Here is a 53,611-nt window from a genome sequence, read left to right as displayed (position 1 = left end):
CGGGCCGGAGGGCACGGCATGATCCGGCAAAACGACGGCAGGCCCCGTAGCCGCGTTGACAGCCAGAAAGCAGGCCCAGGCGCGGTCTGCATGGCCCCCGCTGTCAGAGTCGGCCACAAAGCGGGGTGCGCCCGTAGGGCTGGCCACCTTTTGCAATTTGTGCAGGTCGCTGCGCAGTGCCTCGTCCCCTTGCGGGATGCGCAGGCGTCTGTCCTCAAAGGCCTGCTTGCCCACCGTGGCCAGGGCCAGCTTGCTGGACGATGTGAACAGAACCCCTTCCACGCGGCCGCTGCCGTGACGGTGGCGGGCGTCTTCCACGGGCTTTTCGCCCATGCCGGTCTGGTCCATGCAGCAACGCAGCACCCGGTAACGCCGGAACACATCGTCCAGCAGGCCATCCTGCTCGGCAAAGCTGGCTCCGCGTCGCGTCACCAGTTCCCGCGTCCATAAGACGTCGCCCACTTCCTCCAGCACCCAGATGACAAAAAGGTCGTGCCGGCGGCCGATGTCCACCCCCACATAGCAGGGGCCGCCCGCATAGTTCTGCGGGATGCCCGCCCGCTCATGCTCCACGGCATTGATGAGGTCATACGACAGCCAGGCGCTGGCCTCGTCCAGCCATTGCAGCTCGTATTCCTGCGCCCAGGCGTCGGGATCGTTCAGGGCGGCCCGCAGGGCCTCCACGTCACGCGGCAGGCCATCGGCCACGGCCTGATAGATATCCACCACATGCTTGGACCAGCCCGCCGTCTCGGCGGAGGTCATGAGGTCGTAGAACTTGTTGCCCTTGCCGTTGGGCGTGGAGACCACGCGCAGTTTCAGGCCGTTACGGGAGACCACGGGAAAGAGGGCCGCCCAGATCTTGCGGCTGTCGGCATGGAAGGCGAACTCATCCAGGAAAACGTTGGCACTGAAGCCTCGGGCCGTGTCGGGGTTGGCAGGCAGCGCGGTCACACGGGAGCCGTGAGCCATGACCACCTCCAGGGACTTGCAGGAGGTGGCGTCCGCCAGGTGAAAGTCCGACTCCAGGCTCTCGAAGGCGGCCCCGTAGGCCCGCAGATGTACTTTGAGGCCTTCCTCCATGGCTTCGCGGGCCTGCCGTTCCCCGCGCGAGAGGATGACCCAGCGCACACGGCGTTTTTCCACTTCGGCCTTGACCATGTCCTCGGCGATCTCCAGCGTGCTGGTGTAGGTCTTGCCCGTCTGGCGCGAGAACATGCCGATCTTGAAGCGGCTCTGGTCGTCTATCCAGCGGCGCTGGTAGGGATAGAGGATGGCACGGGCCTCAGCGGCGGAACCCATGGACGACACGGTCGGCCACCTCCTTCTTTTTGGCATCGTTGAAGCGTTCCAGACGGCCCACCAGGTAACCGGTGATGCGGCGTATCCTTTCAAAGGGCACGCCCTGGCCCACCATGCGTGTTTCGTGTGTGTCCGGAGCGTTGCCGGTCTTGTCCATCAGGCTTCCCCCCTGTAGACGGCCTGGATGCGGGCAAAGACTTCCGCCGGGCTGGCAGCGGCCGGGCTTTCTTTGGCGGCTTTTTCCACGGCCTTGCGCATGGCTTCTTCGGCCTCGCGGCGGGCCTCCTCGCGCAGTTTCAGGTCATAATCCTGGGTGGCACGGGCGGCCTGCGCGCGTTCCTTGACGGTACGGGCCAGGGCACGCAGCTCGTCCACCTCGATCTCGGCATCCGGGTCATCCATGCGGCGCAACAGGTAGTCGCTGGTGAGGGTGGTCAGCATCTCGATGAGGGCCGCGCCGCTCTTGCCGGTGGCGGCCTGAGCGCCCATACGCTCCATGACGGCCTCGGCCATGGCGCGGGACTCGCGCAGACGGGCCGCCACCTTGTCCACCTGCTGCTTGTAGCGGCCCAGGCCGGAGCGGGATACGTCCGCCCCCAGGGCCTTCAGGTGGGCGGTGATCTCTTCCAGGGTATGGCCCGCGTCCAGCATGGCGTGGAGCTGTTCGCGCAGCTCCGGGGGCAGGCGGCGGACCTTGCTCGTGCGGGGCATGGCCACTACCTCGGCAGGGGGCGGTCCACACCGGGATGCCCGGCGATGCCCTGGGCCACTTCCACCCCGCGCGGGGTGACGGTGAGCACCGTGACGCCCACATCCAGACGCTGGCGGCGGGCAAGACCCTGTTCGGCCAGCCAGAGGGCGTCGGCCTCCACAGTATCGCGCGGCACCCCGTGGCCGATGGCTCGCAGGGCCGCCTGCAGGGTGCTGGTGTTCATGGCATAGTCCTGCTCCTCACTCAGAAAGCGCAGGATGGCCAGACGGCGGTTCTTGCTGATGATGTCCTGCATATCGCTCATGGTTCAATCCTTCATGTGCCCGCGGAACAGCAGGTCCACCTGCCGCTCCACGCGTTCCATTATGCCGCGCAGGCCGCTGATCTCCTCGGCCAGACGCTTTTGTTCGCCATCCATGCGTTCCAGACGCACTTCCAGATCATGCACCGAGCCTTGCGGCGGCATCTGGTCCACGCGCAGGTTCAGCTCGCGCACGGCCTGCTCGTGGGTGGTCAGCAGCTGGATGAAGTGTTCCCGTTCTTTCTTGTCCGCCTTGCGGTTGGCCTCGCAATCGTCTCGGTTCATAAATTTTTTGTGCAGGCTCCAGACGATCCAGGCGATGAGCAGATTGACGATGATGGCCGCCAGCCAGCCGAAGGCCTTGGAAAGATCAATCAGGGTTTCCATGCGTCCCTCCGCTGTCTGTCTGGGCCTCCCAGCAGTCCAGGGCCGCCCGCAGACCGCCGATGTAACGGCGCATGACGGCATCCCGGTGCAGCAATGCCTCCAGGTTGGCGTCCCCTTCCAGGGGGGCCGCCGGATCGAGCTGCGGCAGCAGGGGAACGGCCGGGGCCGGGCAATGTGCCGGGGCAAGGACCTCGGGCGGCGGGGACGGTGCCTGGGCCGCACAGCTACAGAGGACGATTGAGATAACGGGCCACAGCCGCACGACGGGGATTTTCATGGAGGGTCTCCGTGGGATGGGGAGGGACGGGAGGCAAGGCCAGGATGGCCTCGCGTTCCGCGGCATCGGCCTGGGCCGCGGCCTCCCGCTTCAGGCAGGCATCGGCAAGGGCCGTCTGGGCGTCCAGTCCTGTCTGCCGTTGTGCGGCCGTCAGACGCCAGGCGTCCCGCTCCCGGCTCACAGCTTCCAGCCGGGGCAGCAGCTCGGCTTCCCGGGCATCCATGCCCCGGGCCAGCCCGGCGGCAAAGGCCGCGGTCAGGACAAAGACCAGCAGCAGCCATTCCAGGAGGCTGCCGGGCAGCAGCTTGAGAAGCCACATCATCGTGCAAGCTCCTGCAGGGCCGCCCGGTAGCGCTCCCGCTTTTCGCCCATGACGTTGCGCACATAGGCGCGGTTTATGCCGTAGGGGGACTTGTCCGCATAGGCCTTGCCCATACCCTTGCGGGACTTGCGGCTATGGGTCTCCACATGGCCGAACCAGCGTCCCTGGTCACAGCCCGCGATGCGGCCACAGTAGGCCCTGTCCTGCAGGACGCCGCCCAGACCACCGTTGTAGGCGGAAAGCATCATGGCGGCCCTGTCCTCGTCCGTGGCGCAGCCCTTGAGGGCGTTCCAGTTGGCGCGGTTCTTGATGACCAGCGCCCGCAGCTGGAGGCGCGGGTCGTAGCGGTCTTCCCAGCGCCAGTGCCTGAGGTCCTTGTGCAGCTTCTTCACGTCTTCAAAGTTGCTGAAGCGCACCCGGCCCTTGCTGTCGTAAGCAATGGTGATCTGCCCCAGGCCGAAACCGTACTCGCGGGACGTTTTCAGCTCGGTGCGCGGATTCCAGCAGCGTTTGCTGCCAAGACCGTAGCACGTCTCCTGCTCCACCTGCCCGGCGTAGATGGCCGGGTCGTAGAAGTCAGGGGTGTAGGTCAGGTGCTCCTCATAGAGCATGGGCAGATAGAGCTGGGCCAGCAGGGGAAGGGCCAGCAACGCGGAACCGGCGGCCATCACTTCCCCCAGGCCATGATGCAGACCAGGACGCCGACGATGAGCAGGGAGCGCGCCAGCACCACCAGGGCGCTGGCCACGTTGCCTTCATTGAGGGCCGAGGCTGCGTGCTCGGAAACGTCCAGGTAGGGCATGGCGATCTTGGCCAGCATGATCGCGGCCCCGGCCATGCCGATGACATAGGCCAGGTATCCGGCCAGGCCCAGGGTGGCGGCGGGGTCCGTCACCAGGCCGATGACGGCGCACAGGGCCAGCAGGGACAGACCGCGAAAATCATAGAAAGGACGCAGGGTGGACAGCATACGCTGCCGGCGGGTGGATGTGGTGGGCATGACGCCTCCAGAGGTTAGGGTGGCGCCCGGCTTATGCGGGGCGATTGCCTTACCCTAGCGCGGCACGGCCTGGAGGTGCATTGTGGAATTTCAGGAAAACGAGAGCATGAAAAAAGCCCGCTTGTGGGCGGGCCTGGATGAATTAACGCACGGCTTTGATAATGGCGGCCAAATCCTTAACCGCCTCCATGTCTTTCTTGTCTAAAAGATCAGCATTTCCTGATGGGCGAAAAACACACCGGAAGAGGCTGACCAGGAGAAGAAGTGGAGCAGCTCCCAGCAAAGTAAGCGGGATCAGTGAAAATACTGACTTTTCCAAGTACCTTAACGACAAATCGGAAAAAAGCATGGCATAGCAAAACAAGCTGAAAAGAGCGGCACAAACAAGCAAGGCTCCCCAGAACAAAACCGATTTGTGACGTCGGCGCTGGCGATGATGCTCCAGCATCTCGTCCTCCAGCGCCTTGTTTTTCGTGCCTGACGGGAGCGTTGTGGTGTCCGCTCCCCGCAACGCCTGGGTTAAAGGATCATCTGCGGGAGTTTGTGCCATGCGCTACAATATCCCCAGCCGCTCAAGGCGGATACGCATCGCCTGCTCGGACACATTGAACAAATGTGCCATTTGAGCGAGCGAGTAGTCTCCGTTGGCATACAAGAATACCACGTCACTCGGCATGATCATCTCCGCCGCGAACTGGTTTGCCATGACTTCACAAAGATCATAGTTCTGACGGTCGTAATTTTGCGAGGGATCGCGGGCACTGGGACCATGGCCCAGGGCGTAGTGCCCAAGCTCATGAAAAATGGTGAAACGTTGTCTGACAAAGGAATCGAGTGGATTGACGTAGATGACGGGCTTTCCGTCGTCCTGAAAATCAAAATATCCACTTATGGAAAGATCCGGGTCGTAGACAATCTTGGCGCCCATCGCGTAGGCGATAGCGGATGGATTGACCGGCAGGGTCTTGTCCCAATGCCGCTCCAGGGTCCGCTTCGCGGTTTCTATTGCGGAAGACATAGGACTTCTCCTGTTTTGCTGGCTGCAACTTTCTTGCATCAGATGCAATCTTATTGCAAAAAACCTTGCCAATCAAGCCCATTCGCCGCCTTACGGCCTGCATACCTTGCACGGCCTGTACCCCGCCTGGATAGCTGCCTCCCGGCTTGAAAAGTGCGCCGTACACCGCTTGCAGTTGTAATAGCGGCAGGTCGACGCATGAAAAATGCCGGAATTGGTGTTGCCGGAATAGCCGCCACCCGACACGGCATAGCTGCTCTTACCGGATGATGTGGACGGCGCACCCTGTACGCTCCCCCAATTGCCCCCACCGCTTCTGCCCGCCTTGCGAAACTCCCACGGCGGCACGGCGGTGTCCGCCCACAAGCCCTTGTGTGCGATCCTGGCCCCTTCTTCGAGCTTCTTCCATTCCCGGCAGAACGGCTTTTTGCAATACGCCGTATAAAGCCACGCCATACCACCCGCCAAAAGGTCACTGTTCAGGACGGAGCCGCCCGGGGCGGTCACGATACCTACCGTCCGGCCATAGTGATCCATATCAGCCACCTCGACACGGACGCGCTTTCCAAAGACCTTGTCGCTGGTAAACTGACGCGCCCTAGTGCCGTAGGCCTGCTTCGTTTCCGGGCAGTCCACGCCATAAAGGCGGACTTTGATCTGCTGCTTCTGATCCGTCAGGACGGTAATGGTATCCCCGTCACTGATCCCCACAACCTTCCCTTCAAAGACCTGAGCCGCCCATACCGGAACGGCCAGCAGCAGGTATGCCAGCACCAATGTTACCCTAAGCATATTTCCCTCCACTCTGCCATTATGACGCGGCCCGAGAGAGTATGTAAAGGAGCCATAAATGTCTCGTTCTGACCTGATACTCGCCGCGTCCCTTTTTCTTGCTACAATCCCGGACATAACACCTGCCGACGCCCTTGATGATGCACGGCAAATTGCCAGCTTATGCGCTCGCCAAGATAACCCGGAATACCGCCATACCATCTTTTTCGCGGCCTGCATCCTGCTGGCCCATGATCAGACCTTATCCCCCCAGGATGCGATCACGACAGCCACGGAACTCTGGCTGACTGCCCGATAATCCATAAAAACTACCTCTCGGGCACTCCGTAGACCTTAACCCGCACTCCCCGCAAATCCAGCTCCATAAGCGGAAGGCCCCTTCCGCGCCTCCCGCAGTTCGGCGACCTCCCGTTCCAGGTCGCGGATGCGCATGTCCCGGCGCTCCAGCTGAAGGCGCAAGTGAGCATTCTCCCGGAGCAGGTTATTTTGCTCTTGCAAAGCCTCAAGAAGCTTTTGCTGAAGATCCAAAATAGGCGACGTGTCGCCCAAATTATTTTTCTCAGAAACAATAAAATCAGCAAGTTGTCTTTTTTCTTGTTTTGAAATGGGCGACATGTCGCCCATTTTGGAACAGACAGCGGCTTCTTGCTGTGTAGGATTGTTCACTTCGTCTGATCCTGTAAGTAGCCACTTTTCACTGACCCCAAAGCAGCTGCAAATTTTTTTTAAAATAGAGCCCCGAGGGATGCGCCCTTGGGTCTCATAGTTCACAACAGCGCGCTGGGTAATCCCAAGAAGATTGGCAAACTCTGTTTGGGTATTCATACCCCGCAGCTTTCGGATTCGTTCCCCAACGGAATTTTTTGTTCTCATTTTTGTTCTTTTTTTAAGAAAAAATGTTGACGTTCTTATTTTGTTCCTATAAATTGTTCCCATAAACAACGCCGTTAAACGCCTCCCCACTCCCTACAGGAAAGGCGAGCGCGGCACAAGAACAGGGGAAACGTGATGATCAGTCCCACGGGTAACATTTACTGCGATTTTTGCGGCAGGGAGCAGGCGGAGTGCGGGCCTGTGACGGCCAATAACGGAATGGGCGGGCGCTGCCATATCTGTGCGGATTGTGCGCTGCGCAGCATCGCCTCCCGCCTTGGCAAGACGGAAAAAATCTTGCCTCAACATCCCCAATCTGAGGACTGCCCCTACAGGAAAGCCAGGAAATGCGAGATGCACAATCATCCCTGCAACATATGCCTTTATGCAAAGTTTCTTGATTGAGGGAGGAGGGGCAAGCCCCTCCTAATAAAGCTGATCCTTACAGGCTAACCTTACCGAGAATCCTGATGGAGGACATGGTCAGCAGCTCAAGCGTATTGGGAGACTCCGTGGCCCAGTTTGTAGACCAGTATTTTTCTGCAGCACGGTGCCAATCCTCAAGGGATCCAGGTGGCATTTCAAAGTGTTTCCATGAGCCTTGAAAGCTTGGCATAGAGGGAGAGACAAGGTCTACATGGTAACAAAAATGAAGTTTCCTTCGGCTTTTAAATTCTTTTGCACTCTCTTCACCAATGCAGACATAAGCACAATCAAGTCTGCTTGGATAACTGGGATATAGATGTAAACGAATGTTCTCCAGAAGAAGTTCCTTGACGACAATGGCATTACAATTGTCTGGCATAGGATACTGACGTATGATGCGCCCCCAATTTCCGGGGGTAATGACGGATCCATTTTCAAGCGGCACAGGACAGTAGTGATACAGTTCCATATTTCCGGCTCCTTTTCCCGGAGCGGTTCCGGGAGTGGGAAGAGGTTTAGTAGGTGAGCATCAATCTTACCAGAGGAGCCGGAAACCTCAAAGCGGGCCGGAGCCCCACGAGGGCCTGAGCCCCGGCTACCGCGACCGTGTAGACCTCCGTTCACCTCGCGGAGCAGCGTGCAACGGCGAATACCGCAAGCCCATGCGGGACGCCCGCCCGGAGCGGCATAATCCGGGCTTTACCAACAAAGGAGATTATCGATGAAAAAGAAGAAGCTGCGCACACGCGCCGAGGCGCGGGAGTGGCTGCAAGCGCAGGGCCTCACCGCCGCCGCATGGGCGCGAGCCAACAATTTCCCCGTCCGCGTAGTCCAGGAGCTGTTGCGGGATCGCGCCAAGGGCAATTACGGCGTGGCGCACGACATCGCCGTGGCGCTCGGCATCAAGGAAGGTGAGCCGACGGACGAAAGGCGGACGGCATGAGCAGGGAACGGGAGCTGGAAAAATTCGTCAAAGGGGCGTTCTTCGACGGCTTTTTGATTGGCTATGACACAGGGGCGAATGACGGGGCTCTCGACTCCGAAGAGGAGAAAAAAGAGCTGGAAAAAATCGCCCGCTATGGAGCAGGGCAGTACTGGAAGACCCGGTTTATGCCCAGACTTCAAGAATACAGACGGTTGATGGATCGGTGTTTCAAGGAAGCCTTTAACAACAAAAAAGGCGGAGCCAGCAACAGCTCCGCCTCCACCAAATAGGTGAACGATATGAATGAAAAGACAGATATCACCCCCGCTATGGAAACGCAAGCCCCCGTCACCACCCCCGCCCAGGACATTTTTAGCGCCTGCGCGGAACTGGCCGCCTTTTCCGGCCATGTGACCACGGAGCAGTGGGATACGCTGCGCCGCGTCATCGCCACCCTGCGCGGTGTCGCGGACGAGATCGGCGGGCTGGTGCGGCCAGACGTTATGGAGATGCCGCTGCCCGGGCAGGACTACCGCTGCCTTGCGGAAGAGGCCTGTGACGGCGTCGAGGACGCCTGGGAGACCGCGCCCGTGGTGGAAGCCTCCAGCCCGGAAGAGGCGGCGGGCCTCGCCATTACGGACCGGCTGCCCGAGATCGGCCTTGCCCGCTTTGAGACCGACACCTTTGGAGAGGCGATCATCTTTGTGAAGGGCGTGACCGGCCGCGTGCATTCCTTCCGCGTCGAGTACCTTTGCCTGCCGCACGTTCTGAAGGTGGAAGACATGACCACCAGCTTTGCGAGGTAGACCATGCGCCTGTGCAATCCTGATTCCCTCATCGAGTGGCGCAAGGTGGAACCGCCCCGGTTCAAGAAGGATTGGCCCGGCCGCCTTGTGCAGGCGGCAAGCATCCCGCATTACACCCCTGTGTCCCCGCATGCCGTCCCGGACATGGCCGTGTGCGAGATCACCCGGCGGGACAATTATCAGAGCACCGCGTTTGAGCTGACCTTGAGCTGGCACTGCCCCGCCTGCGGCCATGCCCATGAGCGCCGTGTACCGGAAAGCTGGCTGGATGAAGGCAAGCTCTGGTTTGTGGAAAACGTGGGCCTCGCCGACGCCACCTGGGCGCTGGATGACCACCCCGCCGTTCTGTGCGTCGTCACCTCCTACCATCATCCCGAGGCCCCCAAGCGGGCAGCCCGTGCGGATATCGCCAGCCAGTGCGCGGCGTGGTTCGCCCGTTCCGGCTGGCGGGTCATGTGCCCGGTGGCCATGCGGCACGCCGCCTGCTCGGCGGATCGCGGCCTGCCTACGGATTATCCTTTCTGGAAAGAGGCTTCTTTGCGGATGCTGGAAACATGCGATGCCCTCGTCGTGCTGCTGCTTGACGGGATGCGTGAAAGCGAGGGCGTGGCTGACGCCATAGCTCATGCCCGCAAGCTGGGCATCCCGCTCAATCAGGTGCGCATGGCGGCAAGCGATGACGCGCCCCAGCCGTTTGAGCTGGTAGCGCAGCCGAGGTGGTGGATATGAGACATCCGACGACCGACGCGGCCCCCGTCCGTGTCCTGAAGATCGTGGAGCTGCTTTTCCAGCGGGTGCTGGACGGCTTTTCCAACAAGGAGATCGCCGATGCCCTCGGATGCAGCCCCAGCACCATTTGCCGGGATCTTGCCATGCTGGAAAGTACCGGCTGGGTGCGACGGCTGGAGACGAACCGCTGGGCCATCACGGAGAAACCGGCGGCCCTCATGCAAGTGTACACCCTGTATATGGACGACCTTTCCCGTCAGCGTGACCAGTTCGCGGCCCGCGTGCAGGCCAAGGCCAGACAGTATCTTTAGGAGCCCGACATGAAAGATATGGATACCCCCGTCATCGCCGCCCCTGCCCGTGGCCGCCGTCCTATTGACGGCCCGACTCCCGCGACGCCGGACATCGTGAGTGACCAGACCACCCGCGCCTATGTGGATGAATTGCGGCAGGATACCGCCGTGATGCCCAAGGCGCAGCTTGCGCAAAGCCTGCGCGTTGCCGAGGCGGCGGGCATGATCACCGCCTTTCAGTACAACGAGACGGCCAACCGCGTGGCCATGCTCAAGCTGTTCGCCCAGATCCGCGACAGCAAGGCTTACAAGGGCGCCCGCGTCACTGACAGGGCCAGCGGCGAGACCGTGACCGTCACTACCTGGGAGGAGTTCTGCAACGCGCACGGCTACAGCAGACGCAAGATCGACGAAGATTTGCAGAGCCTCGCCGCGTTCGGCGGGGACTTTATGGAGATGCAGGAAAAGCTGGGCCTTGGCTACCGTGACCTGCGCCTGTTGCGTAACGGCATCGCGGCCCTGCCGCCGGAAGAGAGGCAGGCCATACTGGATGACGTAGCCGCGGCCGAAGGCCCGGAAGAGGTCAAGGAAAAGCTGGCTGACCTTCGGCTGGAGCTGGCCAAGGCCAAGGCGGACAGAAAAGAACTGGAAGCCGACATGCAGGCCAAGGAAAAGGTCAGCAAGGAAAAAAGCGAAAAGCTGGACGCCCTGGAAGAACAGGTGGCCCGGCTGACCAGCATGAGCCCTGACGACAGGGTCACGGCACGCAATGAGGCCAATGCGCAGGCACGCGCCGATGTGGACAGCGAGTGTCAGGCCGTGTTCGTGGCCGTCATGGGCCTTGCTTCCCGCTGCGCCGCGGTCATGCAGGACGAACGGTCCACGGACGAAACCTGCATGTGGATACACAAGCGCGTCAGTGTGCTGGCCAATTCCGTGGCCGAGGCCCTTCTCGGCGCGGGGATCGACGTCGATTTGCGGGCATACCTTGAGCTGCCGCAGGACGACGGGACGGACATGAACGACAACAGGGAATAAAGGGGGGGCGGCTATGGCTCTCACGCCCGCACAGCAAGATTTTCTGCACGAAACGGCAAAGGAACTTGCGGCGGCTCCCGCCGTTGGTGGTGAGCGCGGCCGCATCATGGAACGCGCCGCCGCCACGCTGGGAAAGAGCAAAAAGAGCGTGTACGCCCTTCTCAAAAAGCATACGGGCTGGAGCAGCGGACGCAAAACGCGGGCGGACAAGGGCGAGACCTGTGTCGACCGGGAGCTGGCACTTGCTGTCGGGGGACTTTCCCACTTGAGCGAGCGCCAGACCGGCAAGCGGATCACGTCCATCAAGGCCGCCCGCGAGCGTCTGGCCGCCAACGGCCTCGGCATTGTCAACCCGGAGACCGGAGAAGTCATCATGCCCAGCGCTTCGACACTTTCCCGCGCCATGCGCCGCTACGCCTGCCATCCTGACCAGCTGGGAGCGGCGCGTCCCGCCACGGAGCTGCGCAGCCTGCACCCCAACCACACATGGGAGATCGACGCATCTGTCTGCGTCCTCTACCGCCTTAAGGGCGGCGGTGTGCGTCTTCTGGACGAAAAAATCTATAACAAGGACAAGCCCGGGAAACTGGTGGAGATCGCCGGGCAGAGGGTCGTCCGTTACATCGTCGCGGATCACTTCAGCGACGCGTTTTACCTGCGCTACGAACAGGCCAAGGGAGAAGACGCTCAAGGGGTCATCAGGACACTGGTGGAAGCGATAAGCGATCGTGGCGAAAGAGACCCTCTGCACGGCGTCCCTGTTCAGCTGCTCATGGACAAGGGCAGCGGCAACCTTTCCTCCCTTGTGCGGGACTTTCTCGACAACCTTGGTGTCATCCCCCTGACGCATGAAGCAGGCAATCCCCGCGCTAAGGGCACGGTGGAATGCCTGCAAAATCTGGTAGAAAAGGGGTTTGAGTCCCGGCTGCGCTTCATGGAGACGCCGTCCATTGAAGAGCTCCAGCGACAGGCGGATGCGTGGCGACGCCATTTCAACGCCCACGCCGTTCTGACACGTGCGGGACGCCCCCGGAACAACCTCTGGATCGGCATTACGGACGGACAGCTCAAGACCGTGGATCGCTCCGTGCTGGAGGCCATCGCCCACTGGCAGGACGTGCGCCGCAAGATCGACGGCAAGTTCCGCATCAGCGTGGATACCCGGGCTTGCGGGGTGCATGAATACGACCTGCGCGAGCTGGGTTACCACGGCCTGTGCGTGGGCGACAGCGTGGTGGTGCGCCTCAATCCCTTCCGGGCTCCGGCCATCACGGTCATCAAGGAGCTCCCGAGCGGCGAAGAGCTGCGCTTTGAGGTCCGGCCCATCGAGAAGGACGCGGCCGGGCGTGACATCACAGCCCCGGTCATCGGTGAAAATTTCCGCCGTGCGCCCGATACCCCGGCGGAAACGGCTCTCAAGGAAATCAAGATGCGCGCCTACGGGACGGACAGTCTTGAAGAGGCCGAAAAGGCCCATAAGGCCCGCAACCGTGTGCCGTATGCCGGTCTGGACATTATGGCGGACGTGAAGGAGGCCCCGCAATACCTGCGCCGGAAGGGCGAAGCGTTGCCCGTGGACACACCGCAGGCGGCGCCGATACCGCTTAGTCACGCACAGGCGGCGCAGCGCCTCAAGGCTCTGTGCGGCGAGGTATGGAGCGCTGATCCGGCTGCCTGCATGGCATTGGTGCGCAAGCGCTTCCCCGTGCAGGTGCCGGAAGGGGCGCTGGAAGAGCTGGCCGGGGCCATTCAGGAGCGCTTCGCACCGCGTCCCGCGACCGTAATCCGCTTTGAAGGGGGACGGGCATGCGCCAATTAACAGATCCGGCGGCGCTCAGAAATCTGTTTGCCGTCCACAAAATCAGTCAGCGGCAGGCGGCGGCCGCCTGCGATGTGAGCCCCGCGACCATCAATATATTGTTGCGCAAGGGGCTGCCGCCCAAAACAGACTGGACCGGACTTAAGAATGCGCTGATCTCCCTGCTGGAAGAATCGGGCGCGAACGGTCTGGATGCGGAATGGGCGCTCAGAGACGAAGAAACGGACGCAAAAAAAAAGAATGGCGAAAGCAGCCAAGAGGAAAACGATATGATCATCCGCAAACAGCACCTCAAGATGTCCACCCGCCAGCACTTCAAATTGCTGCGCGATCCCTTCGCAGATCCGCAAGGCGTGGAGGATGTCTACCTGAACCCGGACAGCCGCTTTGTGCGTGAGACCATGCACGATGCCGCGGTCAACGGCAATTTCCTGGCCGTGGTTGGTGAATCCGGCTCCGGCAAGTCCACGCTGCGCGAGGAACTGGTGGAGCGTCTGCGCCTCAACGGGGAATCCGTCATCGTGGTGGAACCGTACACCCTGAGCATGGCGGAATCGGAAAAGAACGGGAAGCCGCTGCGCGCCCCGCACATCGCCGAGGCCATCATCTCCACCGTCTCGCCCGGCACCAGCGTGCCGTCCAGCCCGGAGATGCGCGCCCGCAAGCTGCACAAGGTGCTGGTGGAATCCAGCCGTGCGGGCTTCCGGCACTGCCTCGTCATCGAAGAAGCCCACGACTTGCACATGCACACCTTGAAGGCCCTCAAGCGATTCTGGGAACTCAAGGACGGCATGCGCCGCCTGCTGTCCATCATCCTCATCGGGCAGACCGAACTCAGGGACAAGCTCTCCAGCACCCAGAGCGACGTGCGCGAGGTGGTGCAACGCTGCGATGTGGTGGAGCTGCCGCCCATCAAGCAGCCCGGGGACTTTCTCGCCTTCCGCTTCCAAAGGGCGGGCGCCTGCCTGGAGGATGTTTTTTCCCCGGACGGGATCGAGGAACTGCATGACCAGCTGATCGTGGCACGCGGGCTCAATTCCGCCGGAGTATATCTTGGCTACCCGCTGGCCATCAGCAATTTTGCCATAGCTGCCATGAATCTGGCGGCGGAACTTGGCTTTGACCTCGTCGACGCCGATATCGTGCGGCAGGTACAGCCGTAGAATAAGGAGAAAAACCATGACGAAGCGTGTGAAACCTGTCCTCAATATCCCTGTTGTGAACACCGTGGAAGACGCCGACGCCATCCTGGCCGAAATAGCCGCCCGCAAGCGTCAGATCAGTCTGCATGAGATCGCCCTCAAGGAAGACGTGGACAAACTGAAAACAGAATGCGCCGCCCGCTGTGAACCGCTGAAAAAAGACATCGAAGCTCGCGAGCAGGCGCTTATGCAGTTCGCACTGGCCCGGCGGGAAGAGTTGTTCAAGGGCCGCAAGTCCCGCGAGCTGACTTTCGGCATCATCGGTTTCAGAGTCTCGTCCAGCCTGCGGACCATCAAAAAAATGACTTGGGAACGGGTGCTGGGCGTTCTCAAGGAGCGTGGCATGACCAACTGCATCCGCATCAAGGAAGAAGTGGACAAGGAAGCCCTGCGCACCCTTGGCCCCAACACGCTGGCGGATGTGGGCTGCAAGCTGGTGCAGGAAGACGGCTTTTTCTACGAGCTCAACGAAACAGAGCTGGAAGGAAACCGGACATAGGGGGACGACATGAGCAAGCTGATCGGCATGATCCACATGGCCAAGGCACGGCTCGGCATGGATGATGAAACCTACCGTATGTTTCTGGTCGATACGATCGGAAAAAACTCTCTGCGGGACACAAACGCCCGCGAGCAATGGCGCGTTATGGAAGAACTGAAGCGGCGCGGCTTCGCACCCCAGGCCATCCATAAGGGCGCCCGCCTTGTGGATGATCCGCAGGCGAAGAAAATCCGCGCCCTCTGGCTGACCATGGCCGATTGCGGCATCGTCCGGGACAGATCCGAGAAGGCCCTCGGCACCTATGTGCGCCGTATCACAGGGGGTGGCCTGGCGGACGCCAGCACAAAGCAGCTCTCCCTTGTTATCGAGACCCTGAAACGGTGGCTCGACCGCTGCGACGATCCCCGGAAACGAGAAATTTGCCTGTCGGTCCTGAAGGAGCAGGATGCGCCGCCCATGCTGGACGGACTTCCCATAATCGGAGGCGGTTGTGGCGAGGTCCGGCACTAACCGCGGCTCAGACCTGCTGAATCAGATAGAGGCCATCATCGAGGAAGAGCTCGCGAATGGCACCACCACGCTCGCCCGCCGGGTCACCACGCGCATCGCGTTGGAGTTCGGGGGCGAGCAAATCTATTTGCCGAAGGACAAGGCTCGCCGGGATGCCAGGATTTTTGACGAATACACCGGCGACAATGTTCTGGAATTGCGTGCGCGGTACAAATTGAGCGAATCGACGCTTTATCAGGTCATCCGCGCGGAACGTTCCCGGCGGCGCCTACGTCAGGGCGTCTTGCCCGGGGTTTTGTTACAGGAGGAAGATCAATGAGTCAGGAACAGACACAGCGCCCCCATCTGGCCACCAAGGCGGAACTGATCAAGGACGTGCTGCGCATCACACGCGAGGAAGACGCCCGCGATCTCCACGCCGTGGACGTGGAAGTTGTCCTGGATGCTCTGGCCGAAGCCTGCGCTGCACGACTGGCTGCCGGGGATGACGTGACGCTGCCGGGCATCGGCCGCCTGAAGGTAAAAGCACGGGCCGCCCGCATGGGGCGTAACCCGCGTACAGGCGAGCCTATGTCCCTTCCACCCAAGCGTGGTGTGACGTTCAATGCCGGGAAAAAGCTGCTCGGGAGGATCGAGTAACATGGGGATGGACGGCCTCATGCGGGTACTGGTGATAGCCCTGCTGGTACTGGCCGGATCGCTCTCTGGATGCGAAGAGGTGCGGATGCAGCAGCTTGATGCCGAATACGAGGGCGGGAGACCTGCATCCAAATTTCGGACGATCTGTGTCGAAGGATACCGGTATCTCGCGATGGAAGAAGAGTACAGTCAACGATCCTACGGTGGGCTTACCCAGATGTGGGAGAACACCCCCTACGGCCCCAGACCCATGATGTGCCGACAGCCTGAAGAGACTCTTCGGCCAGACGCGAATCCCATCTAAGAACGTACAGTGACCTGCTTTGCAAAGACGAAAAAGGGAGGCTTTTGCCTCCCCTTCTATTTTCATCCCACGCAATAAAATTGCAAAGTGTCTTCCCGGTATATCCCGGCTCATCCCTGGTTATCCCACTTTTATCCCCTCGGTTATTACGCTATGAATCATTTTTTGTTTCGCGCCTGTCAGGCGCTCAACAGGCTAAAGCCCATAAATAAAAGAGCGTGCATCCCTGGCGGATACACGCTCTTTTGGTTGGCCAAAGCGTTGTTCGGCCGCTAGCCGGGTCCGCCATCCACGCCCCTTTCGGAAAAAAGGGGCTCATCATATGGCGGCAGGAAGGCGCCGGGCCGGTAGCGTGCGGCCTACAGGCTGCCCTGCTTCACGAAATCATCCGGCACGTCGGCCAGCGTGGCCACCATGACGGCCTTGATGGTATGCATGCGGTTGGCGGCTTCGGCAAACACGAGGCTGTTGGGCGATTCGAAGACTTCGTCGCTCACTTCCATGCATTCCAGACCGAAACGCTGGTACATCTTCTCGCCGATGATGGTGTCGCGGTTGTGGAAGCTGGGCAGGCAGTGCAGGAAGGCACAGCGCTCGTTGCCGGTCCTGCGCATCATCTCGGCATCGATACGGTAAGGGGTCAGCAGGTTGATGCGTTCCTGCCAGACATCTTCCGGCTCGCCCATGGAGACCCAGACGTCGGAATACAGGAAGTCGCAGCCCCTGACGCCGTTGTCCGCATCTTCCGTGCGGGTGATGCGGGCACCGGTCCGTTCGGCGATGGCGCAGGCCTGCCCGTAGATCTCGTCGGAGGTCCACAGGGCCCGGGGCGCCACGCTGCGGAAATCCAGGCCCAGCATGGCCGAGGCGATCATCAGGGAATTGCCCATATTGTACCGGGCATCCCCGATATAGGCCAGGGTCTGGTCCTTGTAGGGCTTGTCGCAATGCTCGCGCATGGTCAGAAAGTCCGCCAGGATCTGGGTGGGGTGCCATTCGTTGGTCAGGCCGTTCCACACCGGCACGCTGGCATAGCGGGCCAGTTCTTCCACGATGCTCTGGCCGAAGCCGCGGTATTCGATGCCGTCATAGAAGCCGGCCAGCACGCGGGCCGTATCGGCCATGGATTCCTTTTTGCCGATCTGGGAGCCGGAAGGGCCCAGATAGGTGGTATGGGCACCCTGGTCATGGGCCGCCACCTCAAAGGAGCAACGGGTCCGGGTGGAATCTTTTTCAAACAGCAGCACGATATTCTTGTCCAGCAGGAACTTGGGCTCGCGCTTTTCCTGCTTGGCTTTTTTCAGTGCGGCGGCCAGATCCAGCAGGTAGATCAGGTCTTCGGAAGTAAAGTCCGTTTCCTTCAAAAAATCTCGATTGGTCAGTCTGCTCATACCATGCTCCACCCTTCCCGGGTCGTTGCTGAAACTCTCTCCGCCCGTGCCGCCCGGCGGCTGCCGGCCTGTCCGCAGGCCGTTTTCCTCTACAGGCGGAAAGCAGGAATCTAGCAGCGCCGGGCCGCTTTGTCCATGCCCGAACGCCGTGTCACACGAACGCCATGTCCGCGCACGGGACAGGATGCGGATACACCGGCGCGGAGACGTTGCCCCCGGCACCGTTTGCGCTTATGCTGCCATCAAGAAAGGAGATCCCCATGCGAACCTGGACATGCCTCGCCGGACTGCTCGCCCTGGCCCTGCTCCTAGGCCTGATGCCCTGTCCGGTGTCTGCTGCCCCATCCGCCTGCCAGCTCAGCAAGGTCGTCATGCTGACGCGTCACGGTGTCGCGGCTCCGGCCGACGACAACCAGCTGCCCCGGATCACCGGCAAAGCCTGGCCGCAATGGCCGGTGGGGCCCGGTCAGCTCTCGCCGCGCGGCGCCCGGCTGCTGACGGCCCAGTGGGCCTCCCTGCGTGCCCTGTACCTTCAGGCCGGTCTGCTGCCGGCGCAAAAGACCGAATCCCGGGTGTTCGTGCGCGCCGACAACACCCCGCGCAGCCGCGGCAGTGCCGAGGCCCTGTTGCGGGGCCTGACGCCGGGCACCCTGCCCGCCTATGCCGTGCTGAACCTGGATCCCGACCCTCTCTTCGAGCCCGTCCAGGCCGGTCTTGCCATCTTCGACCCGGCCGAAACGGCCCTGGCCGTGCTGGACCATATCAACGGGGACTTCTCCCAGTTCTGGGAAAGCCTGGGCGAACCCATGTCCCTGCTGGACCAGCTCACAGGCCCCCTGACGGCGGAGGTCTGCAACAGCATCAACCTGCCCGGCGGCTGCCGCCTGTCCGACATGGTGCCCACCATCTCCATCATGGACATGGGCCGCCGTGTGGAGATACGGGGCGGCCTCGGCCTGGGATCGCTCCTGGTGGACCGGCTGGTGCAGGAATACGCCCAATGGCCGCAGCAGGATGCCGCCTGGGGCCAGGCCAACGCCGCGGCCCTGCGCAAGCTCCTGCCCATCCGCAGCGAGATCTTCAACGCCCTGCACCGCACGCCGCTGGTCGCGGGCATCTACGGCGGCCCCCTGCTGCGGGACATGGCCCTTGCCCTCTACAGCCAGCATGCCGACCCGCGCCTCAACGAGGCCCGGTGCGCCGTGTTTGTAGGCAACGACAACAATCTGGCCGCCGTCGGCGCCCTGCTGGGCATCGACTGGCAGGCTTCGGGCTTCCCGCCCAACGCCCTGCCCCCCGGTACCGTCCTGGCCATGGAGCTGTGGGAAGGCCCCGGCAACGCCAGCGAGGTACGCTTCCGGGTCTTCCTGCAGAGTCTTGATTTCATGCATGCCCCGCTGAGCGTCACCACGGCCGGCGGCTACCAGACGGCCCCGGACAGCTTCGGCCCGGCCCTGCTGGAAGCCCATGTCACGCTCGACGGCCAGGAGGACGGCCCGGTCATGGGCAGAGAACGTTTTGAACAGCGTGTCCGCGGCGCGCTGGAAGGCCGGGGCCTGCCGCGCATCACTTTCCTGCCTGAAATGGTCTCTTCGCAGGCCCCGGCACCCGTCCTTCCCGTACAGCCATGACCAACGACGAAAAAAAGACCTTGCTGCGGCAGCGCTATGCCGAACTGGATGACGCAAGCCTGTGCGCACTGGAGCGCCACAAGCTGACCGAGCAGGCCCGTGCGCTCTTCGATGCGGAGCTGGCCCGCCGCGGCCTTGATCTGACCGCCTACGAGGCACGTCATGGCGACAGCCTCCACCGGAGCCGGACGGCCCTGCGCCGGCGCCAGTGGCGCGGCGTGGGCCTCAAGGCCATCCTTGCCGGGATCATCTTTGCCGGGGCCGGGCTGGTCCGGCAGCAGTACGGTGACAGCCTGGATGCCCTGGAGGCCCTGCCCGTGGCCACCGGTGGCCTGGCCCTGGTCATCCTCGTGCTGGCCCTCGCCCTGCGCCGTCGCTGAGACCCGGCCGGACAAGCCATCCGCCGGAGCGACAGATATCCGCCGAAGCCCCGGAGCCCCTGGAGCCATCTTCCATCCCGCCGCGCCGAGACCACCGGCCCTGCACCATCATGTCCTGCCAGGCTGGCGCAACTGCCAGTCTTGTCGACGAAACCTCTCCTTCCTGTACAAAAAACGGGGAAATGCCGTGAAGCATCTCCCCGTTGCCGTTTTATGTCGTCAATATGGGGACGTTTAGTCGTCGCTGACCTGGGGGGCCGTCCCCGGCGCCACCATCTTCAGGGCATGGCGGCAGATCTCAAGATTCTTGCGGTAGCCTTCGATGTCCGGCCCGCTGGTGTGCCCGGCGCGGGCATAGCAGTCCAGGGCTTCCTGCAGGGTATCCACAGCTTCCTGCCACTGACCGGCCGTCGCCAGGGCCACGCCCAGGTTGCCCAGGGAGAAGGCCGTTTCCGTATGGTCGCCCAGCAGCCCCTTGCGGATGGCCGCGGCCTGGCGATGCAGGGCGATGCCCTGCTCAAGATCGCCGCGTTCTTCGCGGATGCGCCCCAGATTGTTCAGGCAGGTGGAGACATCCATGCGGGACTCGTTTCCCGGCTGCTTCTCGAACACGTCCCTGGCCTTGAGCAGCAGCTCCTCGGCGCCGTCCAGATCCCGCTGCATGTACAGGCAGGCCGAAAGGCGCAGCAGTGCCCCGGCCACCAGCGGATGGTCTTCCCCAAAGGCGGCGCGCAGACCGTCCACGGCTTCGCGGCTCACGGCGATGCTTTTTTCCACCTGTCCGGCAGCAAGGTACAGGCGCCCCAGGTTCTGCAGGGCGCCGCAGGTGGCGGGATCCTGCGCTCCCTGCCGCTCGCGCAGCAGGCTCACGGCCGCCTCGATGGCTTCGATGGCTTCGGCCTGGCGGCCCTGTTCGAAAACGGCACGCCCCAGCCCGTCCAGGGCCAGGGCCTTGTGCAGGGGATCGTCCGTCCCCTTGTCCAGCAACTGGCGATACCGGCTTTCGGCACCGGCAAGGTCTCCGGCAGCCATCAGCCTGCCGGCGGCACGGATCTCCTGGATCCAGCTTTTCGCATCCATGTTTGCCCTCCTGACATATCTCTTCTGCCGGGCTGTGTGCGTGTACGTCCGGCCATGCTGGCCCCATGTTGCCAAAACGGGCAGCCGGTCGCAACCGTCCGTCATCCCGGCTGCGCCCGCCCCTCAATCCCGCAGCAGGTCCATGCGCAGGATCTCCACCGTGCGTACCTGCCGCATCACCAGGGGCCCGTGCAGCCACAGCCAGTTGTCCTGTTCGTCACTCAGCCCCTGATGCCGCAGCTCCGCGGCCACAAGGGCGCAGATGTCTTCCACGGCCGCCACGGCCTGCTGCCCCCCGGCCCCGGTCGTCAACGGGGCCGCTGCCGCCTGCTGCAGGGCCGTGCACATATCGGCGCCCAGACGGGGCAGGCCCTGCACGGTACGCCAGGCCCATTTGTAGAAGGGCAGATAGCGCCGGTTCAGCAGGCAGGCCAGGGAAAGGGCCGCCTCGCTGAAACGCCCCAGGGCCAGCATGGCGCCGATGCCGTCCCCCCGCCCAAGGCAGCGCGGCAGGTTGTACTGGCCGGCCTGCGCCATCTGCATGCAGCGCGTGGCCATCTTTTTCAGGTGCAGGTCACGGGGAAAATAGTCCAGCAGGGTCGCGCGCCAGGCACTGAAACGGCCGGGCCCGTCGAAAAAGACCTCACCACTGGTGCAGGTGGCCAGGCCCCATTCCTTCATGCCCAGCCAGTGGCGCCAGTGGGACGGGGGCGTGTCCCGGCCGGTGAAGCGGGCATAAAAATCCTCCAGGGCCAGGGGCCCTGTCCGCCCCCTGCGCCGTTCCGGCGCCATGCGGCAGGGAAAGCCCCCGAAGGTCCCGGGCAGCAGACGCAGGACGTCTTCCAGCCGCTGCCCGTGCCGGGCCAGGTCTTCCCGCGAAAGCCAGAGGCAGAAGCCCGGCCCCCAGTCGTGATCCCGGGACGTGGCATCGTCAAAACCCAGGCATTCCGAGCCCTCCCCCGCCAGCCCCACGGCGCACAGGGGCAGGATGTCGCCCGCCTGTTCCTGCAGCAGGGGCAGGCAGGCCTCGAAATAACGCCGGGAAAGTTCCAGTCCGTGCATCATGATCATCTCCCCGGGGCGGCGTCCGCCGACTGTCCGCCCCCCTTGCCGTCAGGCCGGGGCACAGCATGACGCTGCCCCCACACGGCCACGATGAGGATGCCGCCGAGGATGGCGGCCGAACACAGCACAAGGCGCGGGGTGATGGCCTCGCCCACGAAGACCACCGCCCCCAGGGCCGTGATGACGGGCACGCTCAGCTGGGCGGCGGCGGCCGCCGTGATACTGTAACAGGGCACCAGCGCATACCAGAGGATATAGCCCAGGGCAGAGGCCAGGGCCCCGGCGCACAGGGCCAGCACCACCCCTTGCGGCGGCAGGGAGAGTCGCCACCACAGGGCCAGCATCAGCACCAGGACCAGGGGGACGCAGCGGATGAAATTGTCGGTGGTGGCCTCCGCCGCATGGCGGAATTGGCGGCCGCACAGACTGTAGGCCCCCCAGGCGGAACCGGACACGAACATCACGCAGGCCGCCGGCAGGGGCGGCGCCTCCAGACCGGGCAGCAGCAGGACCACGAGCCCGGTCATGGCCAGGCCTATCCCCAGCGCCTGCCCCAGACCGGGCCGCTGCCCCGCGCGGATGCCGTAGCCGAGCATGCTGGTCTGCACGGCCACGGCGATGACCAGGGCCCCGGCCGCGGCGGGCATGCTCACATAGGCGACGGAAAACGCCAGCATGTAGACGAACAGCGCCAGGGCCGCGCCCCGGCTGCCCTGCCCCCGCCAGTCCGGCACCAGCCCGTGACGCCGCCGGCGCCATGCGTGCAGGACAACAAGCATCAGGGCGCCGGACGCCATGCGGATGGCCGTATAGCTGACCGGATCCATGCCGTGATGCAGCAGGGCAAGGCGGCACAGGACGGAGTTGAGGGCAAAAAGGGTCATGCACAGCAGGGTCAGCAGCGCCAGCGGCAGGCCTTTTGGCCGGGCGCGGCGTACCGCGGGCCCTGTTCCCGGCATGCATCGTTCTGCGTCCGTCATCCTTTCCTCCCCGCGCCGGACATGGCGCCGCGGCTATTCAAAAGAAATCTGCCGCCAATGACAAGCAAAATCCGTACCTTCGGCAAACCATGCCACAGGATTGCAAAAATCCTCCCGCGCGTCCTTCACATGATGCAGCGGCGCATCCTCCGGCATTGCCAAGGGTGCGGAACTGCAACAGAAAAGCCTCCCGAAGGAGGCTCTCGGCCGGGCCCGCCCGTCCAGAAGGACGGCAGGCAGCACAGGACATGTACGGACACGCCTGCCCGATACCAGAGGGGCCCGGGAACGCATGGGACGCGGGCGGCAATCCTGTCTGCGCCGTGCGGCGGGGCCCGGGCCTGCGCCCTACCGGCCCGCTTCCCGGGCGCTCTCCGCCTGCATCTGCTGCAGATGACGCAGGCAGTCGCCCGCCGATGCGTAGGCCCGGCGCAGGGAGGCATAGTCCGGTATCATGCGGGCCCGGCCACGGTGATAGGTGACCAGGGTCCCGGCAAAGGCGTCCACGTCTTCCGGGTCATGGCTGATGATGACGGCCGGGATGGCGAACGCGGCAAGGATCTCCTGTATCTCGCCGCGCAGGCGCTCGCGCAGCAGGGGATCGAGCGCGGAAAAGGGCTCGTCCAGCAAAAGGAGCGACGGACGCGTGCCCAGGGCCCGTGCCAGCGCCACACGCTGCTTCTGCCCGCCGGAAAGGTTGCCGGGATACAGGCGGGCCAGATGGGCGATGCCCAGGCGCTCCAGCAGATCCATGGCCCAGGCGCGCTGCTCCCTGGTCAGGCGCCAGGGCAGCAGCCCTGTCCCGGCATAGGCCACGTTGTGCAGCACGCTCAGATGCGGGAACAGGGCGTAATCCTGGAACATGTAGCCGATGCGCCTCCGCCGGGCAGGCACACAGATGCCCTGCCCACCGTCATAGAGGACGTTCCCGTCCACCACGATGCGCCCGGCATCGGGCCGCACCAGACCGGCAAGGCAATGCAGGGTCAGGGTCTTGCCCGAACCGGAGGCACCGAACAGGACAAGGGTACGGCTGTCTTCCGGCATCTCCAGATGGATGCCCAGATGGAAGGGGGCCGCCCGGCCGGGATCATCGAACGATTTTGTGATATCCAGAGAGATCATGCGCTGCGCCGCCTTCTTTTGTATTTGACCAGCACTTCGGCGGCCATGAGCAGCATCACGCACAGCCCGGAGGTCACCAGCACCAGCAGGGTCGCCAGGGCGTCGTTGCCCGCCTGGAAAGCATCGTAGATGGCCAGGGCCAGAGTCTGCGTCTTGCCGGGGATGTTGCCCGCCACCATCAGGGTGGCGCCGAACTCGCCCATGCCGCGGGCAAAGGCCAGCATGAGCCCGGCAAAGATGCCCTTCCAGGCCAGCGGCAGCGAAACGGTCAGCAGGATGCGCAGCTCCGAGGCGCCCAGGGTGCGTGCGGCGTTCTCCAGATGCGGGTCCACCTGTTCCAGGGCCGCCCGGGCGGATTTGTAGAGCAGCGGGAAGACCACCACGGTGGCGGCCACCACCGCCCCCTGCCAGGAAAAGATGAGCTGCAGGCCAAGATCCCGCAAGGCCGGGCCCAGCAGGCCGTTGCGGCCCACGACGAGGATCAGGTAATAGCCCAGCACCGTGGGCGGCAGGACAAGGGGCAGGGTGCACAGGGCATCCAGCAGGGCCGGCAGGGGACCGCGGCGCCGGGCCAGACGCCAGGCCACGAAGAGCGCGGCCAGAAAGGAGAGCGCGGTCGCGATGCCCGCCACCCGCAGGGAAAGCAGGAGCGGCCGCACAAGATCGGTAGGGACAAGGTATTCCATGCGGTATCCGGGAAACGATGCCGGGAGAGCCAGGACCGGCCGCCGGCAGGCAGAAGCAACCCGAGCTCCGGCCGCAGGCGGCACCGCCGGACCGGAGACATGCAGCGCAACGTGCCGGGCCCGGACATGCAGGAGTCGGGACATGTCCGGGCCCGGAGGGAACAGGACGGCGGCGCCCGCGACGCCGCCATCGGAATCTACGGCCTGGAGAAGCCGTAACGGGCCAGGATCGCCTGTCCTTCGGGAGAAAGGGCGAAATCCACGAACGCCTGGCCCATGGCAGCATTGCTGCCGGTGGTGGCTACGGCAATGGGATAGGTGACAGGCTTGTGGCCCGTGAGCGTCAGGCAGACATCGACCTTGTCGGCGCGCTGCCTGGCATCGGTGGCGTAGACGATGCCGGCATCGACTTCACCACGGGCCACGTAATCCAGGACCTGCCGCACGCTGTTGCCGTAGATGAAGGAGGGCTGGAGGGTCTCCCAGAGGCCGGCGCTCTTCAGGGCGTCACGCGTATAGCGGCCCACCGGCACGCTTTCGGGCGAACCCACGGCGATACGCCGGGCCTTTGTGAGATCGGCGAGGCTGTCGAACTTCTTGCCCTGGGCGGGCACGATGAGGACCACCGTGTTGCTGACGAAATTCCTGCGGCTTTCCGGCTTGATGAGCCGGGCTTTCTGGGCCTTGTCCATGGTCTCCTGGTCGGCGGAGGCGAACACGTCCACGGGCGCCCCTTCCTGCATCTGCTTGAGCAGCGGATTGGAAGCGGCAAAATTGGTGTGCACGGTCAGGCCCTGATGGGATTTTTCAAAAGCGGTCTTGAGCTCCGCGAAGGCATTGGTCAGGCTGGCCGCCGCGGAAACGGTCATCTCCCCGGCGGACGCCGTCACGGCCTGCCCGCAGCTGAAGGCCAGGACAAGGGCGGCCACGGCCAGGGACACGCTTTTGCTACAGGCGGAAAGCACTCGTTCGAACAACATACAAGCCTCCTTGGCTTTTTTATGTTCTTGTCATGATGCACTTTACGCGCCTGCTGGGGCAGGACAAGGCAGACACGGATTACACAAAAAGCGCGACAACTTGTAACATCTTATGATCCAAGTTATTTTAGGTATGCTTCAGGGAGGGTTTTTATGGTTTCCGCGCAAAAACGTGAAAAACTCAGTACGTTACTGCACAGTCTTGAGACGGAAGACAGGAAGTGGCTGCAGCAGAAGCTCATGCGCCAGGACAATGCCAGCCTGCTGCGTGACGAGAAGGGGCTGAGCGACCAGGAACTGCTGGCCGCCGAATCCTGGTACTGGCAGCAGTACGCCGAATCGTCCAGCATGCGGGCGCGCCGGGCCCACGCCCGTCTGTGGTGCATCTTCATGCTTTTGCGCTACGGCGGCCTGCGCCTGGTGGAAGCCCTCGCCCTGGAACTGAAGCACCTGGACTGGGGCACCGGCCTCATCCACATCCAGGGCGAACAGGCCCGGCAGGTCCCCCTGCCCGCCACCCATTGCCGCCGCCTGCGCCAGATGATGGAAGACCCCGCCCTGTTCGCGCCCAGCGGTCCCCTGCTCCGTTGTGATGCCAGCTATGTGCGCCGCAGCCTGCAGCAGTGCGGCAGCGCCTGCGGCCTGCCCGCGGGCCTGCTCAGCGCCCGCAGCCTGCGCCAGAGCCGCATCCTCGAGCTGCTCCGCCAGGGCCTTCCCTCCCCCGTGGCCGACATGTTCGCCGGGCGCAACCGGCGCCAGCAGTCCGGCAGCATCCGCTACAACCTCAAGGCAGCGCAGACCCTGCTGCGCGAGCACATCCAGCGTACCAGCGGCCTGCGCACCAGCGCCCGCAATGTCTTCCACGGCCGCATCGAGCACCTGCGGGCTTCGGGCATCATCGTCACCGTGGTCCTGTGCACGGCCGGCGGCCTGCGCGTCACGGCCATGATCACGGATGAAAGCTGCAAAAGCCTGGGGCTTTCCAGGGACATGCTCATCACCGCCAGCATCAAGGCCCCCTGGATCATCATCGAGCCCGACCAGGGCCAGGACAAGCCCCCCGTGGCCACACGCAACTGCTTCCGGGGCACGGTGGAACGCGTGCGCCAGGACGAGATGCTGGCCGAGATCCTGGTCAACCTGCCTGACGGCAGCCAGGCCTGCGCCCTGCATGTGCGCGGTGAAAGCCCCATCCCGCCGGTGGGCAGCAGCGTCTGGGTCATCTTCAAGGCCCTGTCCGTCATCCTGACCCTGGATTAGGACCGGGACGGGCCTTCCCTGCCATCTCCCTGACCGGAGCGCCCTGGAAGATGGAGGCCGGGAGGGGAACCCCTTCCGGGCCCGCTAACGGGGGCCTTCCTCCCAAAACTCCTGCCCCGGCAGCCAGACCCGGCAGGCATAGTGCTGGGGGATGCGCATCACTGCGGCCAGCGGCAGGGCCAGCCAGTGGCACAGCAGGGTGCGCAGCACGCCCGCGTGGCTGACCAGCAGCAAACAGTCGCCAGGATAACGGGCCTGCCAGCGGGCCACACAGGCCACGGCGCGGGCCTGCACGGCGGCAAAGCTCTCTCCCTGCGGCGGCGCGAAGCCCGCCATGTCCGCCCCCCGTGCCGCGTGGCCGCCCGGCCAGCGGGCCTCCACTTCGGCCACGGTCAGGCCTTCCCACAGCCCCAGCGATATCTCGCGCAGCCCCGCATCGGGGACAATGTCTATGGCATGGCCCCGGGCTTGGAAGACTTCCTGCACCAGCCGCGCGCTTTCCCGGCAGCGCCCCAGATCCGAACAGATGATATGCTGCGGCAAACAGGGACCAGAGCGGCCGATATTTCCTTCTGCCGGCGCCCCTTTCTCCGGCGCTCCTGCGATCGCCCCCTCCGCATGGCCGCCCTGCCCCGTGGCTGAGGTCACAAGCGTCGGCAGTCCGCCTTCCGTGCGGCAATCCGCCAGCAGGGCCCGGGCAGCCCGCCGTATCTGCTCCCGTCCCGCATCGGTCAGGGCGATGTCACGCGCGCCCACGAAACGCCGTTCCGGATTGGGCGGCAAAGCACCGTGCCGCAACAGCCAAAGCCCTGCCATGCTAGACCTCCCCTATCAGGGGGCACAGCGGCGTCCAGAGGGCGCGCCGGGCATCCAGCATATGCGCGCGCGTGTCGATGTCCGCCGCAGCCAGGGCTTCCCGCGCCAGCCGCGCGGGGTCACGGCCCAGCTCGGCGGCCAGTCGCCGTTCCAGGGCCAGGGCCCGGTCGCGCCGCCCTTCGATACCGGCCCGCGCTCCCGGATCGTCGCCGAATTCCTCCAGTTTCTGGGCAAAACGCTGGGCCACCGGCACCCAGATGCCGCCCCGGCAGTATTTGTCCGCCAGATAGACCAGCTCGTGCGCGCCCAGCCTCTTTTCCGCCGGGACGCTCTGATCCCGGTGGGCCGCCACGATGGCGGCCATGCGGGCCAGCCCGAGACGGGACAGCAGCCGCCCGCCGGCGGCCTCATGCCCGTGCATGCCCTTGCAGATATCGTGCGTCAGCCCGGAGGCCAGCGCCAAAGCCGTCTCCACGGGGGCCTCCTCTCCCCGGGCCTCCGCCAGGGCCGCGCACAGGGCTTCCGCCACCCGGCCCACGGCCAGCGCATGGCGCAGGCCCCGCTCCGGCACACCGGCCTGGAGCAGCAGGCCCTCGGCCTCGTCCCGTGTCAGGGCATCGTGGCAGGCGGCCATGCGCTGCAAGGTCGCATACTGTTCGGGGGTGTCCATATCCGGCAGCATGGCGGCATCGGCCACCGCTGCCTGACGGCAGGGAACGGCCGCCAGCGCGCCGCGCAGGCCGTCATGGCCGTCATGGGCAAGGATGGCGGGCACGAGGGAAAGGGGAAGGAACACGGGATGGCCCGGCTCGCCGCAGAACGCCGCCTGCAGGGCCGTGCCCGGCAGGACGTCCGCGGCCCGCAGCAGGGCCAGCAGGGTCAGGCTCCGGGTCAGGGGCACGTCCACAGGATGGACGAACACGCCGCCCTGCTCCGGCCCCACGCCATCCGCCCGGGCCTGTTCCAGCACGGCATGGAGCCCCCTGCAGAGGGACGAGAACATGCCGTCTTCCGGGCGCGGGTTACGGACCGCGCGCAGTCCCCAGCCGGGCGCCACCGGCTCCAGCAGGCCCGCATGGTGCCCGGTGACCACGAAGCGCCGCCCGCAAAACGCGTACATCCGGGCCAGACGCTCCAGAGCGCAGCACTCCCCGTCGGGGAAGGGCAGCGGCAGCAGGGCCTTGCACCGCCCCATGCGGGACGCCGCACCGGCAGCCAGTATCAAAGCGTAATGGCGCATGGCCTCCTCTCCTCGCTCCCGCCCTTGCGGGGGTGCGTCACCCGAAAATCCCGTCCATCGCACTCGATGCGCCCCAGCACCGGCCCCAGGCGCGGCAACGGGCTGCCGCAGGCACAGGGCCCGTCCAGCAGGCTGGCCATGTCGCCCGTGCGGTAGCGCAACAAGGGCATGGCCCGCCGCTGCAACGTGGTGATGACCAGCTCCCCGGTCTCGCCCGCAGGCAGGACCTCGCCCGTCACAGGATGGACTATCTCCAGCAGCAAGTCCAGGGCCCGCACATGCCGCCCTTCACGGCAGCGGCACTGCACGGCCCCGGCAAAGGCGCTCTCCGTGGAACCGTAATGATCCAGCACGGGGCAGTCCCAGCTCTGTTCCACCTGACGGCGCAGTCCGGGATCCAGCCAGTCGGCGGCGCACAGGGCGGCGCACAGGCCCGGCGGTGTCTGGGGGAAGGCCCGCCACAGGCATCCCATCTGGCGGGGCAGCAGCACGAGCGCCAGACCGGCGGGTGCCGTGGAGGCAAGGGCCTGCCAGGCCGTGCGGACAGCCTCCAAGCGGAGCGCCGCCCCTTCCGGGGCCTGTTCCGGCGCACACAGCAGCAGGTCGGCCAGTTCCATGCGGGCCGTCACGCGCACGCCCTGCGGCGCCAGGCTCCCGGCCAGCAGGTCAGTGATGCCCCGTGGACGGTGGGCGCCCGGCAGCAGCACGGCCACGAGCTGCCCTGCCGTGACCATCTGGGCCATGCCCACGGCAAAGAAATCCCGCGTGCGCGCCAGCTCGGCATCGCTGAAGGCCAGCCGCTTGGGCGCGCCCGTACTGCCGGAGGTGCTCACCGTGACCATGCGCGCCACCTCGTCGCGCGAGACACAGAGCAGGGCCTCGCCGGGGCGCAGGTCGTCGGCCGTGGTGAACGGCAGCTCCGCCAGCTCGGCAAGATCGCGCAGCGGACGAAGGCCCGCCGCGGACCAGCGCCCGGCCCCGGTCAGGCGTTGCCGGTACAGGGGACTGTGCGTCGCCATATGGCAAAGATCGGCATTGAGCAGTTCCAGCTGGCGGGCCCGCACGGCGGCGGCCAGCCCTTCGGGGCGCGTCGCGCCGCATTCCGCCGCCAGCCAGGCGTCCAGGCCCAAGGCGAAAGGCCCGGGACGTTCCAGGGCCTGCCGGACGGCCGGGGGCAGGAGCGGCGGCTCCTGTGCCGTACGCTGCACCGTCGCCGCGGGGCATGGGTCAGATGCCGTCATGACCGGTCTCCCCGCGGGCCAGACGCTGGGGATAGAGCATCCGGCCTTCCGTGGACGTAAGGTTGTGGAGACAGAAGGGGATCATGCGGCCGTCGGGACGCACCACATGGATGCAGCAGCCGCGCACCCGCTCCTCGTCCAGAGAGAGCGCGTCCTGAAAGGCCATGCAGGAAAGGGTGAAACGCTGTTCGGCCCCGGCACGGGCCAGGAAGCGGCCGAAGTCATCGGCCAGCGCCGCCCTGTCCTCGTCCCGGGGCCTGTCGCCACCGCGCCAGTGGCTGGCCACGAACTGCCGGGACTTGCGCGCCCCTTCAGCCGCCGGGATCGGCGCCTTGTCCACGGCAGGCCCGCAGCAGGAACGGGCCGCATCAGGCAGCCAGCGCAGGGAGGGGCTGCCGTCCGCCGCCTTTTCCCGTGCATACAGGGAACTGAAGGAACAGAGCGAATGCTCGCAGCCCGGCGGATGGAAGTGCTCCATGCGCAGCCACTGCGGGACCTGACGGCACAGGGCGGCCATCACATCGCTGAGGGTGAAGCGGAGTCCGTCCTCCAGCCGTCCGGGATAGCGGCCGAAACGGGCCACGGGCTGGATATGCAGGCCGCGTACACCGGGGCCCAGCTCCAGCGCCAGGCGCAGCAGGGCCCCCAGCCGGTCATCATTGACGCCCCGGACCACGGTGGCCACCAGCACCACGCCCAGACCGGCGTCCGTGCACTGTTCCACGGCCCGGCGTTTGACCGCCAGCAGATCCAGCCCCCCCGGCAGGGCCACGGCCCCCCGCAGGGGCAGACAGCCCTCCAGATCGGGGCTGTCCCATTGCAGATAGACGGAATCCAGCCCGGCTTCGCGCAATTTCCGGGCGTAGCCCGCTTCCAGGCCCAGGCGCAGGCCGTTGCTGTTGATCTGCAACAGGCCGAAGCCCCGTTCCCAGGCCATGCGGATGAGGGCGGGCAGATCGTCGCGCACGGTGGGCTCGCCGCCGGAAAGCTGGACATTGCAGCCCGGCGAGGCCCGGCGCAGGCTGTCCAGCTGGAAGGCCACGGTCTCCGGCGAAGGATCGTCGGGCACAGCGCCGCCGGCCGCCGCATAACAGACGGGACAGGCCATGTTGCAGCGCAGGGTCACTTCCACCAGGCCCGTGCAGGTATGCTGGGCATGGGCCGGACACAGGCCGCAGTCATAGGGACAGCCGTGCCGCACCGGCGTACGCGGCTCACGCGGGTACGACGGCGTTTTGGGCCGTGACCAGCCGTTGAAGCGCGGCGGCGTGACGCCCCCTTCCGTCCGTTCATGCCAGACGGCCACGGCAAAGGTGCCGTGCTCCGGGCAGGTACGCTCCAACAGCACGCTCTGCCCCCGCCGCACATACCGGGCATCCAGCCGCCGCAGGCAGACAGGGCACAGGCTCCGGGTCTCGTGCAGTATCTCCATGTCCACCTCAGGCATGGGCCATGAAATCCAGATCGTAGGTCTGGATGAGTTCCAGGATCTTTTCCCAGCATTCGGCCAGCAGGTCGCCGCAGGCCACGGGATCGGGCTCCGCGCTCCCCGCCGTGCGCGCCCCCAGCCCGGCCGCCACCTGGTCGCAGGAATGGCCGCCGTAGGCCGCCGTACGCTCATAGAACCAGCCGGCGTACTCATTGAGCATGGGGGCCAGCATGGGATGGGCCTCCTCGCCTTCCGCGCCCTTGCCCGCCAGCAGGGCCAGCACGCAGGCCCCGCCCGTGAGCAGGCCGCAGGGCCCGCCGGACTGGCCGATGCCGTGACAAAGGCCGTGCAGGGCCCGCACCAGATCCGGCACTTCCCTGCCCTGGGCCTGCAGCAGCTGCTGCACCAGCAGCTGGCTGCAGCAATAGCCCTGCCGCACCAGCGGCAAAAGATCCATCATCAGGGGATGCATCCTTCCTCCTTTTGCGCGATCCAGAGCGCATAACCGGGCCGGGCCGACGCTCCGCCGCAGCCGGGACCGCACAGGCCCCATTCCCGCAGGCTCTGCCTGTCGCCATACCAGACCAGCGCCGCGGCCAGACGGGCCAGGGCCGGGCTGGCATCCTCGAAATGCCGGACGGTGAAGCCCGCCTCTTCGCACAGCGCCGTCCAGCCCGCACGGGAGCGGGCCCCGGCCGCGCAGCCGGCGGGCTGCGGCATAAGGACGCGATCTTCCCCGCGCCGGTACAGGTCACTGCACGCCAGCAGGCCGCCCGGCCGCACGACGCGCCGTGCCTCCCGCAGCAGGGCCGCTGCGTCCGGCACTACGGACAGCACGCATTCGCACAAAATCATGTCCATCACGCTGTCCCGCAGGGGCAGGCCCGCGCAGGCATCGGCCACCAGATACGGCGATTCCCCGGTCGCGGCCGGAGCTTCCGCACGCCACTGGGGACGCAGCACGGTATCCAGGCCCCAGACCCGCCGCCCCTGCTGCCGCAGATGGCGCACACTGCCGCCGGGCCCGCAGCCCACGTCCAGGATGCGTCCCTCCGGCCCGGCATCATGCCAGCGCCGTCCCAGGACCAGCAGCCTGTCCGTGATCTCCGTCCCGCCGGGACGCCAGTGCTCGCCCGCGATGCGCCTGAATTCCGGCCGGGTGTAGAGCTGGCTCACTTGTCTTCCAGCAGGGCTTCCACTTCCAGCATCTTGCCCTCGGCCAGCGACTTGGGCACCATGGTCAGCCCGCATTGCGGACAGCGCGGCAGCATGACGTCAAAGGCGCTGTTGAGATAAAAGACCTGCACCTTGCCCTGTTCCAGCGGGCAGCCGCAGCGGCCGCAGGTCCAGCTGCCGCCGTCAGGTTCATAACTGGGACCGATACTCATATCACGCCTCCCCGCAGCAGCCGTTTTCCTGCACGCCGCCGCTGCCCGGCACGCGCATCCGGTGACACCAGGCATCATGCAGCAGCCAGCGCCCGCCGTCTTCCGTGTATTCCACCCAGAAGGTCACGTTGCGCGGCCGCCACGCGCCCAGGCGATGGCCGCTTTCCGCATCCACGAAATAGGCTTTTTCCGCTTCCACGGCCGCCACGGCCCCGTTCACATCTTCCAGCAGAATATGGCGGCGCTCCAGCTCTTCCAGCAGGCCGGGGATCAGGTCCAGCCGCCCGGCGGCCGGTTCGGCCGTCTCCTGCCCCAGCCAGACACGGGCCAGACGACGGCGCAAGGCCGCGCGGCGGGCACGCCGTTCCGAAAGGCCGGGGCCCTTTTCCGGCTCCAGACCGTGGGCCAGCGGGGCCAGCTGCGGCAGCAGGTCCAGCAGATGCAGCCCGGGCTTGCCGCTGCCCGCCAGACGGTCACGGCACATGATGCAGGAGCTGAGGGCCGCATGCGGCAGCCCCCCGGCCCGATGACCGGCCATGGCATCGGCCAGTTCAGGCTGGGCGCACCAGACCAGGCCGCCGTACCCGCAGCAGGCCGTCCTGTCGCGCCCCTGCGGCGGCTCTTCCGGGACCATGCCGGCCTTGCGTGCCAATGAACGCACGGCGTCCTGCCATGCCGTGTCGTGCCGGGCCGTGCAGGGATCCTGCATGGTCAGCGGCGTGCCCCCGTCCGCACCGCCGGGGACGCCTTCGGGCCACGGCAGGGCATCCAGCACCTCCCAGAGGGAAAGGGCGCGCGCCTCGGGCAGGGCCTCGCGCAGGACGGCGAGGCAGGACGAGCAGGCGGCCATGATCCGCGGCCTGCCCAGTTCCTCCCACTGCCGCCGCAATTCTTGCACCTGTCGGGCAAAAAGCGCTTCACGGCCGCCCCAGCGTGCCGGGATGCCGCAACAGCGCAGCAGCAGGCTCACGGGCCCGCGTTCCAGACCGGGGGCGAACTCGCCCTGCCCGGCCAGAGCCTCGCGCAGCCAGGCATAGAGGGCCTCCACCTGCTCCCCGCGCGAGGCCGCCAGCTGGCAGCCGGGGAAGAACAGCCAGCCGCCCTCCCCTCCCCTGATGCTCAGGGCGCATTCCGGGCCGCTGGCGGCTTCCATGTCCTCCAGCGCGAATTCATGGGCCGAAGGCGGCATGACGCCGCGATCCACCATGTCCTGCCGCGCGCTCAGGCAGAGCTCGGCCATGGAGAAATTCTCGGGGCACAGTTCCTCGCACTGCCCGCACAGGGCGCAGCCGTTGATGAGGTTGTTGGCCAGATGCAGGCCTTTGACGATGGCCGCATTGTTGTACATCTGGCGGGCGTAGACGCGGGGATAGCCCTTGTACTTCTGCAGATAGACGCAGGCCCTGACACAGACCAGACACTGGCATTGCAGGCAGCGGCCGGCCTCCTGCCGGGCCTCGGCCTCGGAATAGCCTTCCGCAGCGGGCAGGACCCGCTCCACCGGCGCGATACCGTCCAGCTCGGTGAACAGACTGCGGTCGTCCGTATCGCGGGCCGCGGTCAGGGACACACCGGCCACCAGGCGTTCCAGTGTCCGGGCAGCGCTCCTGCCCTGCCCCGCCTGCCGCGACGCGGACGCGAAACGGTGGCCCGTGGGCGTGACGCTGGCCCAGCCCGCACAGCAGATATTGTCCCGCCAGTGCAGGATCTGCGCGTCCATGCCGGATTCCGCGGGTGCCAGTTCCGGCAGGGCACCGGCATCCAGCAGGACGCCGTCGTATTCCCCGGCAGCCTGCTGCAGGCGGGCCGCATCCGTCATGACCTGTTCGAAGCGCACGCCCCGGCGGCCCAGGGCCTCCCATTCGGCATCCAGGGCGGCGGCCCCCGCCCCGGCCAGCACGGGCCAGCAGGCCAGCAGCTGCGCTTGGGGGGCGCCCGCATGGAAGACGGTCACGGGATAGCCCTTGCCGGCCAGATCCCAGGCACAGACCAGACCGGCCAGCCCGGCACCCATGACGGCGATGCGCTTCTGTTTGCGCGGCATGGGCAGGGAACGGGTCTGCACGCCCAGATGTTCCGTGCAGAAGATCTCCAGCCCGTGCAGGTTGACGGCGCCCCCCAGATCGCCGCGCAGGCATCCCTGCTCGCAGGGATGGTCGCAGATGCGGGCCAGCAGGCCCGGCAAGGGCAAATAACGCTCCAGCTGTTTGCGGGCGTCGCTCCAGCGGCCTTCGGCGGCATGGCCAAGGAAGGCACGCGCGTCCAGCCCCAGCGGACACAGGGACTGGCAACGGGGCGGGCGCTCCTGCGTGCAGCGGGATTCCACTTCATGCAGCGCGCTCTGGCAGTTCATGGAAATGCTCATGGGGACCTCGGGATGCCGGCGGGCAGGGGCCCCGCATCGTCACGCCCCATGAGGGAGACAGGCGACGGATACGGCACACGGCACGCCTGCGGCGGGCAGGAAAGGAAAAACGGTACAGGGCAAGACGGCATCCCTCCAGCAGGATGCCGTCAGCCTTGTCTGCATCTGGCGGGGGACCGGCGAACCGGCCCCCCGGACAGTCAGTGTTCCATTTACTTCTTGGGCATGGCCGCCAACACCTTTTCGGGGTACGCGGGCAGATGGGTCACGCGCGCGCCGCAGGCGTTGTAGATGGCGTTGATGATGGCCGGATGCGGGCCGCACAGCGGGATCTCGCCCGTGCCGGAGGCGCCGAAGGGGCCGTCAGGACGCGGGGTCTCCACGTAGATGAGCTCGAGGTCGTCCGGGATATCCTTGATGGTGGGGATACCGGCGCCGGCCATGGTGCTGTGCTTCTTGATGTCCTCGTAGTCTTCGGTAAGGGCCAGGCCGATGCCCTGGGCGATACCGCCATAGAGCTGGCCGTCGGTGATCAGACGGTTGACCACCTTACCGATGTCGGCCACCATGGTCATCTTTTCCACCTGCGTCTTGCCGGTGGCCACTTCCACAGCCACTTCGGCCATGAACAGGCCGTACATGTAGCAGCAGAAGGGTTCGCCCTGGCAGTTCTTGCCGCAGTCGCGGGCCGGGGCGGTCCACTTGCCGTCCTGATGCACGGCGCGGCCTTCGGCCTTCATTTCGTCATAGGTGTAGAAGCCGCCGTCAGGCTTGCGCATGGCTTCCACCAGCTGTTCGCAGGCCACGCGGATGGCGTTGCCGGTCATCACCTGGGAGCGGGAACCGCCGGCAGGACCGGAATTGGGGGTCTTGCTGGTGTCGTTCATGACCAGGCGGATCTTTTCCACAGGCAGGCCGATGGGACGCAGGGCCTCATGGGCGGTGCACTGCGCGCCGGAGTCGGCGCCCTGGCCGTGATCTTCCCAGGAGCTGCCGATGGTCACGGAGCCGTCGGGGTTCAGTTCGGCCCAGGCTTCGGAGGAGTCGGGGCCGTCCAGACCGGCGCCGTACACGGCAAGGGCCAGGCCCACGCCGCGCTTGACGGCATCGGTGGATTCGGCCTTGGCCCTGGCTTTGGCGGCCTCATACTTGGGACGCAGGGCCTTGAACATGGTGGGCAGATTCATGACCTCGGGCTTCTGGCCGGTGGGCGTGGTGTCGCCTTCCTTGTAGCAGTTGAGCTCGCGCAGGTCGAAGGGATCCATGCCCAGCTTTTCGGCCAGTTCGTCCATGAGCACTTCGGAGGGGAATTCCGATTCGGGACCGCCGTAACCGCGGAAAGCCGCGCCCCAGGCGTGGTTGGTGGCCACGGTACGGCCGTCGCCACGGATGTTGGGGATGCCGTAGCCCGCGCCGATGAACTGGGCACCGCGCAGGGTCAGCAGATCGCCGAATTCGGAGTACGGCCCGTGGTCACAGGTCCAGTCGGTCTCCATGGCCATGATCTTGCCGGTCTTCTTGTTGGCGGCCATGCGCACCTTGGTCCAGAAGGGCGAACGCTTGCCGGTGTACTGCTGTTGCTGCTGGTAGTTGTAGCGCAGGTGGCAGGGACGGCCGGTGGCCAGCACGGCCACGCCGATGAGGGCTTCCATGGTGGGGCTGAATTTGTAGCCGAAGGTGCCGCCGGTGGTGTTCTGCACCATGACCAGTTCTTCGGGGAATTTCACGCCCAGGCCAGGGGCGATCATCAGGGCATGCAGATGCAGGCCGATGGACTTGGAGTGGATCACCAGCTGGCCCTGCTCGTTCAGGTAGCCGTAACCCACGTCAGGTTCGATGTTCAGGTGCGGCTGACGCTGGGTGTAGAAGCTGTCTTCCACCACCACGTTTTCGGGATCGTCGAAGAAGGGCTTGGTGTCCTCGCCCTTTTCGATGTGGGGTTCATAATAGATGTTGGGCGTGCCGGGATGGATCTCGATGGCGTCGGGAGCCATGGCTTCGGGCGCGCTCATGTATTCGGGCAGCAGTTCCAGGTCGAACTTGACCTTGTCGGCGGCGGCGCGGGCGTGGGCCTCGCTGTCGGCGCAGACGATGGCCAGGGCGTCACCGTACTGGAACACCTTGGTGTCGTTGAGGATGGGACGGTCCCAGCCGTCGCCCTTGTTGTCGGCGAAGGTGATGAGGCCGGTGATGCGGTTCTTGCCCTTGACGTCCTTGTGGGTCAGCACGCGGACCACGCCGGGCATCTTTTCGGCTTCGGAGGTGTCGATGCCCTTGATGAGGGCGTGGGAGACCTTGGCCTGGGCCAGGGCCAGGTGCAGGGTGTCGGGCGGCATGTGCACGGCGGCGTCGGCGCCGTACTCGGCCAGGCCGGTCACCTTGACCAGGGCGCTGGGACGGGGCAGGCGCGAACCGAAGGCGCGGCCGTCGGCGGGCAGCTTGTAGCGCAGTTCTTCGATATCCTTGTCACCGCGCATGACGGCGGCGGCGTCCATGACGGCATCCACCAGGGGCTTGTAGCCGGTGCAGCGGCAGATATTGTGATGTTTCTGGAACCAGTCGCGCACTTCTTCACGGCTGGGGGCGGGGTTGGAGTCCAGCAGGGCCTTGGCGGACACGATGAAGCCGGGCGTACAGAAACCGCACTGGGCCGCACCGTGGAACATCCAGGATTCCTGGAGGGGATGGAGGTTGGCGGGGGTCCCCACGCCTTCCAGGGTGGTGACCTGGGCCTGGTCGGGCACGCGGCGCATCTTGACGATGCAGGCGCGGGAGACCTTGCCGTCGAGGATCACGGAGCAGGCGCCGCACTGGCCCTGCCCGCAACCGACCTTGACGCTGGTGATCTGCAGCTGGTTGCGCAGCACGTCAACGAGAAGGGTGTCGGAATCCACCAGGACCTGACGGGGAATGCCATTGACCACAAGCGTTTTCGTTTCCATATGCGACTCCTAGAAACGGCTTGCAAGTTGAGACGGTCGCTGCCGCGCCGTCTATTTTCCAAACGGACAGACGGGATAGCGGCATTCGCCACAGCCGGAGCAGAAGCCCCCGTGGCCCATGCCGGCGATATCCCCGGCCGTCACCTCCAGTCCGGCCAGAAGGCGCGGGACTACGAGTTCGAAGATGCTGGCCTTGTAATACATGACGCAGCCGGGCAGCCCCAGCACGGGGACGCGGCCGTGTGCCGTGGGCACATAGCCCAGCAGGAACATGGCCCCGGGGTAGACCGGTGCGCCATAGCTCACCACCTGCGCGCCAGCGGCACGGATGGAAGCGGGGGTCTTGTCGTCAGGGTCCACGGACATGCCCCCGGTCACCACCACCATGTCGGCTCCCTGTCGGATGAAGCCGCTGATGGCTGACGAGGTCATCTCCACATCATCACTGGTGAAGACCTGATCCATGACGGTGCATTCAAGGCGGGCGAACTTGTCCCGAAGCACAGGGCCGAAGGCATCCTTGATGCGGCCCGTGTAGACTTCGCTGCCGGTAGTGACGATGCCTACCTTGAACTTTTGCAGGGGCAGGACCTCGACCACGGGACGGGAGGCCAGCTGCTCGAGGGCCACGATCTTGCTTTCCTCGATGAGCAGGGGCACCACGCGGGTGCCTGCCAGGTTTTGTCCCGGCCTGACCTGCTGCATGCTGTGCAGCGTGGCCAGGGTGATCTCTCCCAACGAATTGATGCGGGTCAGCGTGGGGACATCCACCCGCAGGAGGCCCATACAGGACGCCGAATAGTTGATGCGCCCCTCCTTGGGCTCGCTCAGCGTGATGTTGGCCCCGGCCGTGGCGGCCGCGATGCGCCGGGCGGCTTCATTCTCATGCAGCACGCCCTCCTGCGGCTCGTACACATACAGATGCTCTTTGCCCACCTCCAGAAGGGTCGGGATGTCTTCCTCCCTCACGATATGCCCCTTGCGGAACACGGGCCCCTTGTCCCCTCCGGGCACGATCCTGGTGATATCGTGACAGAGGACGCTGCCGACAGCGTCCTTGACGTGAATGGTTTTCATGGCAGCAGCTTTCATTGTCTCTCCTGAACAAACTATGAGATACAGCCAAGAAATACCAGCTTTTCATAAAAAGTGCAAAGAAAAACCACATAAAATAAAGCGGCTTGCCAGACTGCGGCATGGTGCACGCTTTTGGGGGGATTTCCGGCGGCAGGTCACGCTTTATGCTTTTCTGGTGATGAAAATGCGCCTTGCGGGCGTCACCTGTGAAAATGCGGCCCCGCCATGAACGAAAAGGCCGGAGCCTTTGGGGCTCCGGCCTTGCCGCTCGCGGGGGAGATGTCCTGCTAGATGCGCAGGCTGTCGCGGATGTCTTCCAGACGGTTCTTGGTGAACATCAGATAGGAGATGATGAGTTCGCCGGAGTTGAAGGACGAGGTGATGTACATGGGATCATAGGTACAGATGTCGTCCATGAACTGCATGGCGGCGGCCATGTTCTCGGCGTTGTTCTTCTGGGCGATCTCGGGATACAGGTCGTACAGGGCCTTCACGAAGTCGCGGATGACCAGCACCATGCCCTGCACTTCGTAGATGCGGTTGTCCAGGGTGTAGAAGGGGATGTCCTGGGCATCGGCCAGCAGGCCCAGAGCGTAGCCCAGCATGTTCTCGCCCACCACCGTGTTCAGGGCCGCGTACAGGTCGTCAGTGCGGCAATTGTAGGTGCCCTTGCCGGTATCCAGGGACTTTTTGTAGTCCTCCACCTGCTTCAGGGCCTTCTTGTAGGAGCCTTCCGCCGAGGGGAACATGAAGCTGCGCGGGTCCACGGCAAAGCCGTTGAGACGGGCCTGGTACAGGAACTCGCTTTCGCGGTCATTGGAACCCAGCTTGGCGATCTGGGTGGAGTACAGGTCCATGAGCACGCGCGTGGCATGGTAGACGCCGTACTGGCGGTAGGCGCGGTTATCCAGCACGAAGCGGTTGAAGATGATGTCGTTCATGGTCCAGCCGAAGGTGGAGCCCATCTCGCGGCGCAGCTGGTTGGTGATGGAATCCACCAGCAGCTTGCCCTTGTCGTTCTCGCTCAGGTTCGCGGTCTCGCCCACGCTGTAGGCCTGGGGGAATTTCTTGGTATCGATGACTCCGTAGAATGCCTGGCTGCCCCAGACCAGCACCAGCAGGCCCACGAAAAGGCATACCTGGATGCCCAGGGTCTTGGCCACCACACGGGCCTTGTCAAACATATGCATGTCCGTCAGTTTCATGTCGTCCTCGCAGGAGTGAAAATTTCATTCTTTTTATGGCAGGATGTATTCCCATACAAAAAAATGGGCAAAACGGCCTTTCCGTACCGGTATGGCCGGTCCATCGGCCGCCGCACCCTTAACGCTCTAGCAGCACAGGCGTCAGCCAGCCGTCAGGATGCTTTTTTCAGAGATAATCCCGCCCGGGCAGCGGTCAAGATGCCGGGGCCAGCGGCACGGCATCAGGGCCCTGCCGCACGCAAAAGGGGAAGAGCCCCCGCCCCCGGCCGGAACCCTTCCCCTGTCATGGCATCCCGTCACCCGTGATCTAGGGCAGCAGGGTCACTTCGTACATATTGTCCACCAGCAGATACTTGCGGGCGACATCACGCAGCTGTTCCGGCGTCACCTTGGCGGCCTTTTCCAGCAAAAGCTTCTGGAAGTCCTGGGGCTGGCCCAGCAAACGCTCGCCCGCGGCCTCGTCGGCCCGCGCTCCCAGGCTCTGGCGGCCACGATAATAGCTGCCTTCCATGCGGTTCAGGCCCTTGGCCAGCAGCCCGGCAGGCAGCAGCTCGGTCTTGATGTCCTTGATGATGGCGCTGAAGCCCTGCCGGGCCACATCCAGATTGCGGGGCGTGGTCCCGATATAAAAAGCCATGAAACCGGCTTCGGGCAGGCTGCGGTAAAAGGCCGTCACCGTGTAGCCCAGGCCCTGCTCGTCACGCAACTTGTTGAACAGCAGGCCGCTCTGGCCGGAAAGCACGGATTCCAGCAGCATGAGCGCCGGAGCGTCGGGATGGTCCAGCGGCACGGCATGGAAGGCCAGCAGCAGATGGGCCTGCTGGCGGCCGGGCAGGGACAGGGGCAGACGCTTGTCGGCGCCCCAGGCCGGCTGGGGCACTTCCACGGCAGGCGCGGTGGGCACGGGCAGGCTGCGGGCAAAAGCCAGCACCTTTTCCCGGTCAAAGTCCCCGGCCACGGAAAGGATCCACGGCTGGGCATTCTGCTGCTTCCAGAAGGCCTGTACATCCCCGGGGCCGAAACGGTCCTGGTTCTCCGCCGTGCCCAGGCCGTCGAAGCCGTAAGGCTGGCCGCCGGGGAAGAGGAAGCCGTTGATCCTGGAGCCCATGAAGCTCATGGGGTTGTCCTGACGGCGCACCAGGGCCGCCTTCAGCGTATCGGCCTGGCGGCGCACGTCCTTTTCGGCAAAGGTGGGCTTGTGCAGCAGGTCGCCCAGCAGGGCGAAGTAATCGGCATTGAAGCGGGCCGGGCCCGTCAGGGAAACAGTGAAGCTCTGCACGCCCGCCGAGGCACTCAGGGAGGCGGCGCGTTCGGCCACGAAGCGTTCCATGGCGTCCAGGTCACGCGTGCCGCAACCGTCGGTCAGGGTGGCGGCCGTGAGCTGGGCCAGGCCCTGGTCGGCCGGCTTGAGCAGCGCGTTGCCGCCGGGGCGCAGGATCTCCAGCGACACATAGGGGATGGTGCGGTCCGGCTGCAGGATCACGGTACGGCCCTGCCCCAGATCGACGATCTCGCGCTTGCCCGCCTTTTCCACGGCGGTAGCGGCCTTCTGCCGCTCCACCGCAGGCGCGGGCCAGTTGCGCTGCAAGATGGCGTCCAGATCGGGCAGCTGGGCCTTTTCGGGGGCCAGCACGCGCACGCGCACCTGGTCGGGGCGCAGCCAGAGGTCCTGGGCCTGGCGCAGGCGCGCGCCGTCCACAGCGGCCAGCGCATGCCGCACATTGGCTTCGCCCTGCGGCCCGCCCAGCTCGAACTGCACCGTGGCCTTCCACGAGGTAAGGCCGTCCAGGGTCTCGCCGGCGCGGTCCATGCCGTCCTCATAGTTGAAGCGGGCCCGCTCGATGACGTCGGGCGTGATCTTGCCGGCGTCTAGCGCGGCCAGGTCGCGGGTGAACTCCTGCCAGAAGGGCTCCACCTTGTCCGCATCCAGCTGGGCGACCATGTAGAACAGGCCGGCACGGTTGAGGCTCATGTTGCCCACGCTGATGCTGTCCACCAGCTGCTTCTCGTAACGGTACTTGCGGTAGAACTGCGAGGTGCCGTCACCGCCCAGCGCGTAGGCCAGCACGTCCAGGTCGATGGAGCGCTGGTCGCCCAGGGCGGGGGCAGGCAGGGCGATGCCCAGATAGACCTTGTTCCACGGCCCGCGCGTCACCTCGACGCGGGGACCGCCCGCGGCGCCTTCCAGCTGCACGGGTGCGGGCGCGGGCAGGACGGTGTCGTTCTTCAGGTCGCCGAACAGCTCTTCGGCGTAGGCCAGCACGGCCTTGGGATCGATGTCGCCGGCCACCAGCAGCATCATGTTCTGGGGCTGGTACCAGGTGCGGATATAGGCCCGCAGATCGTCCGCGGTCACGGCGCGGATGGTCTTTTCAAAGCCGATGATGGGACGTCCGTAGACCGTATGGGCCAGACCGGCCACCTGCAGGTCCTCGAACAGGCGGCGGGTGGGCGTGTCGTCACCGCCCTTGAGCTCGGAAACGATGACGTCCTTTTCCGCCTCCAGCTCGGCCGGATCCAGCGAGGGATGGAAGGCCATGTCCTTGACCACGTCCATGCCCGTCTTCCAGTGCCTGGCGGGCATGTCGGTGATGTACCAGGTCTTGTCGAAGCTGGTGGCCGCGTTGAGGTAACCGCCCAGGGATTCCACATCCCGGGCCACCTGCCCCTTGGGACGCTTTTCCGTTCCCTTGAAGACCATATGCTCCAGCACATGGCTGATGCCCGCCTGCCCGGCGGTCTCGTTGGCGGAACCCGTGCCCACATAGAGGCGCGTGCAGACCAGCGGGAAGCGGCTGTCCCGGATGATGTAGACCGTCAGGCCGTTCTTGAGACGGACGAGCATGGTGTCGTTACCAAGGGTTGAAGGATTGGCCGGGGCGGCCTGCGGCGCGGCAGCGGCGAGCTGCGGCAGCAGCAGGATCCCCAGCAGAAGGATGGGCAATGCATGGCGAAAAATGCGCAGCATGAGTACTCCTTATGAAGGGTTGCGGATGTCTCCGGCCCCTCCGAAGACATCCGGGGACAGCGTGGACCGGTCCCCCTGCCTGGCGGCAGCCCGGTCCGGCATCCTCCGTTTTCGGACAGTAATGTCAGAAAGCCCGCCTGGCAAGGGCCGGCTGCCCGCTGTGCGCGCAGGCATGAACAGGCGAGTCAGCCGTGTTGAGGGGAGGGCTGCCCCCGCCTGAGGCGCGAGGAGGAGCAGCCTCCCCCGGCCTCCCCTCTCCGGCGCCTTTTCTTCACGGAGTCCCTGTTCCCCCTGTCCGCTTTCCCCTCCCCTGCCCTGCAAAAAGAAAAGTGCTGTCCGCAAGGGGCAGCACTTCTTCTGGATAACACGCGTTTTTGTGGAAAAAGCGGGGGAAGGCCCGCTCCGGGCACCGGCAAAGGGGAAAAGCCCCCATGCCGGAGGATGGCGGCATCTAGCCGCCCAGATAGGCTTCCTTGACCTTGGGATTCTCCAGCAGTTCCTGGCCGGTGCCTTCCAGCACCACGCGGCCCACTTCGAGGATGTAGGCGTAATGGGCCACGGAAAGAGCCGCGAACGCGTTCTGCTCCACCAGCAGCACGGTCATGCCGTCCTCGTTGATGCGGCGGATGATGTTGAAGATCTCCTTGACCAGCAGCGGGGCCAGACCCAGCGACGGCTCGTCGAGCATGATCATGTCCGGGCGGCTCATGAGCGCGCGGCCCACGGCCAGCATCTGCTGCTCGCCGCCGGAGAGCGTGCCGCCCTTCTGCCAGTGGCGTTCCTTCAGGCGGGGGAACAGGGCATAGACGCGCTCGATGTCTTCATTGATGCCGTCCTTGTCGGTGCGCGAATAGGCGCCCAGACGCAGGTTCTCCACCACGGTCAGATGGGGCAGGATGCGGCGGCCTTCCGGCGAAAGCGAGATGCCCCGGCGCACCATCTCCTCGGGTTTGAGGCCGATGAGGGAGACAGGCTGGTCGCCTTCCTTGCGGGTCAGCAAGATCTCGCCGCTGATGTTCTTGTTCAGGCCGGCGATGGAGCGGATGATGCTGCTCTTGCCCGCGCCGTTGGCGCCCACCAGCGTGACGATGCTGCCGCGCCTGATGTCCAGGCTGACACCCTGCACGGCCTCGATGCCGCCGTAACGAACGTAAAGATCCCTGATTTTCAGCATATTACACCACGTCCTCGCCCAGATAGGCCCGGATGACCTCGGGATTGCTGCGAATGGCGTCCGGGTCGCCGTGTGCGATAAGCGCACCGTATTCCATCACCCAGATGTACCGGCACACCCCCATGACCACCTTCATGTCGTGCTCGATGAGCAGGATGGTCAGGTCGAAGTGGTCCCGGATGGCCTGGATGAAATGCATGAGCTCGATACTTTCCTGCGGGTTCATGCCGGCGGCGGGTTCGTCCAGCAGGAGCAGACGCGGCTCCGTGGCCAGGGCACGGGCTATCTCCAGACGGCGCTGTGCCCCGTAGGGCAGGCTGCCCGCCTTCTCGTCCATGTATTCGGCCAGGTGCAGATGCTCCACCAGGTCACGGGCCTTGTCCCGGATGGCCTGCTCTTCCCTGTAATATACGGGCAGGCCCAGCGGGGCCATCCACCAGGGGCAGCGGCGGCGCACATGGCAGCCCACCATCACGTTCTCCAGCACGCTCATGTGCGGCGAAAGGCGGATGTTCTGGAAGGTGCGGGCCATGCCCATGCGGCAGATCTCGAACGGCTTGCGGCCGCGGATGCTCCTGCCCGCAAAGCGCACGTCGCCTTCCTGCGGCGTGTAGAAGCCGCTCAGCACGTTGAACACGGTGGTCTTGCCCGCACCGTTGGGGCCGATGACGCCCACGATGCTGCCTTCGTCCACCTTCAGGGAAAGGTCGCTGACGGCCGTCACGCCGCCAAAGCGCATGGTCACGTTTTCGGCCGTCAGGATGGGCCGGACTTTGCTTTCACTCATGCCTTGCGCCTCCCCAGCGAAAAGAGGGTTTTCCAGGTAAGCTCACGGGTGCCCATGATGCCCTCGCGCCGGAACAGGATGATGCCCAGCAGGATGAGCGAGAAGACCACCATGCGCATGCCGGGGATGCCCGGGATCTCGAACAGGCCGAAGTCCATGGGCTCCTCGATGGCGCGCAGCCATTCCAGCAGGATGGTGACGATGGTGGCGCCCAGCAGGCTGCCGGTCAGCGAGCCCAGACCGCCGGCCACCACGAACATCAGCACGTTGAAGGTCAGCAGGAAGTTGAACATCTTGGGGTCGATGGTGGACAGATGGCTGCCCAGCAGCGCGCCGCCCACGCCCGCGAAGAAGGCGCCCACGCAGAAGGAGAGCACTTTGTAGCGGAACACGTTGATGCCCATGACGCCCGCGGCGATCTCGTTATCGCGTATGCAGCGCAGCACATTGCCGAAATTGCTGAATATGAGCCGTGCCAGGACGATCAGGGTGATGACCGTCCAGATGTAGCAGGTCAGCAGGGTCGCCTCACCGGGGATGCCCTTGATGCCCAGGGAACCGTTGGTGATGGACGTGGCGTTGACGATGACCACGCGGATGATCTCGGCAAAGCCCAGGGTGGCGATGCCCAGGTAGTCGTCCCCCAGCCGCAGCACGGGCACGGCGATGATGAAGGCGAAGATCATGGCCACCAGGCCGCCGGCGATGACCGCCACCCAGAAGGGCGTGTGCAGCACCGAAAAGGGCCAGATGATGGGGTCCAGGATCCACATGATCTCTTTCTGTTCCGGCAGCAGGGTGCACAGGGCGCCCACATAGGCGCCGATGGCCATGAAACCGGCATGGCCCAGCGAGAAGAGGCCGGTGAAGCCGTAGATCAGGTTGAGCGACAGGGCCAGGATGGCGTTGATGAAGATCAGCTTGAGGATGTAGATCTGGTAGTCGCCCATATAGGCCTCGGCCTGGGTCAGGGCCAGACCGAAGATGACGATAAGCGCGATATTGAGCAGGGTCGTTCGATCGAAGCGCATTAGATCTTCTCCTCCATGCGCTCGCCCAGCAGGCCCGTGGGCTTGAACACAAGCACCAGCACCAGCAGGATGAAGGCGAATGCATCACGGAAGCCCGAAAGCTCCGGCATGAAGGCCACGGTCATGATTTCCACGAAACCCAGGGCCACGCCGCCGATAACGGCGCCGGGGATGGAGCCGATGCCGCCGAACACGGCCGCGATGAAGGCCTTGAGGCCGGGCATGATGCCCATGTAGGGATGCACCTGCGGATAGCGCAGGGCCCACATGATGCCCGATGCGGCGGCCAGGGCGGAACCGATGAAGAAGGTGAAGGCGATGATGTTGTCCACCCGCACCCCCAAAAGACGCGTGGTCTCGATATCCTTGGAGATGGCGCGCATGGCCAGACCGGGCTTGGTATGGTGCACGATGTAGAGCAAAAGCGCCACCAGCACGATGGTCATGACCGGCACGAAGGCCGTGAGCTTGAGGATGCGCACGTCACCGAACTGCCAGACAGAGAGCAGCCAGTCGGGCTGCAGCACGGGCCGGGGCTGGCCCGTGAAGACCACCACGGCCAGGCTCTCGATGAAGAAGGAGACGGCGATGGCGCTGATGAGCGCCGAGATCCTGGGCGCGTCACGCAAGGGCCGGTAGGCCACGCGTTCCACCACCACCCCCAGCAGGCTGGCGCCGAGGATGGCGATGATGGCGGCCACGCCCCAGGGCCAGCCAAAGGCGAAAGTGCCGAAAAAAACGAAGTAAGCCCCGACCATCAGGATGTCGCCGTGGGCAAAGTTGATCAGGCGCAGAATGCCGTAGACCATGGTGTAGCCAATGGCGATCAGCGCGTAGAGCGAGCCTAGCGTCAAGGCGTTGAAACAGTGCTGCAAAAACATGTCAAGGGTCATGGGGCCACCTGGAAATAAGCTTTATCCCGCCCGGAGGGGCGCGAAGACGGAACGGCGGGGCCCGCCGGGGCCCCGCCGCGAACAGACGGATCCCTTACTTGGGAGTGACTTCGGTCAGGTAAACGCGCTTGCCGTCCTTGTACTCGATGATGCCCACGGGCATTTCGGCATCGTGGCTGGCATTGATGGTCAGGGTGCCCAGCGGGGTCACCAGGTCCTTGGTCTGGGCCAGGGCCTTGGTGATGGCAGCGGGATCAGCGGAGTTGCCGCGCTTGATGGCGTCAACGATCAGGAACAGGCAGTTGTAGCCCAGGGCGCCGTTCACGTTGGTTTCCTTTTCGGGATAGGCCTTGTTCCAGGCTTCGGTGAACTTCTTGGCTTCGGCGCTCATGTTGGGCATCTTGGCATCATAGGGGAAGGTGGTGTGCAGGAAGCCTTCCGCAGCCTTGCCGGCCAGCTTCACGGTGTCGGGGTTGTCCATGGCGTCAGCGCCCATCAGGCGGAAGGTGGCGCCCAGCTCGCGGGCCTGCTTCATGATGATGGCGCCTTCGGCGAAGTAGGCGGGCATGAAGACGATCTCGGGCTTTTTGGCGATCAGCTCGGTGAGCTGGGCGGTGAAGTCCTGGTCACCGGAGCTGTACTTGAGGTTGGCCACCACTTCGCCACCCAGCTTCTTGAAGGAGCGGGTGAAGAAGCTGGACAGGCCCACGGCGTAGTCGTTGGTCATGTCCATGAGCACGGCGGCCTTGCGCAGGCCCAGGTTCTCATAGGCATAGGTGGCGGCGGCGGCGCCCTGGTAGGGGTCGATGAAGCAGGCACGGAAGTAGTACTTCTTGCCCTGGGTCACCAGGGGGCTGGTGCAGGAAGTGCCCACGCCGGGCACCTTGGCCTTTTCGGCCACTTCGGCACCGGCCATGGCCAGGGAGGAACCGTAGGTGCCGATCAGGGCCACGACCTTGTCGCGTTCCACCAGGCGTTTGACGGCGTTGGCGGCTTCCACCTTGTCGGACTTGTTGTCCACCACAACCAGCTCAATGGGGCGGCCCAGCACTTCAGGCATCTCCTTCAGGGCCAGCTGCACACCTTCCAGCTCAAGCTGGCCGCCAAAGGCGTTCTGGCCGGTCAGAGGCAGGTACACGCCGATCTTGATGGGTTCGGCAGCCAGGGACTGGCCGGCCAGCCCCAGGGTCAGAGCCATCAGCGCCAAGCCAACGATTTTGCCCAGTTTCATAAATCATCTCCCAGGTCTTGGAGGGTGAAAGAGCGCGCCCCGGCGATCCTTTTCCAGGGCTATTCCTGTTGAGATACACCAAATCCGCCCATTGCGCAAATTGCCGGGTGAATTTGGCCGCAAACCCCGATCCGAAACATGCCTGCGCATGCTCCCATGCAAAATGGTTCATCCGCAGTTGAAAAAAATTTATCCTCTTTCACGTCAGGCGCCAAGGCTTTTTTTGCTCCTTCGCATTTTGTGTTTTCATCAATATAACATATTAAAATAACAATATATTTTTAAAAATTCCGGCCCAGCACCCCTTTTGGCGGGAACTGCCGCCCGGCCGGGGGGCCGCCGCGTGGGGCACGCCTGTCCGTATTGACGAAAGCCCGTGAAGAAAGGAATATCCTCTTTTCGACATATATCTGTCCGCATCCCCCGCCCCTTCCGGGCCGGAATCTCCAAGGAGACAATGTGACGCTTTCCGACAGCAAAAACCGTCAGCGTTCCCGCAGCATCGCCCGCGTCCTCAACGATGACGCCAGCCTCATCAACATCAAGACCTTCGCCATCGCGGCCCGCTACATGAGCTTCAAGGCCGCGGCCCGGCACCTGGGCCTGACCTCCGGCGCTGTCAGCCACCGCATCGCCCGTCTGGAAAAGGAACTGGGCTTTCCCCTGTTCAACCGCCTGACCCGTGCCGTTTCCCTGACGCCGGAAGGCGAACGCCTGCGCGACGTCTACCTCAACGCCTTCCAGAAGATCTACGAAGAGATCACCCAGCTGCTGCAGGACGACTTCAGCTCCCTGACCATCTATGCCGCCCCCAGTCTGGCCCTGGCCTGGCTCATCCCCCAGCTCAACGATTTCCAGCAGCGCTATCCTTCCATGCAGCTGCATGTGCGCACCGGCAACGCCCCCATCGATTTCCACGGGGATTCCACGGTGGATGTGGCCCTTTACTATGCCGAAAGCCACGTCAGCGGCCTGACCTCGCGCAAGTTCATGGACGAGGCCACCCTGCCCGTCTGCTCGCCCCGATACGCGCGGCAGCATGACCTGACCGGCCATCCCGAGAACCTGCCCGCCTGCACCCTGCTCCATGACTCCGCGGCCTGGCACTATGCCGCCACCACGGCCGAATGGCAGGAATGGGCCGACAGGAACCATGTGGACATCTCCAACTGCCTGAACTTCATCACCTTCGACCATACCTACGGCGCTTCCGTGGCCGCCAGCCACGGTCTGGGCGTGGCCCTGGGCCGCTGCACCCTCATCGCTCCCCTGCTGGAGGAACAAAAGCTGGTCACGCCCTTCCCCGACCTGCCGCCCACGACCGCCTACCGCTCCTACTACGCCGCCTGGCCCCGCCATACCAGCCCTTCCCCCAAGCTGCAGGGTTTCCTGGACTGGCTGGAAGAAAAGGGACAGCAGAGCAACGCCGCCCTAGAGCGTCTGATGCGCGTCTAGCAGGCAGAGAAATCTGAGCGAGGGGGAAAGGAGACCTTTTTGGAAAAAGGTCCTCCTTTTCCCCCCTCGCGCTCCCCTCTTTCCTCCCAAAAACTTTTATCAGGCCACAAAAAAGGACGCCGAGGCGTCCTTTTTTGTGGCCACTTTTTCATGGCCACGGGATGGCTGCTGCCATCCGCTTCCCGCGTTTTTCAAAAAACACTTCTGGATCACGCGTCCCAAAGTCCGGTCGCTGTGCCTCCCGTATGGCGGTTTTTGGGAGAGGAAAAAGCTTTTTGCCGCAAGCAAAGGGGGCCTCCCCCGACCGGATTTTCCTACTTCTGCCAGCGGGCCGTGTAGCGGGCCAGCAGGCGCAGCGAGGGCCGGGAGAAGCGGTCGAAGTCGGCGGTGAGCTCCAGACCGGGGACCAGGGCGCGCACCACGGGCATGTCCAGATCCTTGCGGGAGATGTCCACATACAGGGGCGTACGGCCCTGGGCGCACAGCGTCCTTTCCAGCAGCGTGCAGGAGGCTTCGGCCGACGGCAGGCTGTAATCGGGCAGGTCTTCCAGCCAGCGCACCGGCAGACCGCCCAGAGCAGGCCCCGTCGGTTCGCCATAGGGATAGGGCCAGGGCACTTCGGTCAGGGCCGCCAGCGCGGCCCGGCTGCCGCACAGGTTGGCGCCCGTGGCCTGCGCCACCTCACCACGGCGGCTCATGACGAAACAGCGGTAGGCCGGCACGCCCAGCTCCGTGGTGATGTCCTGGAACTGGATCTGGATGCCGCGGGCCGCGTAATCGTCCAGCAGGGCCTGCAATCGCTCGTCGCGGCTCTTGAGCACGAAGCAGCCCTCGCGCCTGAAGGGCGTGGTGGCCTCGGCGTCACGCTCCACGATCTCCGTGAGCGCCGCCAGCCGGGCTTCGGCCTCGGTGTTGCCGGAAGCCAGGCCCGTGGAGCCACCGGCCAGGAACAGGGACTGCTCGTCCAGATTGCAGAAGAGGAAGACCGCCTGCGCGGGCACCAGCACGGCCTTGCCGGCAGGATCGCGGGCCTCCAGCCAGTACAGGGGCACATAGTCCTCGAACGGTGTTTCCAGCGGCAGGGCCGACAGGGGCAGGAAGTCCTTGCCCTGCGAGCGCAGTTTGGCGCAGGAGGCATGGATCAGCGGCATGGGCCGGCGGCGGTTCGTCACCTCGAAGGAGCGCTCGCCGGTACGGGCCACGCTCACATAGCTGCTGGCGCGCTCCACGATCTCCATGGCATAGGAGGCCCGGGCCGCCGCCAGGGAAAGGCCGCGCCCGTAGGCCGTGGCCTCGCCACGCAGGCTGTGGCGCATGCGGCCGCAATCCACGGCCAGATCCACCTTCCAGGAGCGCAGCAGCGCGATGGGAGACAGCGAGGCCTGATGCCGCATCTCCTGACCGGCCAGGACATCGTTCTCCAGCAGGGCATTGACGGCCTGCTCGTAGGTCTCCTGTGCCGGACGGCGCTCACGGCGCGGCAGGTCTTCCGCCTGCATGCGGGCATGTTCCCGTGCCAGCAGCCCGGCCCGGGCCCGCAGCCCTTCGCGGCAGACCTCCAGTTCCTCTTCGCTGTAGGGCAGCTCCAGCTCCAGCTCTTCCCAGTGCGGCAGCATGTGGTGCCGGGCGATATTGTCGGCAAAACGGGCGCTCCAGGCCTGCATGAGGCCGAAATCCTTCCGGCTGGCGGCGCGCAGATAGATCAAGGAGGACGACAGCGTCAGGCGCTGCAGGGCATCCTCGGGAAAGCCGTCGCAGCAACGGGCCAGCGCGGGCACCAGCAGCGAACATTCCAGCAGCAGGCCGGCAAGCCCCATGCGCCGGAAGCTGTCCGTCTCGCGGTCGTAGAGCTCATCGGCCAGGTTCCTGATCTCTTCCGGCGGACGGCCGCTCAGCTGGCGCAGGCAGTGCTGGCGCAAAAAATCGTCAAAGGGCGTGGCCTCCAGGCGGGCCAGCGCCTGGGGCAGGGTCAGGGATGCGGGCGGCCGGCAGGAAAAATAGCCGGTCGTGGCCTGGGTCGTCTCGTGGGTATAGGCATAGGCGATGCCTTCGGGGATCACGGGCATGGCGTGGGAAACCTCATGGCAAAAAGATGGCGACAATATCCCGGGGCGTGCGGCCCAACGCCGGAGGCGCATGCCGGTCCTGCCATCCGCTGCCTCCGGCGGCGGGATGGCAGGGCGCCGGTGCGGCTGCAGGAAGGCAGGGGCACGGACGGCAGCGAAAGGCGCGGCGCGGACGGGACCGCGAAGAAAGGGCACAGGCTCCCGTCCCCCGGGACAGGACGGGCGCACGATAACAGAAAAGGGGTGGGCCAACAATGGCCCACCCCTTGGGGTTCCGTGATCCGGGGTACGGATTAACGCTTCGAGTACTGGTAACGGGCGCGGGCAGCGCGCAGACCGTACTTTTTGCGTTCCTTCTTGCGCGCATCGCGGGTCAGGAAGCCGGCCTTCTTCAGGATGGGACGAAGGGCGGGATCCACCAGCAGCAGGGCGCGGGAAATACCGTGACGCACGGCTTCGGCCTGACCGGCCACGCCGCCGCCGGCCACGTTGACGCGCACGTCCAGCTTTTCAGCCAGCTTGGACAGCACGAGGGGCTGACGGATGATCATCTGCAGGGTCTTGCGGGGGAAGTAATCCTCAAAGGCACGACCGTTCACCGTGATGTTGCCGGAGCCAGCGTAGACGCGGGTGCGGGCAGTGGCGGTCTTGCGGCGGCCGGTGCCGTATTCGAATTTGTCGCTCATGACGTGCGCTCCTTAGTAAGGCAGGGTCAGCGGCTGCGGGTTCTGAGCCGTGTGCGGGTGTTCGGGACCCGCGTAAATCTTGAGCTTCTTCAGCATGGCGCGGCCCAGACGGTTCTTGGGCAGCATGCCACGCACAGCGGCCATGAGCACGCGCTCGGGCTTGGAAGCCAGCATATCGCCCAGGGAGGTGGTCTTCAGACCGCCCACCCAGCCGGAGTGGCGATAGTAGTTCTTGTGGGCCATCTTGGTGCCGGTCACCTTGATCTTTTCGCAGTTGACCACGACGATAAAGTCGCCGTTGTCCATGTGACGGGCGAATTCGGGCTTATGCTTGCCGCGCAGGCGGTGGGCGATCTGGCTGGCCAGACGACCCAGCACCTGATCCTGGGCGTCAACCACAAACCATTCGTGGTTGATGTCTTTCGGGGTGGGGCTGAACGTCTTCATCGGGATGAACTCCTCATCTACTTATCTCAGTAGCCATCAAGCGGCGGAAAATCCGTCTGCGACGTGCCGCCTAACGGGTGACGACAGTATCGCTCACAAAGAAAGCGCTCTTTATCGCAAAGTGCGCAACTTGTCAAGCATTCACGACGGAATGCCAAATTTGTGCCGTATTCCAGACGGCTGCGGCTTTGTGTATACCAGAATGCTCCGGCTGTCATCCTTTTTTTGCCAAAAACTTGAACCATGCCCCAAACAGTCTGAAAAAACTTGTCTTTTTATGGCTGTTCTGCCGGAGCCGTCCCGCCGCCCAACAGGCTCCCGGAAGGGGACGGGCCCCGCCCTTTCCGCCACGCGGGGACGGGCGCGGACAAACGCGTGTTTGGACGGATCGGTTGATGCTCTCCCCGCCGTGCGG

The 53,611-nt window shown here is 64.7% G+C and carries 60 protein-coding genes (1 of these 60 cut by a window edge); 18 read left to right on the top strand and 42 right to left on the bottom strand.

The features are described 5' to 3' along the window. The 12 genes from DESPIGER_RS00870 to DESPIGER_RS00815 all read right to left on the bottom strand — a co-directional run. Positions 1–1,302, bottom strand: the 5' portion of a protein-coding gene (locus DESPIGER_RS00870) for a terminase large subunit domain-containing protein (protein ID WP_072331822.1). The gene continues 69 nt to the left of window position 1, outside the view; the window shows 1,302 of its 1,371 coding nt (coding positions 1–1,302); its start codon is at positions 1,300–1,302; its stop codon lies beyond the left edge, outside the window. Continuing rightward, entirely contained in the window at positions 1,286–1,459 is a 174-nt protein-coding gene (nrdD, locus tag DESPIGER_RS12755) for an anaerobic ribonucleoside-triphosphate reductase (protein ID WP_072331819.1), read from the bottom strand. The genes DESPIGER_RS00870 and nrdD overlap by 17 nt, the downstream gene beginning before the upstream one ends. Continuing rightward, positions 1,459–2,013, bottom strand: a complete 555-nt coding sequence (locus tag DESPIGER_RS00860; RefSeq protein WP_072331816.1) for a phage protein Gp27 family protein — start codon at positions 2,011–2,013, stop codon at positions 1,459–1,461. The genes nrdD and DESPIGER_RS00860 overlap by 1 nt, the downstream gene beginning before the upstream one ends. Before the next feature lie 5 nt (positions 2,014–2,018). Continuing rightward, positions 2,019–2,318 (bottom strand): ArsR family transcriptional regulator, encoded by a 300-nt coding sequence (locus tag DESPIGER_RS00855; RefSeq protein ID WP_197678010.1) that lies wholly within the window; start codon positions 2,316–2,318, stop codon positions 2,019–2,021. Between the two features lie 3 nt (positions 2,319–2,321). After that, positions 2,322–2,702 (bottom strand): DUF2730 family protein, encoded by a 381-nt coding sequence (locus DESPIGER_RS12580; RefSeq protein ID WP_162273845.1) that lies wholly within the window; start codon positions 2,700–2,702, stop codon positions 2,322–2,324. After that, positions 2,686–2,979, bottom strand: coding sequence for a hypothetical protein (locus DESPIGER_RS00845; RefSeq protein WP_072331811.1), 294 nt, complete (start codon positions 2,977–2,979; stop codon positions 2,686–2,688). The genes DESPIGER_RS12580 and DESPIGER_RS00845 overlap by 17 nt, the downstream gene beginning before the upstream one ends. After that, positions 2,927–3,301: a hypothetical protein gene (locus tag DESPIGER_RS00840; RefSeq protein ID WP_072331808.1), complete on the bottom strand. Its 375-nt coding sequence runs from the start codon at positions 3,299–3,301 to the stop codon at positions 2,927–2,929. The genes DESPIGER_RS00845 and DESPIGER_RS00840 overlap by 53 nt, the downstream gene beginning before the upstream one ends. Then, the gene (locus DESPIGER_RS00835) at positions 3,298–3,969 is read right to left on the bottom strand and encodes a hypothetical protein (protein WP_072331805.1); all 672 of its coding nucleotides are present in this window, start codon (positions 3,967–3,969) and stop codon (positions 3,298–3,300) included. The genes DESPIGER_RS00840 and DESPIGER_RS00835 overlap by 4 nt, the downstream gene beginning before the upstream one ends. Further along, complete coding sequence (locus tag DESPIGER_RS00830) at positions 3,969–4,301, bottom strand: hypothetical protein (protein ID WP_072331802.1); 333 nt, start codon at positions 4,299–4,301, stop codon at positions 3,969–3,971. The genes DESPIGER_RS00835 and DESPIGER_RS00830 overlap by 1 nt, the downstream gene beginning before the upstream one ends. A 142-nt stretch (positions 4,302–4,443) precedes the next feature. Beyond that, on the bottom strand, positions 4,444–4,851 hold the full coding sequence (locus DESPIGER_RS00825) for a hypothetical protein (RefSeq protein WP_156831597.1): 408 nt from the start codon (positions 4,849–4,851) through the stop codon (positions 4,444–4,446). A gap of 3 nt (positions 4,852–4,854) precedes the next feature. Further along, on the bottom strand, positions 4,855–5,319 hold the full coding sequence (locus DESPIGER_RS00820) for an ImmA/IrrE family metallo-endopeptidase (RefSeq protein ID WP_072331795.1): 465 nt from the start codon (positions 5,317–5,319) through the stop codon (positions 4,855–4,857). 90 nt (positions 5,320–5,409) lie between these two features. Beyond that, the gene (locus DESPIGER_RS00815; protein ID WP_072331792.1) at positions 5,410–6,111 is read right to left on the bottom strand and encodes a thermonuclease family protein; all 702 of its coding nucleotides are present in this window, start codon (positions 6,109–6,111) and stop codon (positions 5,410–5,412) included. Between the two features lie 58 nt (positions 6,112–6,169). On the opposite strand from DESPIGER_RS00815, the gene DESPIGER_RS00810 reads away from it, so the two are divergent. After that, a complete protein-coding gene (locus DESPIGER_RS00810) occupies positions 6,170–6,409 on the top strand; it encodes a hypothetical protein (protein WP_072331789.1) in 240 nt (79 codons plus the stop codon). A gap of 35 nt (positions 6,410–6,444) precedes the next feature. On the opposite strand, the gene DESPIGER_RS00805 is transcribed toward DESPIGER_RS00810, so the two are convergent. Both DESPIGER_RS00805 and DESPIGER_RS00800 read right to left on the bottom strand, forming a co-directional pair. Beyond that, positions 6,445–6,984 carry a helix-turn-helix domain-containing protein gene (locus DESPIGER_RS00805; RefSeq protein ID WP_072331787.1) on the bottom strand — a complete coding sequence of 180 codons (540 nt, stop codon included), beginning with the start codon at positions 6,982–6,984 and terminating at the stop codon, positions 6,445–6,447. 442 nt (positions 6,985–7,426) lie between these two features. Continuing rightward, on the bottom strand, positions 7,427–7,879 hold the full coding sequence (locus DESPIGER_RS00800; protein WP_072331784.1) for a DUF2441 domain-containing protein: 453 nt from the start codon (positions 7,877–7,879) through the stop codon (positions 7,427–7,429). 252 nt (positions 7,880–8,131) lie between these two features. Between DESPIGER_RS00800 and DESPIGER_RS00795 the strand changes: the two genes are divergently transcribed. From DESPIGER_RS00795 to DESPIGER_RS00765, 7 genes are read left to right on the top strand one after another with little or no spacing between them, the layout of a single operon-like run. Then, complete coding sequence (locus tag DESPIGER_RS00795; protein ID WP_072331782.1) at positions 8,132–8,353, top strand: DNA-binding protein; 222 nt, start codon at positions 8,132–8,134, stop codon at positions 8,351–8,353. Further along, positions 8,350–8,625: a hypothetical protein gene (locus DESPIGER_RS00790; protein WP_072331779.1), complete on the top strand. Its 276-nt coding sequence runs from the start codon at positions 8,350–8,352 to the stop codon at positions 8,623–8,625. Before DESPIGER_RS00795 ends, DESPIGER_RS00790 begins: the two co-directional genes overlap by 4 nt. Before the next feature lie 9 nt (positions 8,626–8,634). Further along, a complete protein-coding gene (locus DESPIGER_RS00785; protein ID WP_072331776.1) occupies positions 8,635–9,141 on the top strand; it encodes a hypothetical protein in 507 nt (168 codons plus the stop codon). A 3-nt stretch (positions 9,142–9,144) separates the two neighbouring features. Beyond that, a complete protein-coding gene (locus tag DESPIGER_RS00780; RefSeq protein ID WP_072331774.1) occupies positions 9,145–9,870 on the top strand; it encodes a DUF1937 family protein in 726 nt (241 codons plus the stop codon). Next, on the top strand, positions 9,867–10,181 hold the full coding sequence (locus tag DESPIGER_RS00775) for an HTH domain-containing protein (RefSeq protein WP_072331771.1): 315 nt from the start codon (positions 9,867–9,869) through the stop codon (positions 10,179–10,181). The genes DESPIGER_RS00780 and DESPIGER_RS00775 overlap by 4 nt, the downstream gene beginning before the upstream one ends. A gap of 9 nt (positions 10,182–10,190) precedes the next feature. Next, complete coding sequence (locus DESPIGER_RS00770) at positions 10,191–11,201, top strand: hypothetical protein (RefSeq protein WP_072331768.1); 1,011 nt, start codon at positions 10,191–10,193, stop codon at positions 11,199–11,201. Between the two features lie 13 nt (positions 11,202–11,214). Further along, positions 11,215–13,020, top strand: a complete 1,806-nt coding sequence (locus DESPIGER_RS00765; protein WP_072331765.1) for a DDE-type integrase/transposase/recombinase — start codon at positions 11,215–11,217, stop codon at positions 13,018–13,020. Here DESPIGER_RS00765 and DESPIGER_RS13050 read toward each other — a convergent pair. Further along, positions 13,017–13,310, bottom strand: a complete 294-nt coding sequence (locus DESPIGER_RS13050) for a hypothetical protein (RefSeq protein WP_162273843.1) — start codon at positions 13,308–13,310, stop codon at positions 13,017–13,019. The two genes, DESPIGER_RS00765 and DESPIGER_RS13050, sit on opposite strands and share 4 nt — an antisense overlap. Between DESPIGER_RS13050 and DESPIGER_RS00760 the strand changes: the two genes are divergently transcribed. The 5 genes from DESPIGER_RS00760 to DESPIGER_RS00740 are packed head-to-tail and all read left to right on the top strand — an operon-like array spanning position 13,290 to position 15,873. After that, complete coding sequence (locus DESPIGER_RS00760) at positions 13,290–14,183, top strand: ExeA family protein (RefSeq protein WP_162273842.1); 894 nt, start codon at positions 13,290–13,292, stop codon at positions 14,181–14,183. The genes DESPIGER_RS13050 and DESPIGER_RS00760 overlap by 21 nt on opposite strands. 16 nt (positions 14,184–14,199) lie before the next feature. Beyond that, positions 14,200–14,721 (top strand): host-nuclease inhibitor Gam family protein, encoded by a 522-nt coding sequence (locus DESPIGER_RS00755; RefSeq protein ID WP_072331759.1) that lies wholly within the window; start codon positions 14,200–14,202, stop codon positions 14,719–14,721. Positions 14,722–14,730: 9 nt separating this feature from the next. Next, positions 14,731–15,234, top strand: coding sequence for a regulatory protein GemA (locus DESPIGER_RS00750; protein WP_072331756.1), 504 nt, complete (start codon positions 14,731–14,733; stop codon positions 15,232–15,234). Next, positions 15,215–15,553, top strand: coding sequence for a Mor transcription activator family protein (locus tag DESPIGER_RS00745; protein WP_072331753.1), 339 nt, complete (start codon positions 15,215–15,217; stop codon positions 15,551–15,553). The genes DESPIGER_RS00750 and DESPIGER_RS00745 overlap by 20 nt, the downstream gene beginning before the upstream one ends. After that, positions 15,550–15,873: an HU family DNA-binding protein gene (locus tag DESPIGER_RS00740; protein ID WP_072331750.1), complete on the top strand. Its 324-nt coding sequence runs from the start codon at positions 15,550–15,552 to the stop codon at positions 15,871–15,873. Before DESPIGER_RS00745 ends, DESPIGER_RS00740 begins: the two co-directional genes overlap by 4 nt. A gap of 663 nt (positions 15,874–16,536) precedes the next feature. Here DESPIGER_RS00740 and argF read toward each other — a convergent pair. After that, positions 16,537–17,568 (bottom strand): ornithine carbamoyltransferase, encoded by a 1,032-nt coding sequence (gene argF / locus DESPIGER_RS00730; RefSeq protein WP_072331744.1) that lies wholly within the window; start codon positions 17,566–17,568, stop codon positions 16,537–16,539. Positions 17,569–17,828: 260 nt separating this feature from the next. Between argF and DESPIGER_RS00725 the strand changes: the two genes are divergently transcribed. Then, entirely contained in the window at positions 17,829–19,199 is a 1,371-nt protein-coding gene (locus tag DESPIGER_RS00725; protein ID WP_072331741.1) for a histidine-type phosphatase, read from the top strand. Then, entirely contained in the window at positions 19,196–19,579 is a 384-nt protein-coding gene (locus DESPIGER_RS00720; protein WP_072331738.1) for a hypothetical protein, read from the top strand. Before DESPIGER_RS00725 ends, DESPIGER_RS00720 begins: the two co-directional genes overlap by 4 nt. A gap of 234 nt (positions 19,580–19,813) precedes the next feature. Here DESPIGER_RS00720 and DESPIGER_RS00715 read toward each other — a convergent pair whose 3' ends face one another. The 6 genes from DESPIGER_RS00715 to modA all read right to left on the bottom strand — a co-directional run bounded on the left by DESPIGER_RS00715 (position 19,814) and on the right by modA (position 25,495). Beyond that, entirely contained in the window at positions 19,814–20,659 is an 846-nt protein-coding gene (locus DESPIGER_RS00715) for a tetratricopeptide repeat protein (protein WP_072331735.1), read from the bottom strand. Positions 20,660–20,782: 123 nt separating this feature from the next. Then, positions 20,783–21,724, bottom strand: coding sequence for a DUF4037 domain-containing protein (locus DESPIGER_RS00710; protein WP_231927594.1), 942 nt, complete (start codon positions 21,722–21,724; stop codon positions 20,783–20,785). A gap of 2 nt (positions 21,725–21,726) precedes the next feature. Beyond that, the gene (locus DESPIGER_RS00705; protein WP_231927593.1) at positions 21,727–22,704 is read right to left on the bottom strand and encodes a DMT family transporter; all 978 of its coding nucleotides are present in this window, start codon (positions 22,702–22,704) and stop codon (positions 21,727–21,729) included. Positions 22,705–23,052: 348 nt separating this feature from the next. Further along, positions 23,053–23,829, bottom strand: a complete 777-nt coding sequence (locus tag DESPIGER_RS00700; protein ID WP_072331729.1) for an ATP-binding cassette domain-containing protein — start codon at positions 23,827–23,829, stop codon at positions 23,053–23,055. Then, complete coding sequence (gene modB / locus DESPIGER_RS00695; RefSeq protein WP_072331726.1) at positions 23,826–24,515, bottom strand: molybdate ABC transporter permease subunit; 690 nt, start codon at positions 24,513–24,515, stop codon at positions 23,826–23,828. The genes DESPIGER_RS00700 and modB overlap by 4 nt, the downstream gene beginning before the upstream one ends. 197 nt (positions 24,516–24,712) lie before the next feature. Continuing rightward, positions 24,713–25,495 (bottom strand): molybdate ABC transporter substrate-binding protein, encoded by a 783-nt coding sequence (gene modA, locus DESPIGER_RS00690; RefSeq protein WP_156831596.1) that lies wholly within the window; start codon positions 25,493–25,495, stop codon positions 24,713–24,715. Positions 25,496–25,648: 153 nt separating this feature from the next. Between modA and DESPIGER_RS00685 the strand changes: the two genes are divergently transcribed. Then, positions 25,649–26,755, top strand: a complete 1,107-nt coding sequence (locus DESPIGER_RS00685) for a TOBE domain-containing protein (protein WP_072331723.1) — start codon at positions 25,649–25,651, stop codon at positions 26,753–26,755. An 84-nt stretch (positions 26,756–26,839) separates the two neighbouring features. Here DESPIGER_RS00685 and DESPIGER_RS13045 read toward each other — a convergent pair whose 3' ends face one another. From DESPIGER_RS13045 to DESPIGER_RS00635, 10 genes are all read right to left on the bottom strand, one after another. Continuing rightward, positions 26,840–27,571 carry a histidine phosphatase family protein gene (locus tag DESPIGER_RS13045; protein WP_072331721.1) on the bottom strand — a complete coding sequence of 244 codons (732 nt, stop codon included), beginning with the start codon at positions 27,569–27,571 and terminating at the stop codon, positions 26,840–26,842. 1 nt (position 27,572) lies between these two features. Beyond that, a complete protein-coding gene (locus DESPIGER_RS00675) occupies positions 27,573–28,811 on the bottom strand; it encodes a DVU_1551 family NTP transferase (RefSeq protein WP_072331718.1) in 1,239 nt (412 codons plus the stop codon). Further along, positions 28,793–30,052, bottom strand: coding sequence for a DVU_1553 family AMP-dependent CoA ligase (locus tag DESPIGER_RS00670; protein ID WP_083575228.1), 1,260 nt, complete (start codon positions 30,050–30,052; stop codon positions 28,793–28,795). Before DESPIGER_RS00670 ends, DESPIGER_RS00675 begins: the two co-directional genes overlap by 19 nt. Next, positions 30,039–31,499: a radical SAM (seleno)protein TrsS gene (gene trsS, locus DESPIGER_RS00665; protein WP_231927592.1), complete on the bottom strand. Its 1,461-nt coding sequence runs from the start codon at positions 31,497–31,499 to the stop codon at positions 30,039–30,041. The genes DESPIGER_RS00670 and trsS overlap by 14 nt, the downstream gene beginning before the upstream one ends. After that, positions 31,492–31,953 (bottom strand): DVU_1555 family C-GCAxxG-C-C protein, encoded by a 462-nt coding sequence (locus DESPIGER_RS00660; protein WP_072331715.1) that lies wholly within the window; start codon positions 31,951–31,953, stop codon positions 31,492–31,494. Before DESPIGER_RS00660 ends, trsS begins: the two co-directional genes overlap by 8 nt. Further along, positions 31,941–32,657 (bottom strand): DVU_1556 family methyltransferase, encoded by a 717-nt coding sequence (gene trsM / locus DESPIGER_RS00655; protein ID WP_072331712.1) that lies wholly within the window; start codon positions 32,655–32,657, stop codon positions 31,941–31,943. The genes DESPIGER_RS00660 and trsM overlap by 13 nt, the downstream gene beginning before the upstream one ends. Beyond that, on the bottom strand, positions 32,654–32,869 hold the full coding sequence (locus DESPIGER_RS00650; RefSeq protein WP_072331709.1) for a DVU_1557 family redox protein: 216 nt from the start codon (positions 32,867–32,869) through the stop codon (positions 32,654–32,656). The genes trsM and DESPIGER_RS00650 overlap by 4 nt, the downstream gene beginning before the upstream one ends. Before the next feature lies 1 nt (position 32,870). After that, positions 32,871–35,234 carry a pyridine nucleotide-disulfide oxidoreductase/dicluster-binding protein gene (locus DESPIGER_RS00645; RefSeq protein WP_231927591.1) on the bottom strand — a complete coding sequence of 788 codons (2,364 nt, stop codon included), beginning with the start codon at positions 35,232–35,234 and terminating at the stop codon, positions 32,871–32,873. 212 nt (positions 35,235–35,446) lie between these two features. Then, complete coding sequence (locus DESPIGER_RS00640) at positions 35,447–38,176, bottom strand: molybdopterin-dependent aldehyde oxidoreductase (RefSeq protein ID WP_072331707.1); 2,730 nt, start codon at positions 38,174–38,176, stop codon at positions 35,447–35,449. Positions 38,177–38,227: 51 nt separating this feature from the next. After that, entirely contained in the window at positions 38,228–39,253 is a 1,026-nt protein-coding gene (locus DESPIGER_RS00635) for a molybdopterin-binding protein (RefSeq protein WP_231927590.1), read from the bottom strand. Between DESPIGER_RS00635 and DESPIGER_RS12745 the strand changes: the two genes are divergently transcribed. Continuing rightward, positions 39,252–39,482 (top strand): hypothetical protein, encoded by a 231-nt coding sequence (locus tag DESPIGER_RS12745; protein ID WP_156831595.1) that lies wholly within the window; start codon positions 39,252–39,254, stop codon positions 39,480–39,482. The two genes, DESPIGER_RS00635 and DESPIGER_RS12745, sit on opposite strands and share 2 nt — an antisense overlap. A 58-nt stretch (positions 39,483–39,540) precedes the next feature. Here DESPIGER_RS12745 and DESPIGER_RS00630 read toward each other — a convergent pair whose 3' ends face one another. The 7 genes from DESPIGER_RS00630 to DESPIGER_RS00600 all read right to left on the bottom strand — a co-directional run bounded on the left by DESPIGER_RS00630 (position 39,541) and on the right by DESPIGER_RS00600 (position 48,542). Continuing rightward, positions 39,541–40,458, bottom strand: a complete 918-nt coding sequence (locus tag DESPIGER_RS00630; protein WP_072331700.1) for a DUF2333 family protein — start codon at positions 40,456–40,458, stop codon at positions 39,541–39,543. A gap of 307 nt (positions 40,459–40,765) precedes the next feature. Next, the gene (locus DESPIGER_RS00625; protein ID WP_072331697.1) at positions 40,766–43,426 is read right to left on the bottom strand and encodes a M16 family metallopeptidase; all 2,661 of its coding nucleotides are present in this window, start codon (positions 43,424–43,426) and stop codon (positions 40,766–40,768) included. Positions 43,427–43,877: 451 nt separating this feature from the next. Next, positions 43,878–44,600, bottom strand: coding sequence for an ABC transporter ATP-binding protein (locus DESPIGER_RS00620; RefSeq protein ID WP_072331694.1), 723 nt, complete (start codon positions 44,598–44,600; stop codon positions 43,878–43,880). Position 44,601: 1 nt separating this feature from the next. Further along, positions 44,602–45,387 carry an ABC transporter ATP-binding protein gene (locus DESPIGER_RS00615; RefSeq protein WP_072331692.1) on the bottom strand — a complete coding sequence of 262 codons (786 nt, stop codon included), beginning with the start codon at positions 45,385–45,387 and terminating at the stop codon, positions 44,602–44,604. Further along, a complete protein-coding gene (locus DESPIGER_RS00610) occupies positions 45,384–46,418 on the bottom strand; it encodes a branched-chain amino acid ABC transporter permease (protein ID WP_072331689.1) in 1,035 nt (344 codons plus the stop codon). The genes DESPIGER_RS00615 and DESPIGER_RS00610 overlap by 4 nt, the downstream gene beginning before the upstream one ends. Further along, a complete protein-coding gene (locus DESPIGER_RS00605; RefSeq protein ID WP_072331686.1) occupies positions 46,418–47,311 on the bottom strand; it encodes a branched-chain amino acid ABC transporter permease in 894 nt (297 codons plus the stop codon). The genes DESPIGER_RS00610 and DESPIGER_RS00605 overlap by 1 nt, the downstream gene beginning before the upstream one ends. A 94-nt stretch (positions 47,312–47,405) precedes the next feature. Then, positions 47,406–48,542, bottom strand: coding sequence for an ABC transporter substrate-binding protein (locus DESPIGER_RS00600; RefSeq protein ID WP_072331683.1), 1,137 nt, complete (start codon positions 48,540–48,542; stop codon positions 47,406–47,408). 459 nt (positions 48,543–49,001) lie between these two features. Between DESPIGER_RS00600 and dsdC the strand changes: the two genes are divergently transcribed. After that, positions 49,002–49,997 (top strand): DNA-binding transcriptional regulator DsdC, encoded by a 996-nt coding sequence (dsdC, locus tag DESPIGER_RS00595; protein ID WP_083575226.1) that lies wholly within the window; start codon positions 49,002–49,004, stop codon positions 49,995–49,997. A gap of 314 nt (positions 49,998–50,311) precedes the next feature. Here dsdC and DESPIGER_RS00590 read toward each other — a convergent pair whose 3' ends face one another. From DESPIGER_RS00590 to rplM, 3 genes are all read right to left on the bottom strand, one after another. Further along, on the bottom strand, positions 50,312–52,063 hold the full coding sequence (locus DESPIGER_RS00590) for a YcaO-like family protein (protein WP_072331680.1): 1,752 nt from the start codon (positions 52,061–52,063) through the stop codon (positions 50,312–50,314). A 293-nt stretch (positions 52,064–52,356) separates the two neighbouring features. Further along, complete coding sequence (gene rpsI / locus DESPIGER_RS00585) at positions 52,357–52,749, bottom strand: 30S ribosomal protein S9 (protein ID WP_006004313.1); 393 nt, start codon at positions 52,747–52,749, stop codon at positions 52,357–52,359. Positions 52,750–52,761: 12 nt separating this feature from the next. Continuing rightward, entirely contained in the window at positions 52,762–53,196 is a 435-nt protein-coding gene (gene rplM, locus DESPIGER_RS00580; protein WP_072331677.1) for a 50S ribosomal protein L13, read from the bottom strand. Positions 53,197–53,611: the final 415 nt, after the last annotated feature.

This window comes from Desulfovibrio piger (genome assembly GCF_900116045.1).
In the GTDB taxonomy this organism is placed as follows: Bacteria; Desulfobacterota; Desulfovibrionia; order Desulfovibrionales; family Desulfovibrionaceae; genus Desulfovibrio; species Desulfovibrio piger_A.
This window is presented reverse-complemented; position numbering and strand designations above follow the sequence as displayed.

Bases quoted from the DNA above. Each gene is read 5' to 3' on its own strand.
- nrdD (WP_072331819.1), bottom strand. From the start codon at position 1,459: ATGGACAAGACCGGCAACGCTCCGGACACACACGAAACACGCATGGTG.
- DESPIGER_RS00860 (WP_072331816.1), bottom strand. From the start codon at position 2,013: ATGCCCCGCACGAGCAAGGTCCGCCGCCTGCCCCCGGAGCTGCGCGAA.
- DESPIGER_RS00855 (WP_197678010.1), bottom strand. From the start codon at position 2,318: ATGAGCGATATGCAGGACATCATCAGCAAGAACCGCCGTCTGGCCATC.
- DESPIGER_RS12580 (WP_162273845.1), bottom strand. From the start codon at position 2,702: ATGGAAACCCTGATTGATCTTTCCAAGGCCTTCGGCTGGCTGGCGGCC.
- DESPIGER_RS00845 (WP_072331811.1), bottom strand. From the start codon at position 2,979: ATGAAAATCCCCGTCGTGCGGCTGTGGCCCGTTATCTCAATCGTCCTC.
- DESPIGER_RS00840 (WP_072331808.1), bottom strand. From the start codon at position 3,301: ATGATGTGGCTTCTCAAGCTGCTGCCCGGCAGCCTCCTGGAATGGCTG.
- DESPIGER_RS00835 (WP_072331805.1), bottom strand. From the start codon at position 3,969: ATGGCCGCCGGTTCCGCGTTGCTGGCCCTTCCCCTGCTGGCCCAGCTC.
- DESPIGER_RS00830 (WP_072331802.1), bottom strand. From the start codon at position 4,301: ATGCCCACCACATCCACCCGCCGGCAGCGTATGCTGTCCACCCTGCGT.
- DESPIGER_RS00825 (WP_156831597.1), bottom strand. From the start codon at position 4,851: ATGGCACAAACTCCCGCAGATGATCCTTTAACCCAGGCGTTGCGGGGA.
- DESPIGER_RS00820 (WP_072331795.1), bottom strand. From the start codon at position 5,319: ATGTCTTCCGCAATAGAAACCGCGAAGCGGACCCTGGAGCGGCATTGG.
- DESPIGER_RS00815 (WP_072331792.1), bottom strand. From the start codon at position 6,111: ATGCTTAGGGTAACATTGGTGCTGGCATACCTGCTGCTGGCCGTTCCG.
- DESPIGER_RS00810 (WP_072331789.1), top strand. From the start codon at position 6,170: ATGTCTCGTTCTGACCTGATACTCGCCGCGTCCCTTTTTCTTGCTACA.
- DESPIGER_RS00805 (WP_072331787.1), bottom strand. From the start codon at position 6,984: ATGAGAACAAAAAATTCCGTTGGGGAACGAATCCGAAAGCTGCGGGGT.
- DESPIGER_RS00800 (WP_072331784.1), bottom strand. From the start codon at position 7,879: ATGGAACTGTATCACTACTGTCCTGTGCCGCTTGAAAATGGATCCGTC.
- DESPIGER_RS00795 (WP_072331782.1), top strand. From the start codon at position 8,132: ATGAAAAAGAAGAAGCTGCGCACACGCGCCGAGGCGCGGGAGTGGCTG.
- DESPIGER_RS00790 (WP_072331779.1), top strand. From the start codon at position 8,350: ATGAGCAGGGAACGGGAGCTGGAAAAATTCGTCAAAGGGGCGTTCTTC.
- DESPIGER_RS00785 (WP_072331776.1), top strand. From the start codon at position 8,635: ATGAATGAAAAGACAGATATCACCCCCGCTATGGAAACGCAAGCCCCC.
- DESPIGER_RS00780 (WP_072331774.1), top strand. From the start codon at position 9,145: ATGCGCCTGTGCAATCCTGATTCCCTCATCGAGTGGCGCAAGGTGGAA.
- DESPIGER_RS00775 (WP_072331771.1), top strand. From the start codon at position 9,867: ATGAGACATCCGACGACCGACGCGGCCCCCGTCCGTGTCCTGAAGATC.
- DESPIGER_RS00770 (WP_072331768.1), top strand. From the start codon at position 10,191: ATGAAAGATATGGATACCCCCGTCATCGCCGCCCCTGCCCGTGGCCGC.
- DESPIGER_RS00765 (WP_072331765.1), top strand. From the start codon at position 11,215: ATGGCTCTCACGCCCGCACAGCAAGATTTTCTGCACGAAACGGCAAAG.
- DESPIGER_RS00760 (WP_162273842.1), top strand. From the start codon at position 13,290: ATGATCATCCGCAAACAGCACCTCAAGATGTCCACCCGCCAGCACTTC.
- DESPIGER_RS00755 (WP_072331759.1), top strand. From the start codon at position 14,200: ATGACGAAGCGTGTGAAACCTGTCCTCAATATCCCTGTTGTGAACACC.
- DESPIGER_RS00750 (WP_072331756.1), top strand. From the start codon at position 14,731: ATGAGCAAGCTGATCGGCATGATCCACATGGCCAAGGCACGGCTCGGC.
- DESPIGER_RS00740 (WP_072331750.1), top strand. From the start codon at position 15,550: ATGAGTCAGGAACAGACACAGCGCCCCCATCTGGCCACCAAGGCGGAA.
- argF (WP_072331744.1), bottom strand. From the start codon at position 17,568: ATGAGCAGACTGACCAATCGAGATTTTTTGAAGGAAACGGACTTTACT.
- DESPIGER_RS00725 (WP_072331741.1), top strand. From the start codon at position 17,829: ATGCGAACCTGGACATGCCTCGCCGGACTGCTCGCCCTGGCCCTGCTC.
- DESPIGER_RS00720 (WP_072331738.1), top strand. From the start codon at position 19,196: ATGACCAACGACGAAAAAAAGACCTTGCTGCGGCAGCGCTATGCCGAA.
- DESPIGER_RS00715 (WP_072331735.1), bottom strand. From the start codon at position 20,659: ATGGATGCGAAAAGCTGGATCCAGGAGATCCGTGCCGCCGGCAGGCTG.
- DESPIGER_RS00710 (WP_231927594.1), bottom strand. From the start codon at position 21,724: ATGATGCACGGACTGGAACTTTCCCGGCGTTATTTCGAGGCCTGCCTG.
- DESPIGER_RS00705 (WP_231927593.1), bottom strand. From the start codon at position 22,704: ATGACGGACGCAGAACGATGCATGCCGGGAACAGGGCCCGCGGTACGC.
- DESPIGER_RS00700 (WP_072331729.1), bottom strand. From the start codon at position 23,829: ATGATCTCTCTGGATATCACAAAATCGTTCGATGATCCCGGCCGGGCG.
- modB (WP_072331726.1), bottom strand. From the start codon at position 24,515: ATGGAATACCTTGTCCCTACCGATCTTGTGCGGCCGCTCCTGCTTTCC.
- modA (WP_156831596.1), bottom strand. From the start codon at position 25,495: ATGTTGTTCGAACGAGTGCTTTCCGCCTGTAGCAAAAGCGTGTCCCTG.
- DESPIGER_RS00685 (WP_072331723.1), top strand. From the start codon at position 25,649: ATGGTTTCCGCGCAAAAACGTGAAAAACTCAGTACGTTACTGCACAGT.
- DESPIGER_RS13045 (WP_072331721.1), bottom strand. From the start codon at position 27,571: ATGGCAGGGCTTTGGCTGTTGCGGCACGGTGCTTTGCCGCCCAATCCG.
- DESPIGER_RS00675 (WP_072331718.1), bottom strand. From the start codon at position 28,811: ATGCGCCATTACGCTTTGATACTGGCTGCCGGTGCGGCGTCCCGCATG.
- DESPIGER_RS00670 (WP_083575228.1), bottom strand. From the start codon at position 30,052: ATGACGGCATCTGACCCATGCCCCGCGGCGACGGTGCAGCGTACGGCA.
- trsS (WP_231927592.1), bottom strand. From the start codon at position 31,499: ATGCCTGAGGTGGACATGGAGATACTGCACGAGACCCGGAGCCTGTGC.
- DESPIGER_RS00660 (WP_072331715.1), bottom strand. From the start codon at position 31,953: ATGCATCCCCTGATGATGGATCTTTTGCCGCTGGTGCGGCAGGGCTAT.
- DESPIGER_RS00650 (WP_072331709.1), bottom strand. From the start codon at position 32,869: ATGAGTATCGGTCCCAGTTATGAACCTGACGGCGGCAGCTGGACCTGC.
- DESPIGER_RS00645 (WP_231927591.1), bottom strand. From the start codon at position 35,234: ATGAGCATTTCCATGAACTGCCAGAGCGCGCTGCATGAAGTGGAATCC.
- DESPIGER_RS00640 (WP_072331707.1), bottom strand. From the start codon at position 38,176: ATGGAAACGAAAACGCTTGTGGTCAATGGCATTCCCCGTCAGGTCCTG.
- DESPIGER_RS12745 (WP_156831595.1), top strand. From the start codon at position 39,252: ATGGCAGCAGCTTTCATTGTCTCTCCTGAACAAACTATGAGATACAGC.
- DESPIGER_RS00635 (WP_231927590.1), bottom strand. From the start codon at position 39,253: ATGAAAACCATTCACGTCAAGGACGCTGTCGGCAGCGTCCTCTGTCAC.
- DESPIGER_RS00630 (WP_072331700.1), bottom strand. From the start codon at position 40,458: ATGAAACTGACGGACATGCATATGTTTGACAAGGCCCGTGTGGTGGCC.
- DESPIGER_RS00625 (WP_072331697.1), bottom strand. From the start codon at position 43,426: ATGCTGCGCATTTTTCGCCATGCATTGCCCATCCTTCTGCTGGGGATC.
- DESPIGER_RS00620 (WP_072331694.1), bottom strand. From the start codon at position 44,600: ATGCTGAAAATCAGGGATCTTTACGTTCGTTACGGCGGCATCGAGGCC.
- DESPIGER_RS00615 (WP_072331692.1), bottom strand. From the start codon at position 45,387: ATGAGTGAAAGCAAAGTCCGGCCCATCCTGACGGCCGAAAACGTGACC.
- DESPIGER_RS00610 (WP_072331689.1), bottom strand. From the start codon at position 46,418: ATGCGCTTCGATCGAACGACCCTGCTCAATATCGCGCTTATCGTCATC.
- DESPIGER_RS00605 (WP_072331686.1), bottom strand. From the start codon at position 47,311: ATGACCCTTGACATGTTTTTGCAGCACTGTTTCAACGCCTTGACGCTA.
- DESPIGER_RS00600 (WP_072331683.1), bottom strand. From the start codon at position 48,542: ATGAAACTGGGCAAAATCGTTGGCTTGGCGCTGATGGCTCTGACCCTG.
- DESPIGER_RS00590 (WP_072331680.1), bottom strand. From the start codon at position 52,063: ATGCCCGTGATCCCCGAAGGCATCGCCTATGCCTATACCCACGAGACG.
- rpsI (WP_006004313.1), bottom strand. From the start codon at position 52,749: ATGAGCGACAAATTCGAATACGGCACCGGCCGCCGCAAGACCGCCACT.
- rplM (WP_072331677.1), bottom strand. From the start codon at position 53,196: ATGAAGACGTTCAGCCCCACCCCGAAAGACATCAACCACGAATGGTTT.